This window comes from Streptomyces sp. NPDC005791 (assembly GCF_042871485.1).
Classification (GTDB): Bacteria; Actinomycetota; Actinomycetes; order Streptomycetales; family Streptomycetaceae; genus Streptomyces.
This window is the reverse complement of the sequence record NZ_JBIAIP010000001.1, coordinates 500,489-558,159: the sequence shown is the minus strand read 5'-3', so window position 1 is coordinate 558,159 and position 57,671 is coordinate 500,489. Positions and strand designations below refer to the sequence as shown.

Annotated in this window: 43 protein-coding genes (1 of these 43 cut by a window edge); 16 read left to right on the top strand and 27 right to left on the bottom strand. The window is 72.1% G+C overall.

The genetic code is table 11. From position 1 onward, the window contains the following. Nucleotides 1-5: 5 nt before the first annotated feature. Nucleotides 6-884 carry a bifunctional methylenetetrahydrofolate dehydrogenase/methenyltetrahydrofolate cyclohydrolase gene (locus tag ACFYSH_RS02765; RefSeq protein WP_359467322.1) on the bottom strand — a complete coding sequence of 293 codons (879 nt, stop codon included), beginning with the start codon at nucleotides 882-884 and terminating at the stop codon, nucleotides 6-8. 234 nt (nucleotides 885-1,118) lie between these two features. On the opposite strand from ACFYSH_RS02765, the gene ACFYSH_RS02760 reads away from it, so the two are divergent. Then, nucleotides 1,119-1,724, top strand: a complete 606-nt coding sequence (locus ACFYSH_RS02760) for a hypothetical protein (protein WP_359467324.1) — start codon at nucleotides 1,119-1,121, stop codon at nucleotides 1,722-1,724. A gap of 61 nt (nucleotides 1,725-1,785) precedes the next feature. Here ACFYSH_RS02760 and ACFYSH_RS02755 read toward each other — a convergent pair whose 3' ends face one another. From ACFYSH_RS02755 to purN, 3 genes are all read right to left on the bottom strand, one after another. Further along, nucleotides 1,786-3,258 (bottom strand): DUF2079 domain-containing protein, encoded by a 1,473-nt coding sequence (locus ACFYSH_RS02755; protein ID WP_388750510.1) that lies wholly within the window; start codon nucleotides 3,256-3,258, stop codon nucleotides 1,786-1,788. A gap of 186 nt (nucleotides 3,259-3,444) precedes the next feature. After that, on the bottom strand, nucleotides 3,445-5,016 hold the full coding sequence (gene purH / locus ACFYSH_RS02750; protein ID WP_388750507.1) for a bifunctional phosphoribosylaminoimidazolecarboxamide formyltransferase/IMP cyclohydrolase: 1,572 nt from the start codon (nucleotides 5,014-5,016) through the stop codon (nucleotides 3,445-3,447). Further along, nucleotides 5,003-5,659, bottom strand: coding sequence for a phosphoribosylglycinamide formyltransferase (gene purN, locus ACFYSH_RS02745; RefSeq protein WP_359467330.1), 657 nt, complete (start codon nucleotides 5,657-5,659; stop codon nucleotides 5,003-5,005). The genes purH and purN overlap by 14 nt, the downstream gene beginning before the upstream one ends. Nucleotides 5,660-5,897: 238 nt before the next feature. Between purN and ACFYSH_RS02740 the strand changes: the two genes are divergently transcribed. Further along, entirely contained in the window at nucleotides 5,898-6,863 is a 966-nt protein-coding gene (locus ACFYSH_RS02740; protein ID WP_388750504.1) for a hypothetical protein, read from the top strand. Nucleotides 6,864-6,902: 39 nt separating this feature from the next. Here ACFYSH_RS02740 and ACFYSH_RS02735 read toward each other — a convergent pair whose 3' ends face one another. Beyond that, nucleotides 6,903-8,534 (bottom strand): DUF6350 family protein, encoded by a 1,632-nt coding sequence (locus ACFYSH_RS02735; RefSeq protein ID WP_388750843.1) that lies wholly within the window; start codon nucleotides 8,532-8,534, stop codon nucleotides 6,903-6,905. A 149-nt stretch (nucleotides 8,535-8,683) separates the two neighbouring features. Between ACFYSH_RS02735 and ACFYSH_RS02730 the strand changes: the two genes are divergently transcribed. Beyond that, complete coding sequence (locus ACFYSH_RS02730) at nucleotides 8,684-9,889, top strand: helix-turn-helix domain-containing protein (RefSeq protein WP_359467336.1); 1,206 nt, start codon at nucleotides 8,684-8,686, stop codon at nucleotides 9,887-9,889. A gap of 99 nt (nucleotides 9,890-9,988) precedes the next feature. Here ACFYSH_RS02730 and sucD read toward each other — a convergent pair whose 3' ends face one another. The 6 genes from sucD to ACFYSH_RS02700 form a co-directional block, all read right to left on the bottom strand. After that, nucleotides 9,989-10,873, bottom strand: coding sequence for a succinate--CoA ligase subunit alpha (sucD, locus tag ACFYSH_RS02725; RefSeq protein WP_031083789.1), 885 nt, complete (start codon nucleotides 10,871-10,873; stop codon nucleotides 9,989-9,991). A gap of 21 nt (nucleotides 10,874-10,894) precedes the next feature. Then, nucleotides 10,895-12,076, bottom strand: a complete 1,182-nt coding sequence (sucC, locus tag ACFYSH_RS02720) for an ADP-forming succinate--CoA ligase subunit beta (protein ID WP_359469711.1) — start codon at nucleotides 12,074-12,076, stop codon at nucleotides 10,895-10,897. Between the two features lie 298 nt (nucleotides 12,077-12,374). Then, on the bottom strand, nucleotides 12,375-13,511 hold the full coding sequence (locus ACFYSH_RS02715) for a VWA domain-containing protein (RefSeq protein ID WP_359469723.1): 1,137 nt from the start codon (nucleotides 13,509-13,511) through the stop codon (nucleotides 12,375-12,377). 152 nt (nucleotides 13,512-13,663) lie between these two features. Next, complete coding sequence (locus ACFYSH_RS02710; protein ID WP_388750499.1) at nucleotides 13,664-15,991, bottom strand: DUF5682 family protein; 2,328 nt, start codon at nucleotides 15,989-15,991, stop codon at nucleotides 13,664-13,666. Further along, nucleotides 15,988-17,100 carry an AAA family ATPase gene (locus ACFYSH_RS02705; protein ID WP_359469705.1) on the bottom strand — a complete coding sequence of 371 codons (1,113 nt, stop codon included), beginning with the start codon at nucleotides 17,098-17,100 and terminating at the stop codon, nucleotides 15,988-15,990. The genes ACFYSH_RS02710 and ACFYSH_RS02705 overlap by 4 nt, the downstream gene beginning before the upstream one ends. A 107-nt stretch (nucleotides 17,101-17,207) precedes the next feature. After that, on the bottom strand, nucleotides 17,208-17,636 hold the full coding sequence (locus ACFYSH_RS02700) for an MmpS family transport accessory protein (protein ID WP_359469702.1): 429 nt from the start codon (nucleotides 17,634-17,636) through the stop codon (nucleotides 17,208-17,210). Between the two features lie 137 nt (nucleotides 17,637-17,773). Between ACFYSH_RS02700 and ACFYSH_RS02695 the strand changes: the two genes are divergently transcribed. Then, nucleotides 17,774-18,844, top strand: coding sequence for a hypothetical protein (locus ACFYSH_RS02695; RefSeq protein ID WP_388750494.1), 1,071 nt, complete (start codon nucleotides 17,774-17,776; stop codon nucleotides 18,842-18,844). 95 nt (nucleotides 18,845-18,939) lie between these two features. Next, complete coding sequence (locus tag ACFYSH_RS02690) at nucleotides 18,940-20,652, top strand: DUF5691 domain-containing protein (RefSeq protein WP_388750491.1); 1,713 nt, start codon at nucleotides 18,940-18,942, stop codon at nucleotides 20,650-20,652. Nucleotides 20,653-20,799: 147 nt separating this feature from the next. On the opposite strand, the gene ACFYSH_RS02685 is transcribed toward ACFYSH_RS02690, so the two are convergent. Next, the gene (locus ACFYSH_RS02685) at nucleotides 20,800-21,213 is read right to left on the bottom strand and encodes a cobalamin B12-binding domain-containing protein (RefSeq protein WP_359469696.1); all 414 of its coding nucleotides are present in this window, start codon (nucleotides 21,211-21,213) and stop codon (nucleotides 20,800-20,802) included. 343 nt (nucleotides 21,214-21,556) lie between these two features. On the opposite strand from ACFYSH_RS02685, the gene ACFYSH_RS02680 reads away from it, so the two are divergent. Together ACFYSH_RS02680 and ACFYSH_RS02675 are read left to right on the top strand one after the other, a co-directional pair. Then, nucleotides 21,557-22,438: an alpha/beta fold hydrolase gene (locus ACFYSH_RS02680; RefSeq protein ID WP_359469694.1), complete on the top strand. Its 882-nt coding sequence runs from the start codon at nucleotides 21,557-21,559 to the stop codon at nucleotides 22,436-22,438. Nucleotides 22,439-22,689: 251 nt separating this feature from the next. Further along, on the top strand, nucleotides 22,690-24,297 hold the full coding sequence (locus ACFYSH_RS02675) for a M23 family metallopeptidase (RefSeq protein WP_359469691.1): 1,608 nt from the start codon (nucleotides 22,690-22,692) through the stop codon (nucleotides 24,295-24,297). Nucleotides 24,298-24,364: 67 nt separating this feature from the next. Here ACFYSH_RS02675 and pcrA read toward each other — a convergent pair whose 3' ends face one another. After that, nucleotides 24,365-26,803 carry a DNA helicase PcrA gene (pcrA, locus tag ACFYSH_RS02670; RefSeq protein WP_359469687.1) on the bottom strand — a complete coding sequence of 813 codons (2,439 nt, stop codon included), beginning with the start codon at nucleotides 26,801-26,803 and terminating at the stop codon, nucleotides 24,365-24,367. Between the two features lie 447 nt (nucleotides 26,804-27,250). Here pcrA and ACFYSH_RS02665 point away from each other — a divergent pair, with 447 nt between their 5' ends. Next, nucleotides 27,251-28,408: an NlpC/P60 family protein gene (locus tag ACFYSH_RS02665; protein ID WP_359469684.1), complete on the top strand. Its 1,158-nt coding sequence runs from the start codon at nucleotides 27,251-27,253 to the stop codon at nucleotides 28,406-28,408. A 61-nt stretch (nucleotides 28,409-28,469) separates the two neighbouring features. Here ACFYSH_RS02665 and ACFYSH_RS02660 read toward each other — a convergent pair whose 3' ends face one another. Beyond that, on the bottom strand, nucleotides 28,470-28,823 hold the full coding sequence (locus ACFYSH_RS02660; RefSeq protein WP_359469681.1) for a hypothetical protein: 354 nt from the start codon (nucleotides 28,821-28,823) through the stop codon (nucleotides 28,470-28,472). Nucleotides 28,824-29,173: 350 nt separating this feature from the next. On the opposite strand from ACFYSH_RS02660, the gene ACFYSH_RS02655 reads away from it, so the two are divergent. Together ACFYSH_RS02655 and ACFYSH_RS02650 are read left to right on the top strand one after the other, a co-directional pair. Beyond that, the gene (locus ACFYSH_RS02655) at nucleotides 29,174-30,244 is read left to right on the top strand and encodes an NlpC/P60 family protein (protein ID WP_359469678.1); all 1,071 of its coding nucleotides are present in this window, start codon (nucleotides 29,174-29,176) and stop codon (nucleotides 30,242-30,244) included. 12 nt (nucleotides 30,245-30,256) lie between these two features. Next, nucleotides 30,257-31,012 carry a GNAT family N-acetyltransferase gene (locus ACFYSH_RS02650; protein WP_388750485.1) on the top strand — a complete coding sequence of 252 codons (756 nt, stop codon included), beginning with the start codon at nucleotides 30,257-30,259 and terminating at the stop codon, nucleotides 31,010-31,012. 13 nt (nucleotides 31,013-31,025) lie between these two features. Here ACFYSH_RS02650 and ACFYSH_RS02645 read toward each other — a convergent pair whose 3' ends face one another. Beyond that, complete coding sequence (locus ACFYSH_RS02645; protein ID WP_359469673.1) at nucleotides 31,026-31,721, bottom strand: response regulator transcription factor; 696 nt, start codon at nucleotides 31,719-31,721, stop codon at nucleotides 31,026-31,028. Beyond that, complete coding sequence (locus tag ACFYSH_RS02640) at nucleotides 31,718-33,013, bottom strand: PspC domain-containing protein (RefSeq protein WP_359469669.1); 1,296 nt, start codon at nucleotides 33,011-33,013, stop codon at nucleotides 31,718-31,720. The genes ACFYSH_RS02645 and ACFYSH_RS02640 overlap by 4 nt, the downstream gene beginning before the upstream one ends. A 215-nt stretch (nucleotides 33,014-33,228) precedes the next feature. On the opposite strand from ACFYSH_RS02640, the gene ACFYSH_RS02635 reads away from it, so the two are divergent. Further along, nucleotides 33,229-34,563: a PspC domain-containing protein gene (locus tag ACFYSH_RS02635; RefSeq protein WP_359469666.1), complete on the top strand. Its 1,335-nt coding sequence runs from the start codon at nucleotides 33,229-33,231 to the stop codon at nucleotides 34,561-34,563. Beyond that, nucleotides 34,550-34,768 (top strand): hypothetical protein, encoded by a 219-nt coding sequence (locus ACFYSH_RS02630; protein WP_388750480.1) that lies wholly within the window; start codon nucleotides 34,550-34,552, stop codon nucleotides 34,766-34,768. Before ACFYSH_RS02635 ends, ACFYSH_RS02630 begins: the two co-directional genes overlap by 14 nt. A 128-nt stretch (nucleotides 34,769-34,896) precedes the next feature. Here the strand turns inward: ACFYSH_RS02630 and ACFYSH_RS02625 are convergent, their stop codons facing one another. The 4 genes from ACFYSH_RS02625 to guaA form a co-directional block, all read right to left on the bottom strand. Then, on the bottom strand, nucleotides 34,897-35,406 hold the full coding sequence (locus tag ACFYSH_RS02625) for a DoxX family protein (protein ID WP_388750477.1): 510 nt from the start codon (nucleotides 35,404-35,406) through the stop codon (nucleotides 34,897-34,899). A gap of 74 nt (nucleotides 35,407-35,480) precedes the next feature. Beyond that, nucleotides 35,481-36,749: a hypothetical protein gene (locus tag ACFYSH_RS02620; protein ID WP_359469659.1), complete on the bottom strand. Its 1,269-nt coding sequence runs from the start codon at nucleotides 36,747-36,749 to the stop codon at nucleotides 35,481-35,483. 129 nt (nucleotides 36,750-36,878) lie between these two features. Further along, nucleotides 36,879-37,634: a class I SAM-dependent methyltransferase gene (locus ACFYSH_RS02615; RefSeq protein WP_359469656.1), complete on the bottom strand. Its 756-nt coding sequence runs from the start codon at nucleotides 37,632-37,634 to the stop codon at nucleotides 36,879-36,881. A 166-nt stretch (nucleotides 37,635-37,800) separates the two neighbouring features. Further along, entirely contained in the window at nucleotides 37,801-39,387 is a 1,587-nt protein-coding gene (guaA, locus tag ACFYSH_RS02610; protein ID WP_359469653.1) for a glutamine-hydrolyzing GMP synthase, read from the bottom strand. Between the two features lie 314 nt (nucleotides 39,388-39,701). Between guaA and ACFYSH_RS02605 the strand changes: the two genes are divergently transcribed. Both ACFYSH_RS02605 and ACFYSH_RS02600 read left to right on the top strand, forming a co-directional pair. Then, a complete protein-coding gene (locus ACFYSH_RS02605; protein WP_388750473.1) occupies nucleotides 39,702-40,004 on the top strand; it encodes a chorismate mutase in 303 nt (100 codons plus the stop codon). 478 nt (nucleotides 40,005-40,482) lie between these two features. Next, nucleotides 40,483-41,496, top strand: a complete 1,014-nt coding sequence (locus tag ACFYSH_RS02600) for an LAETG motif-containing sortase-dependent surface protein (RefSeq protein ID WP_359469649.1) — start codon at nucleotides 40,483-40,485, stop codon at nucleotides 41,494-41,496. Between the two features lie 84 nt (nucleotides 41,497-41,580). Here the strand turns inward: ACFYSH_RS02600 and ACFYSH_RS02595 are convergent, their stop codons facing one another. From ACFYSH_RS02595 to ACFYSH_RS02570, 6 genes are all read right to left on the bottom strand, one after another. After that, nucleotides 41,581-43,419, bottom strand: coding sequence for a GMC family oxidoreductase (locus ACFYSH_RS02595; protein ID WP_359469646.1), 1,839 nt, complete (start codon nucleotides 43,417-43,419; stop codon nucleotides 41,581-41,583). 46 nt (nucleotides 43,420-43,465) lie between these two features. Further along, on the bottom strand, nucleotides 43,466-45,103 hold the full coding sequence (locus ACFYSH_RS02590; RefSeq protein ID WP_359469643.1) for a succinic semialdehyde dehydrogenase: 1,638 nt from the start codon (nucleotides 45,101-45,103) through the stop codon (nucleotides 43,466-43,468). 192 nt (nucleotides 45,104-45,295) lie between these two features. Further along, nucleotides 45,296-46,960, bottom strand: coding sequence for a protein kinase (locus tag ACFYSH_RS02585; protein WP_359469640.1), 1,665 nt, complete (start codon nucleotides 46,958-46,960; stop codon nucleotides 45,296-45,298). A 117-nt stretch (nucleotides 46,961-47,077) separates the two neighbouring features. Then, complete coding sequence (locus tag ACFYSH_RS02580) at nucleotides 47,078-50,050, bottom strand: protein kinase (RefSeq protein WP_359469638.1); 2,973 nt, start codon at nucleotides 50,048-50,050, stop codon at nucleotides 47,078-47,080. 193 nt (nucleotides 50,051-50,243) lie between these two features. After that, nucleotides 50,244-52,385 carry a serine/threonine-protein kinase gene (locus ACFYSH_RS02575; protein ID WP_388750467.1) on the bottom strand — a complete coding sequence of 714 codons (2,142 nt, stop codon included), beginning with the start codon at nucleotides 52,383-52,385 and terminating at the stop codon, nucleotides 50,244-50,246. A gap of 317 nt (nucleotides 52,386-52,702) precedes the next feature. After that, a complete protein-coding gene (locus tag ACFYSH_RS02570) occupies nucleotides 52,703-54,409 on the bottom strand; it encodes a glycerol-3-phosphate dehydrogenase/oxidase (protein WP_388750464.1) in 1,707 nt (568 codons plus the stop codon). Nucleotides 54,410-54,662: 253 nt separating this feature from the next. Here ACFYSH_RS02570 and ACFYSH_RS02565 point away from each other — a divergent pair, with 253 nt between their 5' ends. Both ACFYSH_RS02565 and ACFYSH_RS02560 read left to right on the top strand, forming a co-directional pair. After that, entirely contained in the window at nucleotides 54,663-55,925 is a 1,263-nt protein-coding gene (locus ACFYSH_RS02565; RefSeq protein WP_359469630.1) for a nucleotide sugar dehydrogenase, read from the top strand. 109 nt (nucleotides 55,926-56,034) lie between these two features. Then, nucleotides 56,035-56,691 carry a hypothetical protein gene (locus tag ACFYSH_RS02560; protein WP_359469628.1) on the top strand — a complete coding sequence of 219 codons (657 nt, stop codon included), beginning with the start codon at nucleotides 56,035-56,037 and terminating at the stop codon, nucleotides 56,689-56,691. A 76-nt stretch (nucleotides 56,692-56,767) separates the two neighbouring features. Here the strand turns inward: ACFYSH_RS02560 and ACFYSH_RS02555 are convergent, their stop codons facing one another. Continuing rightward, nucleotides 56,768-57,671, bottom strand: the 3' portion of a protein-coding gene (locus ACFYSH_RS02555) for a GuaB3 family IMP dehydrogenase-related protein (protein WP_359469626.1). 221 nt of this gene lie beyond the right edge of the window; only the last 904 of its 1,125 coding nucleotides appear in the window; its start codon lies beyond the right edge, outside the window — the gene reads right to left on this strand; it ends in the stop codon at nucleotides 56,768-56,770.

Below are 57,671 nucleotides of genomic sequence, written 5' to 3'. Positions count from 1 at the left end.
CCGGGTCAGCCGGCGGATGCGGCGGAGGCCTCGTGGGCGGCGCGCTCGGCGGCCTCGACCACGTTGACGAGCAGCTGGGCCCGGGTCATGGGGCCGACACCGCCCGGATTCGGGGCGACCCACGCGGCCACCTCGGTCACGCCCGGGTGGACGTCGCCGACGATCTTGCCGTTCTCGTCCCGGCTGACGCCGACGTCCAGCACGGCCGCGCCCGGCTTCACGTCCTCGGGCTTGATCAGGTGGGGCACACCGGCGGCGGCGACGATGATGTCGGCCTGCCTGAGGTGCGCCGAGAGGTCACGCGTGCCGGTGTGGCACTGGGTGACGGTCGCGTTCTCGGACCTGCGCGTCAGCAGCAGCGGGAGGGGGCGGCCGATGGTGACGCCCCGGCCGACGACGACCACATGGGCGCCGTTGATCTCCACGCCGTGGCGGCGGAGCAGGGTGACGACACCCTGCGGGGTGCACGGCAGCGGACCGCTCTCGTTGAGCACGAGCTTGCCCAGGTTCATCGGGTGCAGCCCGTCCGCGTCCTTCGCCGGGTCCATCAGCTCCAGGATGCGGTTGGTGTCGATCCCCTTAGGGAGGGGGAGCTGCACGATGTAACCCGTGCAGTCCGGGTTGGCGTTGAGCTCCCGTACGACCTCCTCGATCTCCTCCTGGGTGGCTGTGTCGGGGAGTTCGCGCTGGATGGAGCCCATGCCGACCTGGGCGCAGTCGCGGTGCTTGCCGTTCACGTACCAGCGGCTGCCCGGGTCGTCGCCGACGAGCAGGGTTCCCAGGCCGGGTGTGATGCCCTGCGCCTTGAGGGCCGCCACGCGGACGGTCAGATCGGACTTGATCGCAGCTGCGGTGGCCTTGCCATCGAGAATCTGGGCAGTCATGACCCCATCCTCCCGGATGACCCCGCCCACGTACCAATCCGGTCCTGCCACGTGGACGAGAGATTGCACTTGCACAACACATTCGGTATTCGGCTGGACAAAAAGTGGACGTCACGACGACGATAAAGCCCGCATAACCGCGGACAGTGTCGGGGGGACCACCGTTCAGATTGCACATGTTTCCTCCGCGCGGGCCGCGTCGTCCCCAGCACTTCCCAACGGAGGAATACAGCGATGAGCTTCGGCGACCCCAACAACCCCTACGGCCAGCAGCAGGGTGGGCAGCCGGGCGGGCAGCAGCCGGGCTACGGCTACCCGCAGCAGGCCCCCCAGGGTGTTCCCCAGCAGGGATACGGCTACCCGCAGGCACCGCCGGTCCAGGGCGGCTACGGCTTCCCCGGCGGGCCCACCGAGATGCCCGGCGGCGTCAAGGCCGCGCGCGTCATGCTCTTCGTGATCGCCGGCCTCCAGGTCATCGGCACCTTCTTCGTCGCCCTCGCCGCCGTGGCCGTGAACGCGGCCAAGGACGATCCGACGCTGCAGGAGGACGTCCAGTTCCAGCAGCTCGCCGACTACTCGGGCAACGCGCTGTGGGGCATGGCCGTCTTCGCCTTGCTGTGGGGCGTCCTCGCCGTCTTCCTCGGCGCCAAGTTCGGCAAGGGGGGCAACGGGATCCGCATCACGGCCATCGTGTTCGGCGTGATCACCGCGATCCTCGGCATCTACCCCTTCATCGTGATCGGCCTCGTCCACACGGTCCTGGCCATCCTGGTCGTCGTGTTCGTGGCGAAGGCCGACGGCGGCGCATGGTTCAACCGCCAGCAGCAGCCGCAGCACTGATCTTCCCCGCGCACCCGCGCATGAAGGCCGCAACACCCGCGCATCGGCGGGTGGGCGGCCTTCAGCCGTTCGCGGGGGCCGCCGCGGGCACCGGGGTGGTCCGCTGCATGACGACGAAGGAGCCGGCCTTCTCGGTGATCCGGTAGCGCGCCTCCGGGTGGAGTTGCTCCGCGTACTCCACCGGGTCGTCGATCGGCCGTGACCAGCCGAAGTCCAGGTTGATCGCGACGACGTCGGGCGCGGTGCCCGGCGCACCGCCGATCCAGTAGACCGTGCGGTCCGCCGTCAGGTGGGCCATCAGCGTGATGTCCGTCTCCACCCTCGAGCCCACGGGGATGGCCTCCAGCGCCTCTTCGGCCGCGTGGGTGCGCGCGTCGGCGCGATACGTCTCGGGGCGCAGCAGGTCACGGAGCGGCAGGTGCTGGGTGAGGGCGACGGCGATCGCCGCGGTCATGGGGACGGCGACGTTCGCGTACGAGACGAGCCAGGGCCGGTTCGACTTCCGGCTGCGGCGGACTCCGTCGGCCATCGCGAGGAAGACCACCGGCATCAGGATGGCGCTGTAGTGCCAGACCATGCCCCAGTGGTTGGAGTCCTGGGAGAGCAGACGCCAGCCGATCGTCGGCAGGACGAGCAGGATCAGCGGCGAGCGGAGTGCCATGAAGGCGGTGATGCCGACCAGGAAGACCAGCATCTCCAGCTTGACGGAGGAGTTGAACACGCCGAGGACGGAGTCGAGCGGGGAGACCTCCTGCCCGCCGTTCTCCTCGATCTTCTTCCAGTAGTCGTACGTTCCCGCGCTGCTGGCCGCCGGTATGAGCACCAGTACGGTCAGCGCGAACGCGACCACGCCGAAGGCCGCCAGCAGGAAGCCCTGGAGCCGCCGCCCGTACAGGGCCAGGAGTACGCCGACGACGGTGACGGTGACGCCGAGGTCCTCCTTGACCAGGACCAGCGGCAGCGACCACAGGACGACGGCCCGCCACCGCTCCATCAGCAGGGCCCGGCAGACCAGGGCCAGCAGCGGGACGGCGAGGGCTATCTCGTGGAAGTCGGACTTCACCGCTTCCTGGAGCCCCCAGGACAGGCCGTACGCGACGGTGGCGCAGAGGCCGGTGCGGCCGCCCAGGATCTGCTGGACGGTGCGCCCGACGACGACCGCGGAGGCGGCGAACAGGGCGGCCTGGGCGAACAGCAGGGCGAGGGCGGAGGGCCAGATCCAGTAGAGCGGGACCAGGAGTGCCACCACGGGACTGAAGTGGTCGCCGAGTATCAGATAGCCCGGGCCCTTGATGTCCACGACCGGGGCGTCGAACCCGGCGTACGCGCGCACCTCCTGCTCGAAGATGCCCAGGTCCCAGGAGGGCGACTGGAAGTGGCTGAACCGCAGGTACCCGTAGAGGAAGTAGAGCGCGCACAGGACCACGGCGGCGATCAGGTAGGGCCTCAGCGGCGCCGGGTGCGGCGTGTCCGCGCCCGTCACCGGGGGCTGCTCCCCGGGCACGTCGGTTTCGCTCTGGTTCAGGTCAAGCACGATGCCCCCGCAACGGAGTCCCTCACTGGTCACTGCCGGTCGCACCGGACCCACCCGTTACGGCCCGACAAGGCCATTCATTAGAACAGAGGGACGAGTGACCTCCGTACGCCGGGACGCACGCCGGAGAGCACCGCAGGCCGCACCCGGAGGGGGTGCGGCCTGCGGCGTGTCACTGCGGCGTCGTCAGTGGAAGAAGTGGCGCGTACCCGTGAAGTACATGGTCACGCCCGCCTTCCGCGCGGCCTCGACGACGAGCTCGTCGCGAACCGAACCGCCCGGCTGGGCCACGGCCTTGATACCGGCGGCGGTCAGGATCTCCAGGCCGTCGGGGAAGGGGAAGAAGGCGTCGGACGCTGCGTACGCGCCCCGGGCCCGCTCCTCGCCCGCCCGCTCGACCGCGAGCTTCGCGGAGTCGACACGGTTGACCTGGCCCATGCCGACGCCGACCGAGGCGCCGTCCTTGGCGAGCAGGATGGCGTTGGACTTGACCGCGCGGGAGGCCTTCCACGCGAAGGCGAGCTCCCTGAGCTCGTCGGCGGAGAGCGCCTCGCCGGTGGCCAGGGTCCAGTTGGCCGGGTCGTCACCGTCGGCCTGGAGCCGGTCGGTGACCTGGAGGAGCGCACCGCCGTCGATCGGCTTGATCTCCAGCTCCGAGGCCGGGGCCTCGGGGCACCGCAGCACCCGGATGTTCTTCTTGCGGGCCAGCACCTCGACGGCGCCGTCCTCGTACGCCGGGGCGACGATGACCTCGGTGAAGATCTCCGCGACCTGCTCGGCCATCTCGACGGTCACCGGCCGGTTGACCGCGATGACGCCGCCGAACGCGGACAGCGGGTCACAGGCGTGCGCGTTGCGGTGCGCGGTCGCGACGTCGTCGGCGATCGCGATGCCGCACGGGTTGGCGTGCTTGATGATCGCGACACACGGCTCGGTGTGGTCGTAGGCGGCGCGGCGGGCGGCGTCGGTGTCCGTGTAGTTGTTGTAGGACATCTCCTTGCCGTGCAGCTGTTCGGCCTCGGCGAGGCCGCCGGCGCCGGAGGTGTAGAGCGCGGCGGGCTGGTGCGGGTTCTCGCCGTAGCGCAGGACGTTCTTGCGCCCGAAGGTCTCTCCGAGGAATTCGGGGAAGCCCGAGTCGCCGGAGGCGGCGTAGTCGTCCGCGAACCAGGAGGCGACGGCGACGTCGTACTCGGCGGTGTGCCGGAAGGCCTCGGCCGCGAGCCGCTTGCGGGCGCTGAGGTCGAAGCCGCCCGCCTCGACCGCGGCGATGACGTCGGCGTAACGCTCCGGGCTGGTCACGACCGCCACGGACGGGTGGTTCTTGGCGGCGGCGCGGACCATCGACGGGCCACCGATGTCGATCTGCTCCACGCACTCGTCGTCGGACGCGCCCGATGCGACCGTCTGTGTGAACGGGTACAGATTGACGACCACGAGGTCGAAGGGCTCCACACCGAGCTCGGCGAGCTGCTCGCGGTGGGTGTCCAGGCGCAGGTCGGCGAGGATGCCGGCGTGCACGCGGGGGTGCAGCGTCTTGACGCGGCCGTCGAGGCACTCCGGGAAGCCGGTGAGCTCCTCGACCTTGGTGACCGGCACACCGGCGGCTGCGATCTTCCCGGCGGTGGAGCCGGTGGAGACCAGCTCGACACCGGCCGCGTGCAGACCGCGGGCGAGGTCCTCGAGCCCCGTCTTGTCGTAGACGCTGACCAGGGCGCGGCGGATGGGCTTATTCACCGGGGTGGGGTTATTCACCGACATGACCGAGATGAACCTTTCGTCCCTCAATGCGATAGCCGTCACGGGCGAGCCGCCCCACGGCCTCGACGAGCAGCTTGCGCTCGACTTCCTTGATGCGTTCGTGGAGGGCGGCTTCGCCCTCCACGGTTTCCTCTTCGGTCACCTCGACCACGCCCTGCGCGATGATCGGACCGGTGTCGACACCGTCGTCGACGAAGTGGACGGTGCACCCGGTGACCTTCACGCCGTACGCGAGTGCGTCACGGACGCCGTGGGCGCCGGGAAAGCTGGGGAGCAGGGCGGGGTGGGTGTTGACGACACGGCCGCCGTACTCGGCCAGGAAGCCCTTGCCCACGATCTTCATGAATCCCGCGGACACGACGAGGTCCGGGCGGTGTTCCGCGACCGCCGCGGTCAGGGCCGCGTCCCAGGCGTCACGGTCCGCGTACTCGCCGACCTTGCACACGAAGGTGGGAAGCCCGGCGCGCTCGGCGCGCTCGAGGCCGACGGTTCCGTAGCGGTCCGCACCGACCGCGACGATCCGGGCGCCGTAGCCCTCCGGGTCGTCACCGATCGCGTCGAGGAGTGCCTGGAGGTTCGTGCCCGAGCCGGAGACGAGCACGACCACGCGGGCCGGAGCGGCGGGGGGAGGCGGGGAGGCCACGGCAGGGCCCTTTCTCGCGTGGCACAGCGGTACGCGATGTGCAGGAGGTGCGTTTGTATGGTCGTACGAAAGAAGCTCGTCCCGCGATACGGGGAACTCTACGAACGGTCCGACCGTCAGCAACGATACCGGCACACCCGGCGGCCCCCACGGGACGGGGGCGTGACCGGGAGGTAGCGTCAGGGGACAGGGAACCGCCCCCGGGCGGAAATGACGAGATGGGGAAGACGTTCACCACATGCCGGACCGCCTCCGCACCGCCCTTGGCCACCCGCTGCCCGAGCGGGCATCCACGCTGATGCGGGAACGCCAGTCCTCATCGCCGGACTCCTCGTCGGGCTCGGGATCCCCGTCGGGACCGGGGTCCTCCGGGTCCTCGTCCGGGTCCTCGGCCCCCGGGTCGTCCTCGTCGTCGTCACCGGGCTCGTCGTCCGGGTCGTCGAACGGGTCGTCCGACGACAATCCGTTCGCGGCACCGCCGGAGGACCGGCCCGACCAGCCCTGGCAGCCCCGCCACCCCTCTCACGCGCCCGGAAACCACGGCGCCGGCGGGAGCGGTGACGGCGGCGAAGGCCCCTCCGACAACCGCCCGGTCTGGGGCAGCCAGTGGAGCGACCGGCAGCCGGGCCGCCAGGGCGGCGGATTCGGCGGCCGTCCCGGTGGCACCGGTGGCCCGAGCGGCCAGGGCGGTGGGCCCGGGGGAAATCCCGGCGGGCCGCGCTGGGATCCGACCGACCCTGCGCAGCGGCGCGCGCGCTATGCGGTGCTGGGCGGCATGTGGGCGTTCTTCTTCGCCCTCTTCGACTTCCCCGAGATCGCGATGCTCCTCGGCGCCCTCGCCGTGTACTGGTCGGTCAGCGCCCTGCGCGGCGGGCCGCGTAAGCCCCCCTCCGGCGCGGGGCCGGCCGCGGCCTCCACGGGCGGCGCGGACCGGGCGGCCGCCTCCCCGCCGCCGGGGGCCGCGGCCGGAACCGCGCCGGGTGCCATCCAGGGCAGCAGCAGCCGCCAGCAGACGACGGCGGCCGTCAGCGGGCTGGTGACGGCGCTGCTGGCCCTGTCGATCGTGGCCACCGGCTACACGGTCCAACTGGTCTACCGCGACTACTACACCTGTGTGAACGACGCGCTGACCAAGACCGGCGCCCTCTCCTGCAACGACAAGCTGCCCGACCCGCTGGAGCCCTTCTTCGGCGTGAAGAAGTAGCCCGCGCGGAGCAGTAGTCCGCCGGCATCGGAGCGCCCGCTACGGCGTTGCCTCCTGGCCGGGTTCCGGAAGCCCAGACGCTTCCGGAACCCGGCCGTTCGGCGTATCGGGCCCGGACGCGGGGGCGGCGGGCGTCGGAGCGGGCGCGGGTGCGGGGGGCGACGCGGACGCGGGGGGCGCCTCCGCCGGGAAGTCCGCCATCAGCCCGCCCGAGTTCGCCTTGAGCACGGCCCACCGCGCCTCCCTCGCCCCGTCCTCGTGCCATGAGTCGGCCGACAGGAAGTCGTACGGTTCCGCGCCCCTGCCCTCTCCCCCTTCCCCGGACTCCTTCTCCGGTTCCCGCTCCCGTTGCGCCTCCGGTCCGGCCTTGACCGGTTCGGCCTTGACCGGCTCCGCCTTCGCCGCGTCCCACCGCCAACCCCACCGGCGCTCCCTCAGCCGCCACGCCCTGGACAGCAACGCCGCCGGTACACCGAGCACCGTCGTCCACGCGAGGGCGGCCGGGCCCACCAGCCACCACACGGGGCCGAACTCCGCCAGCGCCCCGGTCCCCAGCGGGCCACCCGACGCCGCCGCCAGCAGCGCCGCACCGACACCGCAGCCCACGGCCGCGAGCCCGGCCACCAGCGCGGTCCGGCCCTGGCCCCACGCCGTCTCGCGCTCGCCGTGCACCGGGGCCGCCTCCCGGGCGACGAACCGGGCGACGGCCAGGCCGGCCAGGACCGGCACCCCGACCGCCGCCCAGTTCGCCGCCGTCCCCGGGCCGTGCGACGGCACCGCGGCGAGCAGCGGGAAGTCCGGCAGCGCGGGAGGCCCGGTGAAGGCGAGCGGGGTGGCCATGGAGTCCGTACCGAGGGCGAAGCCGGGCCCGAGACCGTAGGCGGCACCCCACGTCGCCGCGTTCGGTACGAGCGCGGCGGCCAGCAGGAGGACGGAGACACGGCCAGCCCAGTCCCCCGCCAGGCCCAGGAACGACTCCCTGGCGGCCCCGGCGTGCCACACCAGCGCCACCGCGACCAGCAGCGCCCCGCCGACGATCAGCATGAGCACACCGGCGGCCGCCGACCGTAGGGCCACCACGGCCACGGCCCGGAAACGCGGGCGGGCAGCCGCTTCCTGCAGTCCGAGCGGCGCCCAGACCAGCAGCGGGGCCAGCGGGCGCCCCCGTGCCGCCCACACCCCCGCGGCGGCCGCGCCGGTCACCACGACGGTGACGGGGAAAGCGATCGAGGCTTGGTCGGCGGAGAGCCCGCTGTCGCGCGCGTACGCCGCCGCGACCAGCACCACCAGCAGGTATCCAGCGCTCACCGCGCAGAACGCGCCGAGCGCGGAGTGTCCCCCCGAAGCCTTTCCGCCGGTCTCCACCGACTCCCTGGCGGACCGGTGCACCAGCCACACCGGCAGCACGGCGAGCAACAGCGGGACCGTCGCCACGGGCGCCGGGTGCCCTCCGGCGGCGTCGGCTCTGACGAGTTCGGCGCCGTGGGCGAGCAGCCACAGCCCGGTCGCCACGTGGAAGGCCCCGCCGGGCCCGCTGTCGGGGTACGGAGAACTGATCCACAGCAGCATCACCAACACCGCCACGGAGCCGAGCCCGAGCCCCGCGGCCAGCGCCCCGCGCACGAAGGCGGTGGCCAGGGCCGTGGACCTGCTCCGCTCGGCCGGCAACATCGGGCTGAGCTCCGTCACTTGGGTCACGCGGTCATGCTGCCAACGACACGCGCTTATTCCGTGTAACGGGCGAATAGCCGCTGTGTCGCCCAATATACGTTTATGTACTTTTTCACCCAGTGCAGTGTCACCGGGAACGGAGGCCTGGCATGACGCGGAACAGCACCGGTCCCGCCGCCCCCGCCGCCCCGTTGCCTTCCCCCAAGGAGCGCCGCAGGCTGCGCGAGGCCAGGGCACTGAGTGAGGAGCAGGTCGCGAACGCCGTGGGCGTCACGCCCGCCACCGTTCGCGCGTGGGAAACAGGGCGCACCAGCCCGCGGGGCCGCCGCCGCGCGGCCTACGCCAGGCTGATCGGCTGCGCCGAGCACCGCCCCGCGCCGCAAGCGCCTGCCCGGACGGCCCCTGCCGTGGACGTCCCTGCCGCCGACACCCCGGTCCCTGACCCGCCTGCCCCGGACGCCCCCGCTCCGGACGCCCCTGCCCCCGGCTGCCCGGCCGCGGGCGGGGAAACGCGGGCCGAACCCGTCCCGCAGCCCGGGGAAAGCCTCACGGCCGAGGCGGCGTACGACATGCTGTACGGCCGCACAGCCCTCGGCCTCACCCGTCAGACGTATCTGCTGACAGGCCGCCGGAGGCTCGCCCGGGAAGCCGTCGAACACGCCTTCCGGATGGCATGGCAGCGCTGGCCCGAGGTGGCCAGGGACCGTGACCCGGCAGGCTGGGTCCGGGCCGTCTCGTACGAGTACGCGATGTCGCCCTGGCACCGGCTACGCCGCTCCCACCGCCGGGCCGACGCACTGCCCAAGGACCCGGCCCGCAGGGCGCTGCTCGACGCGCTGCTCGACCTGCCGCCGTCGTACCGGCGCACACTGCTGCTCCACGACGGTGTGGGCCTGGGTCTGCCGGAGACCGCAGCGGAGACGGAGGCAAGCACGCTTGCCGCGGCAAGCAGGCTGATGAACGCGCGAGCCGCCGTCGCCGAGCGGCTGCCCGGGCCGGCGGAGCCCGGTGGGCCGCCCCCGCTTCTCCGCGACCAGCTCGAGGAAGTCGCTCTCCTGGAAGAGGTACCTCCACCGCCCCCCGCCTCCGCCGTCCGCGCGGGCGGCGAGCGCCTCGCGGCACTCTGGACCCGGGCGGCGCTCTGCTTCGGGGTGCTGCTCATCGGCGCGACCGCCTTCACGCTCCACACGGCGCCCACCCGGTACGAACAGCCGCTGGCACCCGCCGAACGGGTCGGCGGCGTCCCCCTGCCGGGCGGACCGGAGAAGCTGACACCGCAGGACCTGAAGCTGCAGAAAGCACTGCGGAGCAAGCTCACGCACGGACCGGAGCGGCTGGTTCCGCGCATCCCGTGACGCAGGACCTGACCTGACCGGTACGTGAACGGCGCGGGCCCGCACCCCTTCGATGAGGGGTGCGGGCCCGCGCCGTTCACACGGTGACGCAGGGGGCGGTCAGCCGCCGAGGATCTCGCGCGCCAGCTTGGCGGTCTCGGTCGGCGTCTTGCCGACCTTCACGCCGGCGGCCTCGAGGGCCTCCTTCTTGGCCGCTGCGGTGCCGGAGGAGCCGGAGACGATGGCGCCGGCGTGGCCCATGGTCTTGCCCTCCGGGGCCGTGAAGCCCGCGACGTAGCCGACGACCGGCTTCGTGACGTTCTTCGCGATGTAGTCGGCGGCACGCTCCTCGGCGTCGCCACCGATCTCACCGATCATCACGATGAGGTCCGTCTCCGGGTCCGCCTCGAACGCCGCGAGGGCGTCGATGTGCGTCGTACCGATGACCGGGTCGCCACCGATACCGACGGCGGACGAGAAGCCGATGTCACGGAGCTCGTACATCATCTGGTAGGTCAGCGTGCCGGACTTGGACACGAGACCGATGCGGCCGGGCTTGGTGATGTCGCCCGGAATGATGCCTGCGTTGGACTGGCCGGGGGTGATCAGACCCGGGCAGTTCGGGCCGATGATCCGGGTCTTGTTGCCCTTCGCACCGGCGTACGCCCAGAAGGCCGCCGAGTCGTGGACGGCGATGCCCTCGGTGATCACGACGGCCAGCGGGATCTCGGCGTCGATCGCCTCGACGACGGCGGCCTTCGCGAAGGCCGGCGGCACAAAGAGGACGGACACGTCGGCGCCCGTCTTCTCCATCGCCTCCTTGACGGAGCCGAATACCGGGACCTCGGTGCCGTCGAAGTCGACGGACGTGCCCGCCTTGCGCGGGTTCACGCCACCGACGATGTTGGTGCCGTCGGCCAGCATGAGCTTGGTGTGCTTCATGCCCGTGGCGCCGGTCATCCCCTGGACGATGACCTTGCTGTCCTTGGTGAGGAAGATAGCCATGGTGTTGGAGTCCCTCGTCCTTTACTTCGCAGCCGCGGCGAGCTCGGCGGCCTTGTCGGCCGCGCCGTCCATGGTGTCCACGCGCTGAACGAGCGGGTGGTTGGCGTCGGAGAGGATCTTGCGACCCAGCTCCGCGTTGTTGCCGTCGAGGCGCACGACCAGCGGCTTGGTGACGTCCTCGCCCTTGGACTTGAGCAGCTCCAGGGCCTGGACGATGCCGTTGGCGACCTCGTCGCAGGCGGTGATGCCACCGAAGACGTTGACGAAGACGGACTTGACGTCCGGGTCGCCGAGGATGATCTCGAGGCCGTTCGCCATGACCTCCGCGGAGGCGCCGCCACCGATGTCGAGGAAGTTGGCGGGCTTCACGTCGCCGTGCTTCTCACCGGCGTACGCGACGACGTCCAGGGTCGACATGACCAGACCGGCACCGTTACCGATGATGCCGACCTCGCCCTCGAGCTTGACGTAGTTGAGGTTCTTGGCCTTGGCGGCGGCCTCGAGGGGGTTGGCCGCGGCCTTGTCCTCGAGCGCCTCGTGGTCGGGCTGGCGGAAGTCGGCGTTCTCGTCGAGAGACACCTTGCCGTCCAGCGCCAGGATGCGGCCGTCCTTGGTCTTGACCAGCGGGTTGACCTCGACGAGGAGCGCGTCCTCGGCGACGAAGGTGTCCCACAGGGTCACCATGGCCTCGGCGACACCCTCGGCCACCTCGGCCGGGAACTTCGCCTGGGCCACGATCTCGCGGGCCTTCTCGATGTCGACGCCGTCGACGGCGTTGACCGGGACCTTCGCGAGGGCCTCGGGAGTCTTCTCCGCGACCTCCTCGATGTCCATGCCGCCCTGCACCGACGCCATGGCGAGGAAGGTGCGGTTGGTGCGGTCGAGGAGGTACGAGACGTAGTACTCCGCCTCGATCTCCGGTGACAGCTCGGCGATCATCACCTTGTGGACCGTGTGGCCCTTGATGTCCATGCCGAGGATGTCGGTCGCCCGGGCGACCGCCTCGTCGGGGTCGGCGGCCAGCTTGACGCCACCGGCCTTGCCTCGGCCACCGACCTTCACCTGCGCCTTGACGACGGACTTGCCGCCCAGCCGCTCGGTCGCCTCGCGGGCTGCCTCAGGCGTGTCGATGACTTCACCGGCCAGCACCGGTACACCGTGCTTGGCGAAGAGGTCCCTCGCCTGGTACTCGAACAGGTCCACGCGCGTCCGTCCCTTTTAGTGGTCTCGCGGTTGGTTTTCTGCGTGGGCGTGCCGCGAGGGCAACGTGACTGCGCGGTCACTAGGGAGGCGCACACGGTGACCGGGTACGCGGCATGTCCATCCGGCAGGTTATCCCCCGCGCCGCACCGGACCCTAAATTGCAGATCACACCTGAGCGGTGATACCGGTCACAGATCGCGCTGGTAGCCGGGGTACGAAGGACAAAACGGCGCCTCAGGGGGTTGGGCCGGGCAGGCCGGACGCCGTCGGCCGGGCGCCCCGGGAGTGGCCTCTCCGGTCATCGGCCGGCGTCCGGCACCGGCAGGGGCCGCTTCTCCATCGCCGCCGCCATGATCTCGGGAAACAGGTCCGGAGTGCAGGCGAAGGCCGGGGAGCCGAGCGCCCCCAGCGCGGCTGCGTGCTCCCGGTCGTAGGAGGGCGTTCCCTCGTCGGAGAGGGCGAGCAGGGTCACGAACTGCACGCCCGACGCCTTCATCGCGGCGGCCCGCTCGACCATCTCGTGACGGATCCCCCCTTCGTGGAGATCACTGATGAGGACGACGACGGTGTCCGCCGGACGGGTGATCTTCGACTGGCAGTAGGCGAGCGCGCGGTTGATGTCCGTGCCACCGCCGAGCTGTGTGCCGAACAGGACGTCGACCGGGTCGTCGAGCTGGTCGGTGAGGTCGACGACGGACGTGTCGAACACCACGAGCCGGGTCGCCAGGCTTCGCATCGAGGCGAGCACCGCGCCGAAGACCGCGGCGTGGACGACGGAGGCGGCCATGGACCCCGACTGGTCGACACAGAGGATGACGTCCTTCTTCACGGACCGGTCGGTGCGCCCGTACCCGACGAGGTGCTCGGGGATCACCGTGCCCGCGCCGTCCGCCCCGGGGACGGGCACGTAGTTCTTCAGGTTGGCCCGGATCGTGCGATCCCAGTCGATGTCGCCGTGACGTGGCCGGCCGGTCCTGGCCGAGCGGTCCAGGGCGCCGGTGAGCGCCGCTCGGGTACGGGTGGCCAGCCGGCGTTCCAGGTCCTCGACGACCTTGCGTACGACGGCGCGGGCCGTCTCCTTCGTCGTCTCCGGCATGGCCTTGCCGAGCGAGAGCAGGGTGCCGACCAGGTGGACGTCGGGTTCGACGGCCTCCAGCATCTCCGGCTCCAGCAGCAGGGCCGAGAGCCCGAGACGGTCGATCGCGTCGCGCTGCATGACCTGGACCACGGAAGCGGGGAAGTACGTCCGTATGTCGCCGAGCCAGCGGGCCACGGACGGGGCGGACGCCCCGAGGCCTGCGGAGCGCTCGGTCCCGCCCCGGCCGCCGGGCTTCTTCACGCCGCCGTACAGGGCGGTCAGTGCCCCGTCCATCGCCGCGTCGCGTCCGGCGAGCGCGTGGCCCGTGCTCTCGGCGCCGTCCGCGCCGAGCACCATGCGCCAACGCCGCAGCCGCTCACCCCCGTCGTCCTGCTCACGCTCACCGCCGTGTCCGTGTCCGTGCCTGCGCGCGTTCTCGTGCCCGTTCTCGTGCGCGGCGAGAGTGGTGTCCATCGTCCCTTCCTCCTTCGTGTCCTCCCGGCCCGTGTTCATCCGCCCGCCCTTGCCGGGGCGTCGACGCCGAGCAACAACCCCAGCACCGGCATCACCGCGTCGGCACGCCGCTCGTCGAGTCCTTCACCGAAGCCCGGCGCGGCGGGACCGCCCCCACCAAGCGCCCCGCCGAGCTCCGGCCCACGGCGGACGAGCTCGCCCACGGTGCGCCGCACACCCGGCTCGTAGGCCGAGAACGTGCGGCGCAGCAGCGGCAGTACGTCGGTGAACGTGCCGGCCGATATGCCCGTCAGCCAGGTGTCGACGAGCCCGAGGAGCCGCTCGTCATGGACCAGCAGCAGCCCACCGCCCGCCGCTCCACCGACGAAACCCTCGATCCAGGCCGCCGCTTCGGCCGGTGCGGTGCCGGGCGAGAGCGCCAGTCCCATCAGGCGCGCGGCCTCACTTCCGGCCAGCCGCCCGTCGTCCAGGAGGAGGCGCGTGGCGCGGCCCCGGATCACACCGGCGACCGTGTCCCGGCCGGACAGCTTGCGCAGGACACCGGCCCACCGCTCGGGCAGGTTCTCCGCTCCCCCGGCGTCGGCGAGCAGCCCGATCGCGCCGTGCACGCCCTCCATCCTGCGGTGCGCCTCCGTGGCCGCGGCCGCGTCGAGGCCGGTGCAGGCGGGCGGCAGGCCCACGCAGACGCGGTCGGCGAGCCCGACGGCCACCTCCCCCAGAGCCGCGGCGTCGGTGGACCGTACGTCGCCGTACCGCAGGGAGCGGGCCAGGGCGGGCAGTGCGTCGGCGAGGTGGCCGACGTCCGTGTCGAGGGCGGCCCGGTCGGCGAGGGCCCTCATCACCACGGGCAGGGCCTCGGGCAGCCCGGCCGGCAGACACTGCTCGGCGAGCGCGGTGACCCCGGCGAGCGACGGCGCCGACACGGCGTCCGACTCGGCCTTGGCGGTCGCGGCGCCGAGCACGGTGGTGCCCCACACGCCGGCCTCGGCGATCCGGACGAACAGCTCGGGCTCCCAGCGCAGCCGCCAGCTCTCCCGGAAGGTCCCCGTGCTGCCCCGGCCGACGGCGGGTTCTCCCCAGTCCACGCCGAGGAGCCGCAGCCGGTGCAGCAGTCTGCTCCGGGCCGCGTCGGTGTCCTTGCGCAGATCGAGATCGAGCTCGCGTTTCTCCGCCTCGGGCCTGAGCCTCAGCGTGCGCTGCTGTCTGTCCAGGTCCCGCTGGAGCGGGACGGCGGGGGCGGTCTCCGGCACCTCACCGAGGACATCACCGATGACGAGACGGTCCCGCACGAGGGCGAGCGGCACGTCGGAGCCCTCGCACATGACGGCTCTGACCGCGTCGGTGGCCTCAGCCAGGCCGACGGCCGGGCGGCCACGCAGCACCGCCAGCGTCCCGGCGAGCCGGACGGCCTCGATGACGTCCGCCGACGACACCGCTCTGTCCGTGTCGCGCAGCAGGCCGGCGGCCTTCGTCATCCAGCGCTCCACGGGCCGGTCGGAGGCACCGAAGAGGTGCCCGTACCAGCCGGGCGACTCGATCCCCGCGCCGTATCCGCTGCGCCGGGCGAGCCTGCGATGGGTCCAGGGGACCCAGGTCAGCTCCACCTTGATCTTCGGCATCCCTTTGAGGAGCGCCCGGTCGGCGGCGACCGTCGTCCTCGCGGTGAGCGCGGGTACGTGCCACGCGCCGCAGACCACGGCGATGTCGTCACCGAACTCCTTGCGGGCGGCGCGCAACTGGAGGCGCATGCACGCCTCCCGGACGGTGTCCAGCGGATGCCCTCCGTCGCCGTACGCCTCGCGGAGCGCCGTCATCGCCTCGGCGAGGGCGGTGAACGGGGCCCGCGGGTCGGCGGGCCGGCCGTCCGCGGCGCGGTGCTCGACGACGTCCTCCCACCACTGCTCGGGGTCGTCGTAACCGGCGGCTCCGGCGAGGACGCCGATCGGATCGATGCCTGGGCCCCCCTCGTCCGGGCCGCCCTCCTCCGGCCCGCCCTCCCGCTGGTCCGCCGACGCCAGGGAGTGCGCGGCGGGCAGGTCCACGAAGCGCACGGGGATCCCGTGCGCCGACGCCCAGCGGATCGCCACCCACTCGGGCGAGAAGTCGGCCATCGGCCAGAACGCGGCGCGTCCCGGATCGTCCACGGCATGGGCGAGGAGCGCGACCGGCGGCCTCATCCTGCGGTGCGCGGCGAGCGGTAGCAGGGCGTCGCCCTCGGGGGGCCCTTCGACGAGCACGGCACTCGGCCGGGCTGCTTCCAGGGCGGCCAGGACCGCGCGGGCGGAGCCCGGGCCGTGGTGGCGCACGCCCAGCAGCAACGGCCCCCCGGTGGAGGCGGTGGTCCCTCGGGCTCGGGGTGTCATGCGGCGGCCTCGCGGCAGGCGCGGTAGAAGTCCTTCCAGCCGTCACGCTCCCGGACGACGGTCTCCACGTACTCCTGCCAGACCACGCGGTCGGCCGTGGGGTCGCGGACGACGGCCCCCAGGACGCCGGCCGCCACGTCCCCCGGGCGCAGGACACCGTCGCCGAAGTGGGCGGCGAGTGCGAGGCCTCCGGTGACGACGGAGATGGCCTCGGCCGTGGACAGCGTCCCGGACGGGGTCTTGAGCCTGGTGCGACCGTCCGTGGTGACGCCGTCGCGCAGTTCGCGGAAGACGGTGACGACACGTCGGATCTCGGCCATGCCGTCGGGCGCCGGGGGCAGGTCGAGCGCGCGTCCGATCTGGGCCACGCGCCGGGACACGATGTCCACCTCGGCCTCGGGTGTCGCGGGCAGCGGCAGCACGACGGTGTTGAACCGGCGGCGCAGCGCACCGGAGAGCTCGTTGACCCCGCGGTCGCGGTCGTTCGCCGTGGCGACGAGGTTGAAACCCCGGACGGCCTGGACCTCCTGCCCCAGCTCGGGGACGGGGAGGGTCTTCTCCGACAGGATGGTGATGAGCGCGTCCTGCACATCGGCGGGGATGCGGGTGAGCTCCTCGACGCGGACGGTCATGCCCTCGGACATGGCCCGCATGACGGGACTCGGCACCAGCGCCTCGCGGCTCGGTCCGTGGGCCAGCAGCCGCGCGTAGTTCCACCCGTAGCGGACGGCTTCCTCGGGGGTGCCGGCGGTGCCCTGGACGAGCAGGGTCGAGTCCCCGCTGACGGCTGCGGCCAGGTGCTCGGACACCCAGGTCTTGGCGGTCCCCGGGACGCCGAGGAGCAGCAGGGCCCGGTCGGTGGCGAGCGTCGTCACGGCGACTTCCACGAGGCGGCGCGGCCCGACGTACTTCGGTGTGATCAGCGTGCCGTCCGGGAGTGTCCCGCCGAGCAGATAGGTGGAGACGGCCCACGGCGAGAGTTTCCAACGGGCGGGCCGGGGACGGTCGTCGGCGGCCGCGAGCGCGTCGAGCTCGTCGGCGAAGGCGTGCTCGGCGTGCGGCCTCAGAGCTTCGCCGCCGGCTGCGCCGGTCTGTACGTGCACGGTCATGGATCCCCCTCCGGATCGGTCGATCCGATGCGGTTTCCACCGTGCACCACGGCACTGACAATCGGTCCCGGCACGCGGCCGGGACCGGTCGTGGAGCGGGACGGTGGTCAGTCCGCGACGGGCGAGACCGCGACGCATCCGCCGCTCGTGAGGAGCGCTTCGCCCTTCATCTCCTCGATGACCTCGCCCTCGTACGTGATGGTGCAGGCGAGGTCCTCCGAACCCGCGTCCAGCGCGATGGGCATGACCGCGGGCGGCATGATCCCGCGCAGGGTGACGGTCTTCTTCCACGGCAGTCCGGGCGCCTCGACCGACTCGACCTCCGGCTTCATCGCCCTGCCCTTACCACCGTGGTACTGGATTTCGTCCACGCTCGTACCGGTGACTTCGTAGGTCACCTCGTACGTTTCGTCCACGACCTTGTCGACGGCCTCGGAGCAGGCGTTGAGGCCGAGCACGAGGCCGCCGACAGTCAACGCCGAAGCAGCGACACGGGTGGTGCGCCCGACATGGGTGGTGCGCATGGTGCGGTTCATCCGAACTCCCCCGGTTCTGTCCGCCGAACTCTCTCCTCCGCAGGGAAGCGCACGGAGGCAAGGCGGTCAAGGCACCGTAACCAGGCGCAATCGCAGGTCGGGGCCGATTGTCAGTGCCACGCTCTACGGTCGGTTCCATGGTGCTATCTCACGGGGGAGAACCCTGGCGCTCCACCGGCCCGGTGGAGCGCCGGACGAGGGAGCGGGGTCCGGACACCGCTCCTGACGGCGGGTCACGCGAGGCCGGCCGGGCGGCGGCCCGCCGCGCCGACCGCAGGGCCGCTCGCATCACGGGTGGCGCACAGGAGCTGGACCGGCGGCTCAGGGATCTGCTGCGGGGCGGGCTCGCGGCGGCCGACGGGCCGGAATACGGGCTGTGGGAGGAGACGGCGGCCCGCATGGTCGACGCCCAGGCCCCTGGGCTCGCCCATCGCGTACGGGAGTTGGGATCGGTTGCGGGGTCGGGGACAGGCTGGCCGGCCCGGTTGTTGGAGGGGTGCGCGCTGCTGCATCTGCTGGACTCGGCCTGGCTCGGGCTCGACCGCCTGCCCGGTCCGCTGGCGGCGACCGTCCGTTCGAGGGTGGGACTGACCACGTCGGCCGAGGGACCGGCCGTCCGCGACGACTGGCTGGTCCTCGCCCAGTACGACACACCGGACGGCCGCATCGTGACCCGCCGCATCTGGCTGCACGGGAGGGAATCGGGGCGCATCGCACTGCTGTTGTCCTACGGAGCACCGGGGCGTGCCCCCGCCCAGGCGCTGCCGGTGGGCACGGTGATCGACGCCGAGGTGACGACGTATCCGGGCGGCGGGAGACTGCGGGCCGAGCTGGGTGAGCGGTTCGGCGAGCCGGCGGCCGCGACCGCGCCCCCGCCCGGCGGTACGACGGCCGACGCCCTCACCGCGTACGGCCACGCGCTGCGGGACGACCCCTGGCTCGATGCCTGGCCGGTCACCCTGTGCGACGTCGTACCCGCGCCGTCCGGGGACGGCTGGCAACTGGTCGGAGCGGCGGACGGCTCGGCCCTGCCGGTCGCGCCCGCGGCGCTGTCCAGGCCGGGCCTGTGGAAGCTCGTCGCGCTCTCCGGCGGCAGCCCTCTGACGGTGTTCGGCGAGTGCGGGCACCGGGGTTTCGACCCGCTCGCGGCCTGGCGCCCCGACAGTTCCGACGACGTCGGGGCGAGGGCGGCCGTGGCACTCGTCTGAAGTACCGCGCCGTCCCGCTTGCCGGCCCTCGATCCACCACTGCCTCGGCCGACGCCGCCTCGGCCCACGCTCCCCGGAGCAACGGAAGGGATCCGATGCCCACCACCGTCACGACCACCGGCACGACCACCGGCACGTCCACCCTCCCGACCACCGGAGTGGCCGGCGGCTCGCCCGTAAGGGCCCCGTGGGAAGACCTCGTCACTTCGGCATTGCTCGGCACCGACCGGCGCCCGCTCCGGTCGGAGGGCGGAGCCGCGGTCGGCCCGGCGGCGCTGCTCGACATGGCGGCGGTGCACACCGTGCGGCGCAGGGCTGCTCTGCGGCCGGCCACCGGGGCCGCCCTGCCCGAGCCCGCACCCGCCGATTCCCGCCCACCGTTGCCCGCCGCCGCCCGCCGCCGGCTCGCCCAGTTGCTCGCCGACCGCTCGGCACCCCCCAGCGGTGGGCGCCGGGGAGCGGCTCCCGATCTCACCGAGCTGATCCCCCAGTGGCTGGCCTCCGCCGGTGCGCACGGCTACCGGGCCCCGGCGGAGCTGCTGCCCGCGCTGCTGGACGCGGCGAGAGCACGCACGGATCTGCGTCCGCACGTGCTGACGTTCGCGGGGCCGCGCGGCCTGTGGCTGGCCGCCTTGAATCCGGAGTGGAAGTTCGCGCTGCGCACCACCTCACGCGGCGCCCAGCGGCCGGAGACAGCGGATCCGGAAGCCGTGCGCCGGCTCTGGGAGGAGGGCCTCTTCGCCGAGCGGGTCGCACTGCTGGAGGCCGTGCGGGAGCAGGATCCCGACGCGGCCAGGGCTCTGCTCGCCACCACGTGGTCCACCGAGCGGGCCGAGGACCGGCTGATGTTCCTCGACTCCCTGCGCTCCGGCCTCTCCGGCGCCGACGAGGCGTTCCTGGAGGAGGCCCTGGCGGACCGTAGCCGCAATGTCCGCTCCACTGCCGCCGAGCTCCTGTCCGCGCTGCCCGGTTCGGCGCTCGCCCGGCGGATGGCAGCCCGTGCCACGTCCTGCGTGAACCCCGACCGTACGGGGGGCGCCGTGTCCATCGCCGTGGAGGCGCCGCACGAGTGCGACGCCGCGATGCAGCGCGACGGCGTGATTCCGGCACCACCCTCGGGGCGCGGTGAACGGTCCTGGTGGCTCGGACAGTTGGTGGAGGCGACGCCGCTCGGTGCCTGGCAGGAGAGGTTCGGCGGACGATCGCCCCGGCAGCTTGTGGCACTGCCGGTCGCCGACGGATGGGCAGGGGAGCTGCACGCCGCCTGGTGCCGGGCCGCGGTGCGGCAGCGGGACCCCGACTGGGCGCGGGCCCTGCTCGGCGCCCCCTCGACACCCCCGGCGAACGGCCCCGGGACGGCGTCGTTGGCGGAGCGGTCGCAGCTCCTCGCCACCCTGCCTCCTCCCGAACGGGCGCTCTGGGTCGCCGGATTCATAGCCGCGCACGGCCTGTCCGAGGCTTTCCAGCTGCTCGGCGTCTGCTCCGTGCCCTGGGACGGGCCGCTCGGCCGGTCGGTGGTCGACGCGCTGGACATCGCGCGGGACGCGGGCAGTTACCCCTGGAGCTTCAGCGGGGTGATGGGTCTCGCCGAGCGCTGTCTGAACCCGGCCGAGGCGGACCGGCTCGCCGTGCTCACCACCACGCCGGACGAGCCGGAAGGCGCTTCACCGGGTGCGGGTGGCTACTGGTCGGAGGCGTTCCAACGCCTGGTCTCCACCCTGCGTCTGCGCGCCGCCATGGACGCGGAGCTGGCCCAGGACGGCACGGACGACGCGGTGGCACGGACGGCAAGGGCCGACCTGGATTGACGCGGATCGGCCCCGGGTCCCCTGGGTCGGTCCCGGGGCCGGCCCCGAACGACGGGCGGAGAGCGGTGCACCGACCGGGAGGTCGAGGCACCGACCGGAGAGAGCGAGGCACCGACCGGAAAGCGCGGGAGCAGGGCGCGGTCGGGCTCAGGCCTCCGCAGCCTGGCGGACGTGCGCGTTCACCCAGTCGACGATCGAGGCCGTCGTCGCCCCCGGGGTGAAGATCTCCGCCACGCCCTGCTCCTTCAGCGGCGCGATGTCCGCCTCGGGGATGATGCCGCCGCCGAAGACCTTGATGTCCTCCGCGTCGCGTTCCTTCAACAGCTCGATGACCTTGGCGAAGAGCGTGTTGTGCGCACCGGAGAGGATCGAGAGGCCGATGGCGTCGGCGTCCTCCTGGATCGCCGTGTCCACGATCTGCTCGGGAGTCTGGTGGAGCCCCGTGTAGATGACCTCCATGCCCGCGTCGCGCAGCGCCCGCGCGATCACCTTGGCTCCGCGGTCATGGCCGTCGAGGCCCGGCTTGGCCACCACCACACGGATCGGACCGGTCACACCCATCAATGCCTCCACATGCGTCTCCCGTGCCCGGAGGGCCGGTGATGTGAACGAACGTTATCCACAGCATCCCGCACGGCGTCGTTTCGCGGTGGACCGGGAGGGGGAAATCACACATGGGACATGTTCGCCGGCGTCGTTCCCAGCACCGGGCGGTCACCGGCCGCGCTGGAGCGCCGCCAGGGAGCCGCCATGAGGTCGTCGTATCACCGCGCCGTCAGCCGCACGGCACGGTGGTACGGCACCCGGTCGCATCAGGGCCGCCGGTACCGCATCGCCGGCGACTCCCGTGAGGGCGTACGGGGCGGGGAACCGCCTCCCCCGCATGCCGGTGCAGGAGGTCGCCGTGAAGATCCTGCCTTTCCTCCCCCTACCGCCGCGCCTGCCGCGCCCGCACCTCGCCTGGCTGTCGTCGACGCTGATCAGAGCGACTGTGCTGGAGCTGGTGATCCTTGCCGGGCACGCGCTCATCTACCCGTCCGGCCTCACCCCGGAGCGCCGTATCCCCACGCCTCCACCCGACCCCGGCGCCGGCCCCGGCAGGACCACCCGTTCGGCGGACACGCCCGCCGCGCTGCCGAACACGGCGGGCGGCCCCCCTCCCGTCGTCCTCCTGCACGGCTTCATCGACAACCGTTCCGTCTTCGTCCTGCTCCGCCGCTCCCTGGCCCGGCACGGCTGGCACCATCTGGAGTCGCTCAACTACTCGCCCCTGACGTGCGACATCCGCACGGCGGCCGAACTGCTCGACCGCCACGTGGAGGAGATCTGCGCGCGCACCGGGCACCGCGAGATCGACATCGTCGGACACAGTCTCGGCGGCCTGATCGCGCGGTACTACGTGCAGCGGCTCGGCGGGGACCGTCGGGTGCGCACGCTCGTCACCCTCGGCACGCCGCACGGCGGCACCGCGGCCGCCCCACTGGCCGGCGCACACCCCATCGTCCGCCAGATGCGCAGTGGCTCCGAGCTGATCGAGGAGCTGCGCCGCCCCGCTCCGGGGTGCCGGACACGGTTCGTCAGCTTCTGGAGCGAGCTGGACCGGGTGATGGTCCCGGTCGAGACCGCCTGTGTCGACCACCCCGACCTCGACGCGGTGAATGTGCGCGTCACGGGCATCGGACACCTCGCTCTTCCGGTGCATCCCGCTGTCGCCGCCGCGATCCGCCAGGCGCTCGAGTCCGACGGTATGGCTGTCGACGTCCAGGGACCCGCCTCCGTCGCCTGACGAGCGGCCGCTGCAACGCCTCGTCATCACCGCACACCCTCCCGTCAAATAGAACAAAACTCGAACATAGAACCAAGCCTGACCCCGGGGTTCACCGAAAGGCGGCCGATTGCCCGATTCCTGAAGGACTGAAGGCCACCGAAGATTGTCGTCCTCGTCTACCGCCGGGTACAGTCGCGGCCACTACTCACCCTGGGATCCCCCCACCGGACCCCGGAACAGGTCCTGCTGCCGAGGCGAGAGAGAAGTTGGTGAACGACCAGCACCCCCACGCCGGGTATGCCGGATACGACAGCCCCACCGGCAGCTTCGACACGGACCCGCTCTTCGGCTCCCTGCCGGGTCAGGACCACAGCAGCCAGGAGACGACGTACGGCGGCGGTTACGCCCCGGCGTACGACGGCGGCTACGGCGGTTACGACGGCGGCCAGTGGGACACCGGCGCGCATCAACAAGTCCCCTACGACGCCTACGGCGCGGCCCAGGCCCATCCGCAGGTTTCCCAGGACTACGACACGGCCGCCACCTGGATGCCCGAGGCCGAGATTCCGGCCCAGGCCGCGGCCCCGGACGCGACGGGCCAGTGGGACACGGCGGGCTGGGACCACACCGGCCAGGCCGACCAGTGGGCGACGGGCGACACCGGCGCCTTCCCCACCACCACCTTCGACACCACGGCCTACACGACCGGCACCTATGCCGCTCCCGCCTTCGAGGCCATGGGGCACGGGAGCTACGCGGCCTCCGACACCGGCGCCTACGACGCCACCGCCTGGAACACCGGCGCCACGCCCGAGAACGCCGCGTACGCGCCCGAACAGACTTCGCATGCCGCGTACGAACACCAGTCGACGCCCTACGAGCCGTACGAGACAGCCGAGTTCTCCGCCCTCGACGGCGTCGGCTCCCTCGACCGCCACGACTCGCCCGGCGCCCACGACCACGCCGGAACCGCCGGAGACCGCGGAACCGACGCGCCGGAGCAGGCGTACCCGAGCGCGTACGACGAGGTTGCCGAGGCCGACGGACACGAGCCGATGCCGGAGGTCACCGACGTCACCACGGAATCCGCCTCCGTACCGCGCCCGGGGAGCCGTTCCACCGCCCCGCGCGGCGGCAGCCGGGGCCGGCGCCGCACCCCCGCGAAGCGTTCCGCTCTCCTCACCGTCGCCGTCCCCTCCGCCTGCGTCATGAGCGTCGCGGGTATCGCCGCGGCGTCGGTGAGCGGCGTCGGCGAAGGCGAGCAGACCAAGGACGACACCACGGCCATGGCGGCCGCCGAGACGGTCAAGCCGGCCGTGGCCAACAACAAGCTGGACACCCAGCTCGCCAACCTCAGTGCCGACGCCGAGAACTTCGCCGACCGTGCCAGCCGCACCCAGGAGCGCATCGACCTGAAGGAGCGCCAGGCGGCCGAAAAGAAGAGGCGCGATGCCGAGGCCGCGCGCATCGAGGCCGCGCGTCCCAAGTTCGTCCTGCCCGTGGCGCAGCACGGACTCAGCGCCGCCTACGGCCAGGCCGGTGTGAACTGGATGTCCGTGCACACGGGCATCGACTTCCCCGTGGCCTACGGCACCGCCGTGATGGCGGCGACCGACGGCACCGTCCGCACCCAGTACAACAGCGCCTACGGGAACATGGCCATCGTCACCGCGGCCGACGGCACCGAGACGTGGTACTGCCACCTCAGCACCACCAAGATCCGCTCCGGCTCGGTCAAGGCCGGCGACGTCATCGCCTACTCGGGGAACTCCGGCAACTCCACCGGCCCGCACCTGCACTTCGAGGTACGCCCGGGTGGCGGCTCGGCGATCGACCCGACGCCATGGCTCCGCAGCCACGGCATCAGCCCGAACTGAGACCGACCGGCACCGACCGGCGCGGGAAGGGCGGCGTCGCTGCCCCTGATGCGCCGGTCGGCCGGGGTCAGAGCTTCTCGACCGGCGCGTAGCGCAGCAGCAGCTTCTTGGGACGCTCGTCGCCGAAGTCGACCGTCGCCTTGGCCTGGTCGCCGAACCCCTCGACCGCCGTCACCGTCCCCAGGCCGAACTGGTCGTGCGTGACCCGGTCCCCGGCCACCAGGGCGACCACCGGCTTCTCGGAGGTGCGCCGGGTCGCGAATCCCGAAGGTCCGGACTTCGAGCGCGACGAGGACAGCGACGACGTGATGCCCGACGTCGGCCCCGCCGCGGCGGCCATCGGTCCCTTGCGCTTCCAGTCCAGGTGCTGGTCGGGAATCTCCTCCAGGAAGCGCGACGGCGGGTTGTACGAGGGCTGGCCCCACGCGCTCCGCATCGCCGCCCGGGTCAGATACAGGCGCTCGCGGGCACGCGTGATGCCCACGTAGGCGAGTCGGCGCTCCTCCTCCAACTCCTTGACCTGTCCCAGCGCACGCATGTGCGGGAAGACGCCGTCCTCCATGCCCGTCAGGAACACCACGGGGAATTCGAGGCCCTTGGCGGTGTGCAGCGTCATCAGCGTGACGACACCGGAGCCGTCCTCGTCCTCGTCGGGGATCTGGTCGGCGTCGGCGACGAGCGCGACCTTCTCCAGGAACTCGGCGAGGGTGCCCGCACCCTCCTCCTCCGCCCTCTCCTGCTCGAATTCGAGAGCGACGGAGGCGAGCTCCTGGAGGTTCTCGATACGGGTCTCGTCCTGCGGGTCGGTGGATGCCTGGAGTTCGGCGAGGTAGCCGGTCCGCTCCATGACCGCCTCCACCACGACCGCCGGGCCCGCGCCGGACTCCACGATCGTGCGGAGCTCCTCCATGAGCGTGTTGAAGCGCTTCACGGCATTCGCCGACCGGGCCGCCATGCCGTACGCCTCGTCCACCCGGCGCAGCGCCTGCGGGAAGGAGATCTTCTCGCGCATCGACAGGGCGTCGATCATCGCCTCGGCCCGGTCGCCGATGCCCCGCTTGGGCACGTTGAGGATGCGGCGCAGCGGGACGGTGTCCTCGGGGTTGGAGAGGACCCGGAGGTAGGCCAGGACGTCCCTGACCTCCTTGCGCTCGTAGAACCGCACTCCGCCGACGACCTTGTACGGCAGTCCGACGCGGATGAAGATCTCTTCGAAGACACGGGACTGGGCGTTCGTGCGGTAGAAGACGGCGACATCGCCGGCCTTCGCGTCCCCGGCGTCCGTCAGCCGGTCGATCTCGTCGGCGACGAACTGCGCCTCGTCGTGTTCGGTGTCCGCGACGTAGCCGGCGATCCGGGTGCCGGCGCCCGCGTTCGTCCAGAGGTTCTTGGGGCGGCGGCTCTCGTTGCGCTCGATGACGGCGTTGGCCGCGGAGAGGATCGTCTGCGTGGAGCGGTAGTTCTGCTCCAGCATGATCGTGGTCGCGTCCGGATAGTCCTCCTCGAACTGGAGGATGTTGCGGATGGTCGCGCCACGGAAGGCGTAGATCGACTGGTCCGCGTCACCGACGACGCACAGCTCGCCCGGGGCGTCGGCCTCGCCGGTCGGGCCCACCAGCTCGCGCACCAGGGTGTACTGCGCGTGGTTGGTGTCCTGGTACTCGTCGACCATGACGTGCCGGAAACGGCGGCGGTAGTGCTCGGCGACGTCGGGGAACGCCTGGAGCAGGTGGACCGTCGTCATGATGATGTCGTCGAAGTCCAGCGCGTTGGCCTCACGGAGCCTCGCCTGGTAGAGCGCGTACGCCTGCGCCAGGGTCTTCTCAAATCCGTCCGCCGCCTGGCCCGCGAACGTCTCCTCGTCGATGAGCTCGTTCTTGAGGTTCGAGACCTTCGCCGTGAAGGACTTCGGCGGGTAGCGCTTCGGGTCGAGCTCCAGATCACGGCAGACCAGGGCCATCAGCCGCTTGGAGTCGGCGGCGTCGTAGATCGAGAACGACGAGGTGAAGCCGAGGCGCTTGGACTCGCGGCGCAGGATCCGCACACAGGCGCTGTGGAACGTCATGACCCACATGGCGTTGGCGCGCGGGCCGACGAGGTCCTCGACGCGCTCCTTCATCTCACCGGCGGCCTTGTTGGTGAAGGTGATCGCGAGGATCTGTCCCGGGTGCACGCCGCGCTCGGCCAGGAGATGGGCGATCCGGTGGGTGAGCACCCTGGTCTTGCCCGAACCGGCCCCGGCGACGATGAGCAGCGGGGACCCGGCGTGCACGACGGCGGCGCGCTGCTCGGTGTTCAGCCCGTCGAGGAGCGCGGCGGAATCGACGACGGGGCGCGGGGCGCCGTCGCGGTAGTAGGCGTCACGAGGCGGCGGAGGCGCGTCGAAGACGTCCTCGAAGAGGCCCTCCGGCACCGCGTCGGGCGCGTGCTCCTCAGGGGGCGGCGGGGGGCCGTCCTCCGCTTGCTGGAGGCCGGCCAGGAAACTGTCGTCAAAGAGGCTGCTCATCGCTTCACGAGTCTAGGCGGCCGCACCGACACCCTGGGCCGCATCGGCGACAAGCGCCCGGTCCGTTCGCCCAGCGGTACGGAGCGGCCACGGTGTGTGAGGTCCCGGGTGGCATTCCGGCCCTGCGGACCACCGCCCGGGAAAGGTCACGAAAATGTATCGGGCATATCGAACATCAACCTTCACAGGCACACCACGCGTTGGCTAGCGTGCTCCGACGGGTGCCCCGTACCCCCTTGAGGCGAACCGCGCCGCACGGGTGCCCCCGCCGAATCCGTACTCCCCCGCAGGGAGCGTGGAACCGGGGACCCACACGCAGCACCGGGGTGAATCGGCCCGTCTCCACCGGACCGTAGGGCAGCCTTCCGTTCCGCCCGAACCCTCCCCCCGTGCCTGAACGGCCTGGGGACCCCCATCGCCAACCCGGTAAGCGGTTCACGGAAGGAGATGCCGGCCTTGGCATCGCATCGCAAGCCCCGCGCCCGGGGGCGCACCACCCCCGCCGTCGGTCTCACGACGGCGGCGCTCGCCTCCGTCACCCTGCTCTCCACGCAGAACGCGACGGCCGCCCCCGCCGAGCCCAGGCCCGGCATCGAGGAAGTGCGGGAGAAGGTCGACGCCCTCTACCGGCAGGCCGGCACCGCGACCCAGCAGTACAACGAGGCGAAGACGGCGTCGGCCGAGCAGCGCTCCGAGGTCGACGCCCTGCTGGAGGCCGCGGCGAAGCGGGCCGACGAGCTCAACGAGACGCGCCGGGAACTGGGCAGCTACGCGGCCGCGCAGTACCGCAGCGGCTCGATCGCCCCCACCGTGACGTTCTTCCTCGCGGACGACCCGCAGTCGTACTTCGACCAGGACCAGCTGATGGACCGGATGACCAGCCGGCAGCAGAAGGTGGTCGCCGACTTCCGTACGCAGCAGCAGGAAGCGGCCGCGAAGCGCGTCGAGGCGACGAAGAGCCTGGAAACGCTCACCGAGTCGCAGGAAACGCTGCGTGCCAGCAAGCAGCGGGTGCAGTCGAAGCTCACCGAGGCGCGCACGCTGCTGTCGAAGCTGACCGCCGAGGAGAAGGCGCGGCTCGCGGAGCTGGAGCGCAAGAAGGAGGCCGAGGCCGAGCGCAAGGCCGAGGAGCTGGCCCGGCAGCAGGCCGCCGCGAAGGAGAAGGCCGAGGAGGCCGCCGAGGAGGAGGCCGCGCGGGAGGAGCCCGCCACGGGCACCGGGGCCGGCGGCACGGGCGGCTCCGACAGCGGCTACGCCACGAAGGCCGAGAAGGTCCTGGCCTTCGCGGCCGCCCAGATCGGCAAGCCGTACGTCTGGGGAGCGACGGGCCCGTCCTCGTACGACTGCTCCGGGCTCACCCAGGCCGCCTGGAGGGAAGCGGGCGTCGATCTGCCGCGTACCACCTGGGACCAGGTCGAGGTCGGCACCCGGGTGGCCACGGCGGACCTGAAGCCGGGCGACCTGGTCTTCTTCTACGACGACATCAGCCACGTCGGCATCTACAAGGGCGACGGCATGATGATCCACGCGCCGAAGCCGGGTGCGGACGTCCGCGAGGAATCGATCTACTCCATGCCGATCTACGGCAGCGTGCGCCCGGCCTGACGCCGGACACGGAGGAGGGGGCGGCCGCCGGGCCGCCCCCTCACTCGTCGCACCCGCCCGCTCAGGTCCAGAGCGTGGCGACGAAGATGTTGACGACCGTCAGCCCGCCGACCGCGGCGAACGCGCCCTTGCCCGCCTTCTCCTCGTCCCGCTTCACATAGACGAGCGCCAGGATCACGATCAGGACCAGCAGCTTGATTCCGATCTTGACGTTGTTCACGCTCTGGTCGTCGGCCTGGTTGAGCCCGACCAGCGCGACGCCCGTGACGAGCATGGTCAGCGCACCGTGCAGCATGGCCGGGACGAACCGCGCCGTGCCCGCCCCCATGGCCTTCATCTGGGTCAGGAAGCCGCCCAGCAGGGAGGCGATACCGATGATGTGCAGGGCAACGAAGACTTTGATGAGGACGTCCATGGCCGCAGCCTAACCGCGGCCATATCACCACTCTCCGGCCAGGTACGACTTACCGATGAGTGCATCACGAGTCTGAGCGAATTGCCGGACTCCGGGCGATTTTCCCAGTCATTCACGAGCAACGAAACAGCACATGCAGGCAATAACTGTCATTACACCTCTTCGTCGCGCGCCGGGTTTAGCGTTCCGCCCAGGTGACCGGCTCCGCACCACCGCTCCGGGCGGTGTCCCGGTCGCCCCGCCAGGAATCCGGCGGCGGGCCACTCCCCCTGTGACGGCCCACCGCAGGACCCCGGCGGGCCCGTCGGCACCCCCCGGCGGGCAGTCGAACGGAAGGACGCACCACCCCCGTGGCCGCCGATCGGAAAGCCGCTCACCGCAAGCCCAGGCAGCGCCTGTTCAACGGGCCTGCGGCCCGCACCGCAGCCACCCTCGCCCTGGCGGGGGCCGCGACGGCGACCGCCCTCGAGGGCGCCGCCCAGGCCGACCCCCGGCCCACTCCGGCCCAGGTCGAGGCCACGGTCGACCGGCTGTACCACGACGCCGAGGTGGCCACCGAGAAGTACAACGGCGCCAAGGAGAAGGCGGCCGCCTCGGAGAAGTCCCTCGACACCCTGCGCGACGAGGCCGCCCGCAGGACCGAACGCCTCAACGCCGCCCGCGACACCCTCGGCTCGTACGCCACCGCGCAGTACCGCAGCGCGGGCATCGACCCCGCCGTCCGGCTGGCCCTCTCCTCCGACCCCGACGAGTACCTCGAGCGCGCCGCCTACGAGGACCGGGCGGGCGACCGCCAGGCCGGTGCGATCAACGGCGTACGCCGGCAGATCGGCGACATCGCGCGGCTGCGCGCCCGGGCCGAGGACCAGCTCGCGGTCCTGGCCTCCCGCCGGGCCGAGCTGAAGAAGCACAAGGACGCGGTCCGCACCAAGCTCGCCGAAGCCCGGAAACTCCTGGCCACCCTCACCGCCGACCAGCGCGCCGCCTACGAGCGCTCGGCCGACGCCGCCCACGGCGGCAGCGCCGTCCGGGCCGGCCGGGACGCCCCGCGCGGCTCCGTGACCGCCCCCAACGCCCGTGCGGCACAGGCCGTCGCCTTCGCGTACGGGGCGCTCGGCAAACCGTACGTCTGGGGCGCCACCGGTCCGTCCTCCTTCGACTGCTCCGGCCTCACCCAGGCCGCCTGGCGGGACGCGGGCGTGTCCCTGCCCCGCACGACGTACACCCAGATCAACGCGGGCCCGCGCGTGTCCCGTTCCGAACTCGCTCCGGGCGACCTGGTGTTCTTCTACCCCGGGGTCACCCATGTGGGGCTCTACATCGGCGGCGGCCAGATGATCCACGCCCCGCGCCCCGGCGCCCCCGTCCGCATCGCGCCGGTCAGCGAAATGCCCTTCGCGGGAGCGACCCGGGTCGCATAGGCTCCCGTCTTCATGGACACCTCCATCCAGAACTACGCGCGCACGCTCGCCCTGCGCTCCCCCGACCACTACCGGGTCGGCCCGTTCACGGTGCGGCACAATCCGGGCTGGGACCTGAAGTTCGCCAATTACGCCATCCCCGACCAGGACGCCGAACCCACCGCGCGGGACGTCGCCGCCCTGGTCGAGGCGTTCCGCGCCCACGACCGGCTGCCCCGGCTGGAGTTCCTGCCGGCCTGGGCGCCCGCCGTCGAACCGGCTCTGCTGGCCGCGGGTTTCACGATCGAGAACCGCGCCCCGGTCATGGCCTGCACCGCCGACGACCTGCTCGCCCCCAAGCCGGTGGACGGGCTGCGCGTCGCCGAGCCCGTCACCGACGCGGAGTTCACCGCCGCCGCCGCCGTCCAGCACACCGGGTTCGGTGGCGAGGGTGGCCCCGACGACGGCGAGATCGCCTGGCTGCGCGCTGCGACGGCGGGCGGCGGCGTCTCGGCTCTCGCGACCGTGGACGGCCGGCCCGCCGGCGCGGGCGGCTGCTCCGTCCCGGCCGACGGGATCGGCGAACTCGCCGGACTGGCCGTCGCCGACGCCTTCCGCCGCCGGGGCGTCGGCGCGGCGCTCTCCGCCTGGCTGACCCGCACCGCCTTCGAGCGCGGCTTCCACACCGTGTGGCTGGAGCCGGGCGGACCCGACGTCGAACGGGTCTACGCCGGCATCGGCTACCGCAGGACCGGCGAGAAGCTCAACATCTCGCTCGCCCCCTCCTGAGCGGCGGCGGGGCTCAGACCAGCCGTCGCGCCGTCGCCCACCGGGTCAGCTCGTGCCGGTTGGAGAGCTGGAGCTTGCGCAGCACCGCCGAGACGTGGGACTCGACCGTCTTCACCGAGATGAACAGTTGCTTGGCGATCTCCTTGTACGCGTAACCCCGGGCGATCAGCCGCAGCACCTCGCGTTCGCGCTGCGTCAGCCGGTCCATGTCCTCGTCGACGGGCGGGGCGTCCGTCGAGGCGAAGGCGTCCAGGACGAACCCGGCCAGCCGCGGCGAGAACACCGCGTCGCCGTCCTGGATCCGGAAGACGGAGTCGACCAGATCGTTGCCGGTGATGGTCTTGGTGACGTAGCCGCGGGCCCCACCGCGGATGACACCGATGACGTCCTCGGCGGCGTCCGAGACCGACAGTGCGAGGAAGCGCACCGGATTCTCGGCCGCGCCCATCATCGGGGCGCAGCGCCGCAGCACCTCGACGCCGCCGCCTCCCGGGAGGTGGACGTCGAGGAGGACGACCTCGGGACGGGTCGCGGTGATCACGGTGACCGCCTGGTCGACGTCGGCGGCCTCACCGACGACCTCGACCCCGGTCTCCTCGGTGCGGCCGATCTCGGCCTGGACGCCCGTGCGGAACATCCGGTGGTCGTCGACGAGCACGACCCGTACCCGGCGCTCCGGGCCCCCGGTCGCTTCGGTGTTCTCGGTCATTCGCCCGCCCTTTCCATCTCCAGCTCGACTTCCGTGCCGCCATCGGGCACCGAACGCAGCCGCGCCGTACCCCCGTTGCGCTGCATCCGGCCGATGATCGATTCCCGTACGCCCATTCTGTCGTCCGGGACGGCGTCCAGGTCGAAGCCCGGCCCCCGGTCCCGCACGGAGACGAAGACCGTGCGGCCCTCGACCTCCGCGTAGACCTGCACGGCGCCGCCCTCGCCACCGTACTTGGCGGCGTTGACCATCGCCTCGCGTGCGGCCTGCATCTGCGCCGCCAGCTTCTCGTCGAGCGGGCAGTCGCCGACGACGACGACCTCCAGCGGGACGCCGTGCTTGTCCTCGACCTCTGCGGCGGCGCGCTTGACCGCCTCGGCGAGGCTCGTCGGCTCCTCGGCCTCCTCCTTGCCGGTGCCCTCCGGGTTGTACAGCCAGTTGCGCAGCTCGCGTTCCTGGGCGCGGGCGAGCCTGCGGACCTCCCCTCCGTCGTCCGCGTTGCGCTGGATCAGCGTGAGGGTGTGCAGGACGGAGTCGTGGACATGGGCGGCGACCTCGGCGCGCTCCTGGGCCCGGATGCGCATCAGGCGTTCCTCGGAGAGGTCCTGCGTCATCCGTACGAGATACGGGCCCGCGAGCAGCGCGATGCCGGTGAGTACGGCGATGGCTGCGGTCAGCGCGGTGCCGAGCTGGGCCGCCGAACCCCGCACCACCATGAAGGCGGCGAGGCCGAGGCCGACGAGCGCGACACCGGCCAGCCCGCGCGCCAGGTGCAGCGCCCGACGGTGACGGCCGGCCTCCATCCAGCGGGCACGTCGCGCGTTGTCGGCCTGGCGCCACACCAGGACGGAGCCGCCGCCGATCAGGAGCGCCGGCCAGACGTAGCGGTCGGCCTCGCTGCCCATGTCGACGTTGCCGACGAAGATCACGGCGCCGATGAGCAGCGCGATCAGGGCGAAGACCTGGCCCTGGTCCGGCTTGCGGAGTCTGCGCCGGCCGTCCGGTGCGGTCTCGAAGAGGGACCGCGGTGCCTGGGCCCCGCCGACCCCGCCGACCCCGAGGGGTACGACGATCCAGAACACGGCGTAGAGCAGGGCGCCGAGGCCGTCCGCGAAGAACAGCCCGAGGAAGACGAACCGGACCCAGGCGACCGGCAGCCCCAGATGCCCGGCGAGCCCGCGCGCGACGCCGCCGAGCATCCGTCCGTCGGCGCTGCGGTACAGCTTGCGCGGTGCCGGCTCCTCCGGATCCTGGGCGTGCGAGCTCGGGGCTCTGGTCGTGGCTGCTGGCATGCACCGATCGTCACATGTTCCGGCGTGCCCTGGCATCAGGGTCTGCCCGGACTCGACCCTGAGGGCGGGGACGCGGGGCGGGCGAGAACGTGGGGGCGAGGGCCCGCGGGGCAGCGGACCTGCTGGGCCCCCAGGGGCCTTCGGGGCGCAATATCAGGGATCGGCCAGGGTCGTCGCGGGTCCCACGAGGGCGTACGGGCCGTCACCATGGAGCCATGACGGTTCCCCAGGACGCTTCCCGCGGCGTCACTCCGCCCGCCGAGCCGGCACCGCGGCTGCGGCGCAGCCCACGGCAGAAGGTCGTGGCCGGTGTGTGCGGCGGGCTCGGCCGGTACTGCGACGTGGACCCGGTGATCTTCCGGATCGTGCTCGGCGTCCTCGCGGTGACGGGCGGCATCGGCCTGATCTTCTACGGTTTCGCATGGCTGCTGCTCCCCGTGGAGGGCGAGGACGAGAACGAGGCGCGCCGACTGCTGTCGGGCCGGGTGGAGGGCGCCTCCCTGATCGCCCTGCTGCTGGCCCTGGTGGGCTGCGGGCTGCTGCTGTCGATGCTGCACAACGGTGGGATGCTCGCCTTCGCGGCGATGCTGTCGCTGACCGTCGTCGGTTTCTCGGTCTGGACGCAGCACCGCAGGACGGCCCCGACGGAGGACGCGCCGGGTACGACGGCGCAGCCTCAGTGGAGCACGGCGCACACGGCCGGACACGGGGCGCCACCCGAGGTGAAGGCACCCCCCACGCCGGGCGGACCGTCCTGGTGGCGGGACCCGATCGTCAAGGACGGCACCACGGGCCCTCCGGGGACCGGCTATCTGTGGGGGCCCGCGGATGCGGCGTCCGAGGCCGCGGAGGCCGGCGGGAGCGGGCCGACCCCGGACGCCCCGTACCGCCCGCCCTACCGCGCGCCGGGCACCCGGGGCCCGCGGTCGATCGGCGGCCTCGTCTTCCTGCTCGCCCTGGTCGCGGGCGGCCTGGGCACGGGCCTGAGCTGGGAGACGCAGCCCCTGGGGGCGAGCCTGCAGATCGGTCTCACGGCGGCACTCGGGGTGTTCGGCCTCGGCCTGCTGGTCGCCTCCGTACTCGGCAGGACCGGCTTCGGCACGATCCTGCTGGCCGTGATCACCGCGGGACTGCTGGCGGGAGCCTCCGTCGTGCCCCGGGACATCGGCACCGACTGGATCCGTGAGGAATGGCGCCCGGCCTCGGTCGCGGCGGTCCAGCCTCAGTACAAGCTCAGCACCGGGGTCGCGAAGCTCGACCTGTCCCGGATCACCGTCCCGGAGGGCGACACCCTGCGTACCCGTGTCGAGGTGGGGGCGGGCCGCGCGCTGGTCGTCGTACCGGAAGGCGTGACGGTGAAGGTGGACGCCGAAGCGGGCCTCGGCGACATCCAGTTCCCTTCCGACCGGCGCAAGGACGTGGACATCGCACCCGACCGGCGGACCCTGCGGACCATCGAACCCCCCGGGAACAGCGAGCCCGCCGGCACCGTCGAGCTGGGCATGGGCATCGGCATCGGACAGTTGGAGGTCATCCGTGCTGCGTCATGAGTTCCGGCCGGGCCGCGCGTCGGCGGGCCTCGTCATGCTGACCCTGACGGGCGGCTACGCGGCGGACGCGGCGGGGGCCTGGAACATCCCGTGGACGTTCGTGTCCCCCGTGCTCCTCGGCGGCCTGTCGCTGGCGGCGACGGTGACCTGGTTCAGCTACCGGCTGCGTCGGCGCCGTGACGCACGTGAGGCGGCGGCACAGTGACACACGTGAGGCGTCGCCGGCACACGTGACGGCGCGCCGAGCGGAGAGCGTGCCGTGGCCGGTGAGGGCGCTCATCCCGCAGCGTCCGCCCGTGTCCGGCGCGCTCCGCCGTGACGCCACCTTCCCCCTCAGAGGCGCCCACCCCGTCGGTTCCCGCGCAGGGCGTCCAACGACCAGTAGGGCGCGCCGGCCAGCACCAGGGGCAGCCAGGCCATGAGGTAGACCAGATCGTTGCCGTAGTAGTAAGGCGTGCTCTGCCAGCTCACGGTCAGCCACAGGCTCAGCGAGATCAGCGCACCGCCGAGCGCCGCGAGCCGCGCCCACAGACCGGCCAGGGTGCCGAGGCCGACGAGGAGTTCGCCGATCGCGAGGGCGTAGCCGAAGCCTTCGGGGCTCTTCAGGGCCAGGTCGACGAGGCCCGGGATCGCCGCACTGTCACGCACGGCGTGCATCAGCTCGCCGAGGGAGCCGGTCCCGCTCGCCGACAGAAAGGCGTTGTCGGTCAGCTTGTCGAGCCCCGCGTAGACGAACGTGACGCCGAGGAAGATCCGCAGGGGAAGGAGCGCGTACTGCCGTGCGCGGTCCCGGAGACTTCTCGGCTCGTCCAGCCCGTAGGAACCGCCCCTGTACCCATGCATCACTGCCCGCCTTCCGTTGGCCTTTCAACAGACCATACGTACGCCGGTCAGGGAGCGCCCACCAGGGATACGGCTCAGTCCGTGACGTCGATGCGGCAGGAGTTCGTCTCCACGCCCGCCGCCGTGACGACCTGTACCTCCACGGAGCCGGGTTCGACCTCGACGGGCACGGGCACGGTGAGCACGGTGTCCGACGGATTGGCGAAGCCTCCGTTGACCGGGATCAGGGGGACGTGCACATGCACCGGGCCGATCCTGACGACCACACGTGCCAGTCGGTCGGGGCTGCCCGCGCCGGGCGGGACGAAGCCGGCGCCGCGGATCTCGATGTCGTCACCGGTACGGATCGGAGCGTCCAGGTCGCCGGCCTCCCGGGCGCGGACGACGGAGAGGATGACCGGCCGGCCTCCCTCCGTGTACTTCCCGGCGAAGTACGTCGCCGTCGAGACGGCCACGAGGACAGCCAGGCCCCACGGCAGATCCGGCAGTTGCTCGGGGCGGCGGGCCAGGCGGACCGCGGCGAACAGCACGGCGACGGTGCTGACCAGCACGTACTGCACATCGGTGAAGCTGCCGCGCCCGGAGTCGTCGGTCAGCAGGTCGGCGGCCTTCGGCCGGTCGGCACGCAGCTTCTGGAGTCGCTGGCCCAGCACGCGCACGGTCACCACCCGGCGTACGACGACGGCGACGGCGCACACCAGCGCGAGCACGGTCAGCACGCCGGCCGAGCGGACCAGGTCCAGACCCTCGATCAGGGCGTCGCGGTCGGCGTGGTCGGACGCCCCGGCCAGTTGGAGCGCGAGGACGAGCACGGCGAAGACGGCGAGCAGCACCCAGGAGGCGGCGACGGTGCGCGAGGTGGAGAGCCGGTTGTCCTCCCCGATCAGCGGGGCGAGGAGGCCGCCGCGGGCCCGGTGGACTCGGGCGGCGCCGGTCAACAGGCCCGCCGTGACGAGTGCGGCGATCAGGCCCGCGGTGCGGGCCGTGGACCAGCCGGCGCCGATGGCGGTGACGGCCTCGCCGATGACGAGCAGGGCGACGCCGCCCCAGACGACCACGAGGGTGCGTACCCAGAGCGTGTGGAGCCAGGCGTCACCGGCCTCGCGGCTGCGCTCGGCGACGGTGCGGGCCGACTCGGTCAGCTCGTCCGACACCCACTGCCTGGAGGCGGAGACGGACTGGGCGACCCCGCTGGGCAGCCCCTGCCCGGAGGCGAGTTCGTCCCGCTTGGCGAGGAAGGCCGCCACCGCTCGCCGGTGCCCTTCGCGTGCTCCGTGCGGGCAGTCGCCGCACGTACAGCCACCGCCGTGCGCACTCTTCGCCCTCGCCTCGTCCAACGCCACGGAGTACGCCACCCTTTCCCGCCCCGGTACAACCAACTCGCCTCTTAATTCTGCGAATTGTGCCGTACGGGGCGAGTCCGTCCCGCATCGGGGCGGCCTGGGAGCGCCTGCTGTACAGATGTGCGATTGTCAGGCGCTGAGTACGAGGTAGGCGAGGCCCAGCGTCCCGCGATATCCGCCGTAGTAACCGGTACGGCGGGCGTCGACGGCCTCGGTCACCGCGGCGTGCAGCCGGTGCCCGGGGCTGGCCAGTGCCCAGCGCTCGCCCTGGCCGATGTTGGCGGCGGACTCGAAGAGGTCCCACTCGCGCTGGTCGGCCACGGTCACCTGGAGCGCCCGGAGCCCGGCCGCCTCCGCCTGCCGGATCAGACCGAGCAGCGGGCCGAAGTCGTCCGGCTCCGCACCGAGACCCTCCAGGGCGGCGGGCGAGGGTTCACGCTCCCAGAACCCCTCCCCGAACAGCACCCGTCCACCGGGCCGTACGGCGGCGCGCAGGGCCTTCAGCGCCTCCGGGGCGCCGCCGGGCCAGGCGTGCGCGGCGCCGATGGAGACGGCGAGGTCGTAGCCGTCCCCCGGGTACTCGGCGGCCGGTACCTCGTGGAAGCGCACCCGGTCGGCGAGCCCGCGCTCCTCGGCCAGGCGCCGGCCACGCGCGACGGCCTCCGCGTCGGTCTCGATGCCGTCCCCCGTGGAGCCGGGCGCCGCCTCGACGAGGCGCATCAGCAGCTCACCCCAGCCACTGCCGAAGTCGGCGACGCGTGCCCCGGGAGCGGGGGCGCAGGCTGAGATCAGCTGGGCGGCATGTTCCTCGGAGAGCGGGGTGTTCCAGGTGAGGCTGTCGTTACCGGGGGCGGACATGAGGGCGCGGACTTCTTCGGCAGACATGGTGACGCACCCTGGCACGGGAGGACGGAATCGTGCCAGTGCATTTCAGAGGCGGCGCTCCCCTACGCCGAGGCCTCGTCCCCTGACGCGACGTATCCAGCGGGTACGACGATGCCGCCGCCCGGACGAACGAGCGACGGCATCGGCACCGAACCTGCGGGAGGGACTACTCCCACTCGATCGTCCCCGGCGGCTTGCTCGTCACGTCGAGCACCACGCGGTTGACGTCGGCGACCTCGTTGGTGATGCGGGTGGAGATCTTCGCCAGCGTCTCGTACGGCAGGCGCGACCAGTCGGCCGTCATGGCGTCCTCGGAGGAGACCGGGCGCAGCACGATCGGGTGGCCGTAGGTACGGCCGTCGCCCTGGACACCGACGCTGCGGACGTCCGCGAGCAGGACCACGGGGCACTGCCAGATGTCACGGTCCAGGCCGGCGGCGGTCAGCTCCTCGCGGGCGATGGCGTCGGCCTCGCGCAGCAGGTCCAGCCGCTCCTTGGTGACGTCGCCGACGATGCGGATCCCGAGGCCGGGGCCGGGGAACGGCTGGCGCTGGACGATCTCCTCCGGCAGACCGAGCTCCTGGCCGACCATCCGGACCTCGTCCTTGAACAGCTGGCGCAGCGGCTCGACGAGCTGGAACTCGATGTCGTCGGGGAGCCCGCCCACGTTGTGGTGGGACTTGATGTTGGCGGTGCCGGTGCCGCCGCCGGACTCGACGACGTCCGGGTAGAGGGTGCCCTGGACGAGGAAGGCGACCTCGGGGCCGTCCTCCTGGAGGATCTCCAGCTGGGCCTGCTCGAAGACGCGGATGAACTCGCGGCCGATGATCTTCCGCTTCTGCTCCGGGTCGGACACGCCGGCCAGGGCGTCGAGGAAGCGCTTCTCCGCGTCGACGACCTTCAGCTTCGCGCCGGTCGCGGCCACGAAGTCCTTCTCGACCTGCTCGGTCTCGCCCTTGCGCATCAGACCGTGGTCGACGTACACGCAGGTCAGCTGGGAGCCGATGGCCTTCTGCACGAGGGCGGCCGCCACCGCGGAGTCCACGCCGCCGGAGAGGCCGCAGATGGCGCGCTTGTCGCCGACCTGCTCGCGGATCAGGGCGATCTGCTCCTCGACGACGTTGGTGGTCGTCCAGGTCGGCTCGATGCCCGCGCCGCGGTAGAGGAAGTGCTCCAGGACCTGCTGGCCGTAGGTCGAGTGCATGACCTCCGGGTGGTACTGGACCCCGTAGAGCTTCTTCTCGTCGTTCTCGAAGGCGGCGACCGGTACGACGTCCGTGGACGCGGTCACGGTGAAGCCCTCGGGGGCGGCGGAGCAGGCGTCGCCGTGCGACATCCAGACCGACTGCTCCGTGGGCGTGCCCTCGAAGAGGGTGGACCCGGCCTTGGAGACGGCGAGCGGGGTGCGGCCGTACTCACGGGCGCCGTTGTCGTCGACCGTGCCGCCGAGCGTGGTGGCCATCAGCTGGAAGCCGTAGCACATGCCGAAGACCGGGATTCCGGCCTCGAACAGCGAACGGTCGAGGCTGGGCGCGTCCTGCGCGTACACCGAGGACGGACCGCCGGACAGGATGATCGCCCGGGGGTTCCTGGCCAGCATCTCGGCCACCGGCATCGTGGACGGGACGACCTCGCTGTAGACCCGCGCCTCACGGACACGGCGGGCGATGAGCTGGGCGTACTGGGCGCCGAAGTCGACGACGAGGACCACGTCGGTGGTGATGTCGGCGGCGGCGGGGGGTGCTGCTGGCACGGGAGCGGCCTTCCGGCGGTGGAGAAGGGGGTCGGTCCTGCCAATTCTACCGGCCGTGGGACAACGCCCCGCCGGACTGCCGTCTCACCATCCGGGCCCGGCGTGGACCCGGGCCCGGGGTGGGTCCATACTTGCCCCATGCGTCAGCACACGACCTTCGTCTTTACCTATGGCACCCGGCCCGCCGGCTGCCATGGTCGTGCTGCTTGAGCAACTGACAAGCAACGTTCCAGGCGCCCCGGGCCGACAGGCCCGGGGCGTTCTGGCGTTCCGGGCCTGTGGCTCAGGGGGCCGCACCCCACCAGGAGTCACGGATGAACAGCACCGCTCCCACGAAGACCGCCGCCGAGCGGACCGGCGCGCACACCGGCGAGGCCGCCTCCCTGATCGGCGACGCACGGACGCGCATCGACGCGCTGGACGACCGGATCATCGGCCTCGTCCAGGAACGGATGGCCGTCTCGGCGGTCATCCAGGAGGCGAGGATCACGTCCGGCGGCCGCCGGGTGAACCTGTCCCGGGAGATGGACGTCCTCAGCCACTACAGCGACGCCCTGGGCAAGCCGGGCACAGCCCTCGCCATGACACTGCTGGAACTGTGCCGCGGCCGGGTGTGACGTACGGGAAGGCTGTACGGCCGCACCCGCGTTCGGGCCCGGTCTCACCCGTACGGCGCGTGACCGGGCCCCGGACGGCTTCGTTGGTCCTGGTGTCCGTGCCAGCCAGGGGCGGCAGCGGCAGGAATCCACGCATGGCCCCGCCGGGACGTGTGACGTACCGCAGGTGCGTCGTGGGACCACGACCCGGCGTGTGTGACCGGCCGGCAGGGGACAGCGGGCCGGTCACCCCATGTGCGACCGGTCCCGGGGACGCCCGGGGCCGGCCGCCCTCGGACCACACTCACGCGGCGCGAACGGCCCGGGGATGTGGCGAGCGCCACATAAAGATTCTGTGAAACCAGGGACAACCGTTGCGGGCCTTCACAGGTCATGCATGGCGAACACAACGGCTCGTTCCGTCCCCACAACGGCAGGCCCGTTCACTCCTTTCAGGTACCGCGACCCAAGCGCTACCACGGACCCGCTGAGGCCACAGATGAAGCTTCGCCGCACCCTGGCACTCGCTGCCGCAACCGCCGTCATAGGCCCGGTCGTCCTGCTCTCCGCACCGACCGCGTTCGCGGACACCGAGACCACGACGACCGAGACCGTCTCCCCCACGCCGGCCGAGACGCCGAGCGGGACACCGTCCGACACGGTGACCCCGGAGAACACCGAGTCCACCTCGCCGTCCCCGACGGTCACTCCGGAGTCCACGGAGTCGTCCGAGGGCACCACGCCCGAGACGGCCTCCCCCACCCCGACCGCCACCGAGTCGCAGACCCCGTCCGCTACGCCGACGCCCAGCGCTTCGGAGACCGAAGAGGAGGAGGAAGAGGGCGATCCGCTCGACGAGTGCGAGCCGCGTCCTCTGGAGCTCTCCATCAACGGCCTCTCCGGCAAGATCGTCCGGGGCAGTGGCTGGGACCGGTTCACCTTCAACGTCTACAACGACTCGGAGAACACCGTGAAGAACGTGGCGTTCTTCGCGGGCGCCGCAGCCGACAAGGCGGGCGAGCAGCTCTTCACCACCAAGCAGGTCCGGCTCCAGGCCCTCAACGAGGCGGACGGCACCTGGGAGGACCTGGGCCTGGACACGTCGTCCGGTTACGTCGGCGAGACCGACGAGATCAAGCCCGGCTACGAGGTCGACATCGACCTGCGCCTCAAGGTGGCGGCGAGCGCCCCGGTGGGCGCCGGCTTCAGCCTCGGCGGCGGGCTCGTCTTCGGCGAGGAGCTGGCCCTGCCGTGCTTCACGGACGTCGCCTACAAGTTCCAGATCGTCAAGGCCGGTGACGAGGACGGCACGAAGCCCCAGGAGGGCGGCAAGGTCCCCGTGCCCGTCACGAAGCCGGCCGGTGACACCAGCAAGGTCACCGGCAGCCTCGCCGAGACCGGTTCCTCCTCCAGCACGTCGATGATCGCCCTCGCGGGCGGCGCGGCCGTGGTGCTGGGTGCCGGCGCGATGTTCGTCGTGCGCCGCCGCAAGAACGCAGGCGCCGCCGCCTGAGGCGCGCGCCTCACCGGTAGGTGAGTGAAGGGGCTGCACTCGGAGGGGGGTGCAGCCCCTTCGCGTTCCCTTCGCGTTCCCCGCTCAGGACTCTGGCGCGGCCGCCTTCGGCGGCACCACCGGTATCCCGAGGAACGGCAGCTTCAGCGCCCCGAACGCTTCCTCCGGCACGGCGGGCGCCTGCGGCTCGACGGGGGCCAGCCGCTCGTACGCCGTGTCCTGCGCCGGACGCGGGTCCGCCTCACCCTTGTTGGGCCAGAAGGACATCGCGCGCTCCGCCTGCGCCGTGATGGTCAGTGACGGATTGACGCCGAGGTTGGCGGAGACCGCGGAGCCGTCGACGACGGAGATGCCCGGGTGCCCGTAGAGCCGGTGGTACGGATCGATGACGCCTTCCTCCGCGCTCGCCCCGATCGGGCAGCCGCCGAGGAAGTGCGCGGTGAGCGGGGTGCCCATCAGCTCACCGACGTTCGACCCGGCGAAGCCGTTGATCTCCTGGGCGAGCAGCGTCGCGCCCTGGGTCGCCTCAGCTATCTGTGTCGGGTTGGGCGCACCGTGGCCCTGCCGGGCGGTGAGCAGGCCCTTGCCGACGCCGCCGGGCTTGCGGTACGCGACCAGGGAGTTGTCCAGCGACTGCATGACGAGACCGATGATGGTCCGCTCCGACCAGCGCCGGTTGGACAGCGAGCGCATCAGGAGCCACGGGTGTCGGGCCACGTTGCCGAACCAGCTCAGCACCCGGTGCGTGCTGTAGGGAACCTGGAGGATGGTCAGCGCGCCCATCGCGTTGGAGCCCTTGCCGTAACGCACCGGCTCGATGTGGGTGTTCTCGTCGGGGTGGATCGACGAGGTGATGGCGACACCCCGGGTGAAGTCGGCCTTTGGTGTGCCGTGCTTCTTGCGGTAGCGGCGGTCGCTGGTCTGCGCCCCCACCAGGCCCTCCGAGTTGGTGCGGGTCAGCTCACCGAGCCGGGACGACAGCCGGGGCAGCAGTCCTTCGTCCCTCATCGTGTGCAGCAGGGTCTGCGTGCCGTACGTGCCCGCGGCGATGACCACCTTCCTGGCCCGCAGCACGGACGGTGCCGCCTTGCGGCGCCGGTGCGTGGGCACGGTCGACACACGGTAGCCGCCGTCCGGGCCGTCCGTGACGGCGACGACGGACGTCATCGGGTGGATGACGGCGCCGGCCTTCTCCGCCAGGTACAGGTAGTTCTCGTTGAGGGTGTTCTTCGCGCCGTGTCGGCAGCCCGTCATGCATTCGCCGCACTGGGAGCAGGCCTTGCGGGCGGGGCCCGCACCGCCGAAATAGGGGTCGGCCGTCTCTCCGCCGGGTTTCGTGCGCGCCGTGCCGTCGGCGTCCTGGCCGTCACCGAAGAAGACGCCGACCGGAGCGAGGTGGAAGGAGTCGCCGACACCCATGGTCTCGGCCACGGCCTTGAGGTGGATGTCCGCCGGGGTCACGGTCGGGTTGAGCCGCACTCCGAGCATCCGCTTCGCCTGGTCGTAGTACGGCGCCAGCTCGTCCTTCCAGTCGGTGATGCCGGCCCACTGACGGTCCTCGAAGAACGGGGCGGGCGGCACGTACAGGGTGTTGGCGTAGTTGAGCGAGCCGCCGCCGACACCCGCACCGGCCAGCACCATCACCTTGCCCAGCAGATGCACCCGCTGGATGCCGAACAGACCGAGCGCCGGGGCCCACAGGTAGTTCTTGATGTCCCAGGAGTTCCTGGGCAGGGTGGCGCGCGTGAAGCGGCGGCCCGCTTCCAGGACGCCGACCCGGTATCCCTTCTCGCTCAGCCGCAGGGCCGAGACCGCGCCGCCGAAGCCCGAGCCGACGACGAGGACGTCGTAGTCGTACGCGTCGTCGTCCGCCGCCGGAACGGCCCGTGCGGCCTGATTCTGGGCAGGGCTGTCCTGGGACATGGCTCTCCTCGGTGCGAAAAGGGCAGATAGGGGGTGGCTGAGGGGGTCAGCGCAGCCGGAAGGCCTTCATCACCTTGAGGCTGCGGCTCATGAAGGCGGCGTACTTCTCGTCGTCCATCCCGAAGGCCGGCGCCAGGGGGATCAGCCGCTGCTGGGCGACCGTCTGGGCCTCGGTGTACTTCAGGATGCCCTCGGCGCCGTGCCGCCGGCCGAGGCCGGAGTCCTTCATGCCGCCCATGGGCGACTGGACGCTGCCGTACGCGGGTGCGTAGCCCTCGTTGATGTTGACGGTGCCGGTCCGCAGCCGCGCGGCGACGCGGTGGCCGCGCCCGGCGTCCTTCGTCCAGACACTGGAGTTGAGGCCGTAGGGGGTGGCGTTGGCGAGGGAGACGGCTTCGTCGTCGTCGCCGAAGCGGTAGACGGAGACGACCGGGCCGAAGGTCTCCTCGCCGCAGACCGCCATGGGGGCCTCGACACCGTCGAGGATGGTCGGCTCGTAGAAGAGCGGGCCGATGTCGGGCCGGGCGACACCGCCCGCGACGAGCGTGGCGCCCTTCTCCACGGCTTCGGCCACATGCCGGCTGACGGTCTCCAGCTGCCGCTCACCGACGAGCGAGCCCATGTCGGCGCCGTAGGCGAGGGAGCTGCCGAGCCGCATGGCCTTCGTACGGGCGGCGAAGCGCTCCACGAAGTCGTCGGCCACCGACTCGTGGACGTACAGCCGCTCGATGGAGATGCACAGCTGCCCGGCGGAGGAGAAGCAGGCGCGGACGGCGCCCGCGGCGGCCTTCTCCACATCGGCGTCGTCCAGGACGAGCATGGCGTTCTTGCCGCCGAGCTCCAGTGATACGCCGACGAGTCGCGCGGCGGCGCCCTGGGCGACCTCACGCCCGGTGCGGGTGGAGCCGGTGAAGGAGACGTAGTCGGCGCGGCTGACGATCTCGGGGCCGACGACGGGTCCCTCACCGAGGACCACCTGGAACACCTCGGCGGGCAGTCCGGCCTCGACGAGGAGGTCCCGGGCCCACAGCGCGGTCAGCGCGGTCTCCGTGTCGGGCTTCATCACGACGGCGTTGCCGGAGACGAAGGCGGGCAGCGCGTCGCCGACGGAGAGTTCGAGCGGGTAGTTCCAGGGGGCGATCTGGCCGACGACCCCGCGCGGCTGGCGCAGTTCGGTGACCTTGGTGAGGGTCGGGACGACCCCGGTGTGCCGCTTCGGCCTGAGGTACGAAGTGGCCCTGCGCCCGTAGTGCCGGGCCGCGACGGCCACGGCCTGCACCTCCTCGTGGGCGTGCAGCCGGGCCTTGCCCGTCTCCAGCTGGATGAGGTCGAGGACCTCGGACTGGCGCTGCAGGATCAGGTCGTGGAAGCGGAGCAGCACGGCGGCCCTGGCCCGGACGGGCGTCGCGGCCCAGGCGGGCTGGGCGGCACGGGCGCGCTCGAAGGCGGTTTCGACGTCCTCGGGGGTGGACTCGGGCAGGTCGGCCAGCTTCTCCCCGGTGAAGGGGCTGTGGTTGGCCGTGCGGCCGGAGCCGACGACGTCACGGGTCAGCTGGGCGATCACCTCGGGGGTGACCACGTCGGCGGCGGTGCGCGCGCCTGCGGGGGCGGCGGCCACCGGGTTGGTGCCGACGCGGGTGCCGGAGGCGGCGGAGGTGGTCGTGGAGGCCTGCGAGTCCGTCATGAGGGCGAGAGTATGTCCAGCCGCCCACTTTGGGTACCCGTGGGTAACAGGTTTTCACAGACCCCGCCAGAGACTCCCGCCGCGCCCAGCCACACAGCCAGTGATCACTGGCGACATAACTGCTGATCAGGAGCGATCCTCCGCGCCTCGCGGGATCACACGTCCGCCGACCTCGGCCGTCGGACTGGCACCTCAGCCCGTCGGCTCCGGCGGTTCCCAGCTGCGCAGCATGGTCTCGAAGAGCTGTCGCGTCTCCTCACGGTCCCCGTCGGGCCCGGTCAGGTAGAGCGCGTACTCCGGACCGCCCGTCTCGGCGAAGTACATCTGGTCGATGCCGAGCCGCGGTCCCGGGTGATCCTTGGTCTCGACCCAGGTGAACTCCCATCGGGACCCGGGACGGTCGCGGAAGACGTTCTCCTCCAGCGTCAGGCGCCGGTAGTCCGGCAGGCGCACGGCCAGGTCCTTCTCGATGCTCCGCATGTGCGCGTACGAGTGGGCGAAGTCGGGCTGCGGATCGAGGCTGATCCGGATGCGGCGCCCACCGTTGTCGGGGGTGTAGTCGATCTGCCCGTCGTTCACCTGCCGCTCCCAGCCGTCGGGGACGGCGAGGCTGAAGCCCTCGGGGTCGGTGACCCGCTTCCAGCCGTCGGGTATCTCCTTCGAGGCGGGCTCGGCCTCGTCCCCCGCAGGGTCCACGGCCGGACTCTGTGAGGCGGACGCGCCGGGGTCCCGCACCGGGCCGGCGGTACTCCGGTCCAACGCGCCGCCGCTGTCGCCGCCCGTCTTCGTCACGACCAGGCCCACGGCCCCGCCGATCAGCGCGGCCGCGGTGACGACCAGCAGGGCGGTGCGCCACCGGCCCCGGCTGCGCCGGGTGGTGGGCGCCGAGGTGTGCGGGGCCGTGGACGGCGGGGGCAGGGGACGGGGAAGGTGGGCGGTCGCACCGTCCGGGGCCGAGAAGGCGCGCAGGTCGTCCTCGGAGACCCGCTGCGTCGGCACGTGCGCCTGCGCGGCACGGGGCTTCCGCCCCTCCATCGCGTCCAGCAGCATGCGCTCCGTCTGCTCGGCCGTCGGACGGTCGGCGGGGTCCTTGCGCAGCAGTGCCGTGATCACGGGCGCCAGCGCGCCGCCGTGCACCGGCGGTGGCGGTTCCTCCGCGACGACGGCCTGCATGGTGGAGATCGGGGACGTACGGCGGAAGGGCGAGGTCCCCTCGACGGCCGTGTAGAGCGTGGCACCCAGCGACCAGAGGTCGGACGCGGGGCCCGGATCGCCGCCGCGCACCCGCTCGGGCGCCAGGTAGTCGATGGAACCCACCAGTTCGCCTGTCCTGGTGATGGTGGAGTCGCCCTCGATCGCTGCGATGCCGAAGTCGGTCAACAGGACCTGGCCGTCCCTGGCGAGCAGGACGTTGCCCGGCTTGACGTCCCGGTGCAGGACACCGGCGCCGTGCGCCGCCCGCAGGGCGCTCAGGACGTGCAGCCCGATCCTGGCCGCCTCGCGGGGCTCGACCTCACCCGACTCCTTCGTCGCGTCGGCGAGCGAGGGCCCGTCGACGTACTGCATGACGATCCAGGGGCGGTCGTCGTACTCGATGACGTCATGGACGGTGACGACCCCGGGATGCGTGATCCGGGCCGCCGCTCGCGCCTCCTTCTGCGTACGGGCGTGCAGCACGGCCCGGTCCGCCTCGGCGACGTACAGTCCGGCGGTCAACTCCTTGACCGCGACGGTCCGGTGCAGCACCTCGTCCTGCGCGCGCCACACCTTGCCCATGCCGCCCCGGCCCAGGACCTCACCCAGCCGGTACCGTCCGGCCAGTACGATCCCCGCGTCCGTTCCCTGCGCGTGTTCCACGTGTGTCCTCGCCCCGTTCCTTGGGACGACAGGGTACGGAGGAGAGGTGGTGCCACGTAACCTCGCACCGCCCACGAAACCGCACTGTGATGCTTGTCGCGTCGCGCTGTCGCACCGTCAGGAGCGCACGCGGTAGGTGGAGATGGCCTGCTCGTAGATGTCGGAGACCTTGTCCCGCTCACTCTCCGGGCCCATGACCTGGACGATGTGGTACCTGCCGGACACGATCATCACCAGGTTACGGACGTACACCTCACGCCCGCCGCTCTCCTGCCAGGTGAACTGTCCCTCCGCCATGGCCCGTCGACCGACGTCGACGCGGCGCAACCCGGTGGACGTGGCCCAGCTGGACTCACGGAAGGGCTGCAACTCGGGTTCCTTGTCCCGCTGGTAGTCCAACGGGTCGTCACCGTTGACCTTGACGGTGTCCCGACCGGGTACGACGAGCACGCTGAACCCGTCGCTGCCGTAACGGATCTGACGGTCGGCGTTGGCCGGACTGCGCTGCCAGTCCTCCGGCACACCGAGCTCGAAGCCTTCGGCGTCCTTGCGCAGCTCGTAGCCCGGCGCCAGGGCTGCGGCGGAACGGCTGGTCTGCGGCTTCTGCGCACCGGACGAGCCGGACGGCTCCTCGGAAGGGCGATCGGACGCCGATGCCTTGGTGGACGGGCTGTCGCCGGCCTCCGGGTCCGCCGGCGCGACGGAGCCCGAGGGAGCCGCTCCCGTCTCCGAGCCCTCCTCGGGCATGAACAGCATGGCGTAGGCGATGGCGGCGGCCATCGCCAGCAGGATCAGCACCAGCAGCAGCCGTCCGAGCCGTCGCGGCGCCCGGCCACCGGGCTGCGGCTCGCGCAGCACCTTGGGCCCCTTGGGTTCGCGGGGCGGCTTCTCGTACGCAGGTGGCCTCTCGTACGTCTGCTGCTCGAACCCCGGCGGCTGTGCGTACGCCCGTTGCGGCTGCTCGTACGAGCGCTGCTGCTCGCGGCGCTGCGGCTTTCCCTGACGATGCCGGCCCGCTCCGCCACGGCCCCAGCGGCGGCGCACCAGCTCGCCCCGGCGGCGTACGACCGGCAGTCGGGCGGCGTCGGCGGGCGGCAGCGTGACGATGTCGGTGCCGGCCTCGGGCTCCGGGGCCGACCGCACGAGGGAGCGCAGCCAGCCGCGCAGCTCTTCGAAGTCGGGGCGCTCGGTGGGGTCCTGGCGCAGCAGCGACTCGACGACGGGCCGCAGCGCGCCGCACTCCTCCGCGAAGGCCGGCGGCTCACCGCAGACCATCTGGACGAGCTCGGCCGCGTTCTCCTCCGGGTACGGGGCGTGGCCCTGCACGGCGCGGTAGAGCAGCGCGCCGAGCGCCCACAGGTCGGTGGAGGGGCCGATGGGCGGGGCGAGCTGCCAGTTGTCGTGGACCGGTCCCGCCTGCTCGGGCGCCCACCGCTCGGTCACGGCGCCGACCACGGCGATACGGGCCTGCCGGGCGCGTTCGGCGGCCAGAGGAGTGGCCGGGCCCCGGTAGGCGGGTGTGGCACCGCTTCCGGCGACGACCTCGTCCCACCCTCCGGCGGGGCCACGGGCGGCGACGGGCTGCGGCAACCGGTCCCGGCGCTCGGCCGGTCCGCTGCCGAGGCGCCGGGCGTCGGCACGCAGCGCGTCCTCGCCGGAACCACCCGGTCCTCCCGAGCCGCCCGCGGGCACGGGGCGGCCTGCGCCCGGGCCGTCGTCCCAGGTGCCGGCGAGGTGGACACGCCGTCCGGGGGGCGGGGAGCCTCCCGGGCCCTCGTCGTCCTCGTCGTCCTCGTCGTCCTCGTCCTCGTCGTCGTACGGGTACGGGGCGCCGGCCGCCGTACCCCAGCCGGTCAGCCGCGGGGTCCCGGGAGCGGGCGGAGCGGTGAACCGCGCGCCGGGCTCCTCACGCTCAGCCGCGTCGGGGCCCTCGTCAGGTCCGTCACCGGGGTCGTGCTCCGGTCGCTTGGGGTCCTCACTGCCGCGGGCCGCTGCGCGGGCACCCGCGCGGTAGGCCGCGATGGCTCCGGCACGGGCGGCTCGCACCTGCGCCGGGCTGCCCTCGGCGGGCCCCGTGGGGGGCAGGGCAGGAGGCAGCGCGGGGCGTGCCGCGGCCCCGATCCCGGTGGGGGGACCTGAGGCGGGCGGCACTCCGTCGGTGGACGTCCGGGGGGCGGGCAGGCCCTCCGGAGCGACCGGCGCATCCGACCCGGGTGCAGCCACGCTCTGCTCGTACCCGAGGGCTGGGAGCTCGTGCGGCCCGGGCTCGTACGGCTCGGACTCGACCGTCGACGGGTCGTACAGCCCGGACTCGTACGGCCCGGACTCGTACGGCCCGGACTCGTACGGCCCGGACTCGTACGGCTCGAACTCGTACGGCTCCGACTCGACCGCCGACGGATCATGCGGCTCGGCGGGACCCGACTCGACCGCCGACGGGTCGTACGGCCCGGTGGGGCCCGACTCGACCGCCGGGGGCCCGTAGGTGTCCTCGTCGTCCGGCTGCGGCGCCGGGACGTAGCCGCACAGCGCTTCCTCGGCGGCACCTGCAGCGAGCCCCGTCAGCACGACGCGGCCGTCGTCGCAGACCAGCACCGTGCGGACCGTGATGTTGCGGTGGGTCCAGCCGTGCGCGTGCAGCACCCGCAGCGCCGTGAGCACGTCGGAGCCGATCTCGGCGGCCCGGTAGGGGTTGAGGGGCCGCTCCGCGAGAAGTGCGGCGAGCGGACGGGCGGCGACCAGTTCGCTCACTATCCAGAGCGATCCCGCCTCGGCGAACACGTCGAAGACCTGGTCGAGGCGCGGATGGTCGGGCACCTGGGCGGCCGCCTGCGCGGCCTCGATCGCGCGCCGGACCGCTGGATCCGTGGGCCGCCGCACCGTACGCCCGGTGGCGCGCCGGGCCGAGGGGAGGCCGTCGCCGTCGAGCACCTCGGCGTCCACGACCTCAGGCAACGGCACCTGACGCACCAGGACTTCTTGTCCGCTGTACGTGTCAAACGCCCGTGTCTCGACCAGTTCGTACGCATCGGACGGGGGCAGCGGAAGGCGGTAGCGGTCGGCAAGCACCCGACCCGCGTAGTCGTCCACGACGCCTCCCCAGAGCGCGCTGTTCCCCCGGTCACCGAGACCGCGCGATTTCGTCGATCGCGGTCACTTGCTGTGCAGTTGACCCACCGTTGCGGCTGCGCACGGTCCTCGGCGTCTCACCATACGTGGCAAGTCGCAGTCGCGCGGCCGGTCACGCCAACCTGACCGCCCGGGCGGTCAGCCGGCCGGTCCGTCAGTCGGTCGGCGTGAAGGTGGCGTGCGCCGTTTCGCGCAGCGTCCGGCACTCCTCGCCGTCCCAGGCGTCCGCCTTGCAGCTGATCATGATCGAGTAGCCGTGGGTGGCGTCGACCTTGAAGCCGCGGTTGAGCACCCTGACCCGCATGCCCTGCTGGTTGCGTGTGAACTCCCAGTCGGCGACGGTCGGGTAGCCGTTGTACTCGACCGTCTTTATCCCGATGTGCTCGTAGCCGTTGCTGAGGCTCTTGGTGGCCGCGACCGCCCCGGCCCATGCGGCTTTCGCGTCGTCCTTCGGGGAGGAGTTGTAGTCGACCTGGACGCGGGGGAAGCCACCGTCGGCGTTGTAGATGCCGCCCGAGTTCTGTCCCGCTATGCCGTCGAGCTCGAAGGTCCCGGGCATCGCCATGGAGAAGTGGAACCGCTTGTCGGTGACCGTCTTGTATCCGGCGGGCAGCGCGTCCGGGTCGGGGGTCGCCTCTCCGGCCTCCGGCGAGGGCGACGTGTCACCGGACGCCTCGCCCTTGTCCTGCCCCTGGCCCTCCTTGCCCCCGTCCTGGGTGCTGTCCTCACCCTTGCCGGAGTCCTTGCCGGAGCCGCCGGTGGCGGGCTCGGCGTCGCCGCCGGACGTCGCACCGGCCGACGCGGCGGTATCGCCCTGGGAGCCGCCGCCTTCGTTGCCCGCGTCGCCGTCGCCGAGCGTGAGCGCGAGGACCGTGCCGAGGACGGCGAGCACGACGACACCGGCGATGACCGCCAGCGTGCGGCGCGGCACGACGTCGGTGATCGACGCGCGGGGCACGGCCGGACGGCCGGACGGCACGGCGGTCCCGGAGGCCGATGCCATGGCGGCCGTGGCGCCGGACGCCTTCTTGCCGTACGCGGCCTGGGACTTCGCTTCGCGCACGGACCGCAGCGCGCCGCGCAGCCGGTCCCGCGTGTTCTCGGCGAGCCCCGACACCCCGAGAGGAGTGCTCGCCGAGGACGCACCGGAGGAGGAACCGGCAGCCTGGCCCGTGCCGCCGGAATCACCGGCGGCACGTCTCCCGGAGCCCGTGACGGCCGCGGACCCGCTGCCCTCGTCGGCCCGGGCGGACACGGCTGCCGCCGCCGCGGCGGATGCGGCCGCAGCGGCGGCCTTCCTGCCGCCGCCCTTGGCGTCGCCCCTGCCGGACTTGGCACCCTTGTCGGCCTTGGTCCCCTTGTCGCTCTTGTCGCTCTCGGGCTGACCGATCGTGGGCAGCGCCATGACCTGGGTGCGGTCGGCCGGAGGTGCGACAGGCTCGTCCGGAGCGTTGATCACCGCATTGAGCAGGACGCGCGCCCCGGCGTCGTCCAGCCGCTGGTCGGGATCCCTCTCCAGCAGGCCGTAGATGACCTCCTCCAGCGGCCCCGCGTTCACCGGCTGCTCGACCGGCTCCGTCATCACCGCCGTCAGCGTGGCGATGGCCGAGCCCTTGTCGTACGGCGGGCGGCCCTCCACGCTCGCGTACAGGAGCCCACCCAGCGACCACAGGTCGGCGGGCGGCCCGGGCTTGTGACCCCGGGCTCGCTCGGGCGAGATGTAGGAGGGGGCGCCGACGAGCATGCCGGTCGAGGTGACGGAGGGGTCGCCCTCGACCTGGGCGATCCCGAAGTCGGTCAGGACGACCCGGCCGTCCTCCGAGATCAGCACGTTGGACGGCTTCACGTCACGGTGCAGGATGCCCTCACGGTGCGCCGAGCGCAGCACGTCGAGGATGGCGAGGCCGACCTCCGCCGCGCGCCTGGGCGTCAGCGTCCCGTCCTCACGGATCACCTCGGCGAGGGACTTGCCCTCGATCAGTTCCATGACGATCCAGGGGCGGTCGTCCTCGTCGACCACGTCGTAGACCGTCACCGCACTGGTGTTGCGGATCCTCGCGATCGCCTTCGCCTCACGCAGGGTTCGCGTGATGAGACGCCGTTTCTCCTCCTCGTCGATGGACGACGGGAACCGCAGTTCCTTGACCGCGACCGTGCGCCCCAACGTCTCGTCGGCAGCACGCCAGACCGTGCCCATGCCGCCCCGGCCGAGCACCTCCCCGAGGCGGTACCGCCCCGCCAGGAGACGTCCGTTCTTGTCCCCTTGGGGCTCCCGCGCCTGCTCCGCCTCCGACATGCGTCCCCTCTGCGATCAACCCGCCCTGGCAGAGCGTTCATTGTCCCTCACCCCGGGACCGGTCGTGGTCCCGGGTCCCGGGGTCGGCCATGATGTGCCGGAGGAAGGAAGACCCCGCCCTGCCGACACCCAGGGCGATGCCCACCGCCCCGCCGGTGCTCGTTCAGCCCGCCGTAAGAAGCGCGTGCCTGCCCAGCGAACCACACCGCACGACCGCATCGTCCTACCTCCCCCGGCTCGTACGGACGGCGGGGCCCTCAAGCGGGTTCCCCGGAGGCGGAGTTCCGCCCGCCGGGCCGTCCTGGAGGTCCTGGCCCTCAGAGCGGCACGATGTCCGGCGCACCCAGCCGCGCCGCGTCCGCCGTCAGATCGTCCGGCTGCCGCTGGGACTCCCGCTCCGCCTCCACCCGCTTGCGGTAGTGCTCCACCTCGCGTTCGACCTGGCCCGTGTCCCAGCCGAGCACCGTCGCCATCAGGTCCGCGCACTCCCGGGCGCAGCGGGTGCCCCGGTCGAAGGTCTCGATGGAGATCCGGGTGCGCCGCGTCAGGACGTCGTCGAGGTGCCGGGCGCCCTCGTGCGAAGCGGCGTAGACGACCTCGGCCCGCAGATAGTCCTCGGCACCCGCCAGCGGCTCACCCAGCGAGGAGTCGGCCTGGACGAGCTCCAGGAGCTCCTCGGTCATCGAGCCGTAGCGGTTGAGCAGGTGCTCCACCCGGACGACGTGCAGCCCGGTGCGGGCGGCGATCCTGGCGCGGGCGTTCCACAGGGCGCGGTAGCCCTCGGCTCCCAGCAGCGGGATGTCCTCCGTGACGCAGTCCGCCACCCGCTGGTCCAGTGCGTGCACCGCCTCGTCGACGGCGTCCTTCGCCATCACCCGGTACGTCGTGTACTTGCCGCCGGCCACGACGACGAGCCCGGGCGCCGGGTGGGACACCGTGTGCTCCCGGGAGAGCTTGCTCGTGGCGTCCGACTCGCCGGCCAGCAGGGGACGGAGGCCGGCATAGACACCCTCGACGTCGTCCCTGCCCAGAGGGGTGTTCAGCACCGAGTTCACGTGTTCGAGCAGATAGTCGATGTCGGCGCTGGAAGCGGCCGGATGGGCCTTGTCCAGGTCCCAGTCGGTGTCGGTCGTGCCGATGATCCAGTGCCGTCCCCACGGGATCACGAAGAGCACGGACTTCTCGGTCCGCAGGATCAGCCCGGTCGAGGAGTGGATGCGGTCCTTGGGCACGACGAGATGGATGCCCTTCGACGCCCGGACGTGGAACTGTCCGCGCTCGCCGATCAGCGCCTGGGTGTCGTCCGTCCACACCCCGGTGGCGTTGACCACCTGCTTGGCCCTGACCTCGTACTCCCCGCCACCCTCGACGTCCTGCACCCGTGCGCCGACGACCCGCTCCCCCTCCCGCAGGAAGCCGGTCACACGCGCCCGGTTGGCGACGTGCGCGCCGTAGCCCGCGGCCGTGCGCACCAGGGTCGCCACATAGCGCGCGTCGTCCATCTGGGCGTCGTAGTACTGCAGGGCTCCGACCAGGGCGTCCTTCTTGAGCGCGGGGGCGACCCGCAGGGCGTGGCGGCGGGAGAGGTGCCGGTGCACGGGCAGCCCGCGGCCGTGGCCGGAGGACACCGACATCGCGTCGTACAGCGCGACGCCCGAGCCGGCGTACAGCCGCTCCCAGCCCTTGTGCTGCAACGGGTAGAGGAAGGGCACGGGTTTCACCAGATGCGGCGCCAGCCGCTCCAGCAGGAGTCCGCGCTCCTTCAGCGCCTCCCGTACGAGCGCGAAGTCCAGCATCTCCAGATAGCGCAGCCCGCCGTGGATCAGCTTGCTCGACCTGCTGGACGTGCCGGACGCCCAGTCGCGCGCCTCGACCAGCCCGGTCGAGAGTCCTCTGGTGACCGCGTCCAGCACGGTCCCGGCGCCGACCACGCCCGCTCCCACGACCAGCACGTCCAGTTCGCGATCGGCCATCGCGGTCAGCGCCTCGGCGCGCTCCGCGGGTCCCAGTGTCGCTGTCCTCACTGCTGCCTCCCGGTAGTCCCGGTGCATCGGGGTGGTCCGGCACGGGGCGGGGACCGGCCGGAGGGCCGGGCGTCCGTGCCCACCCCTCGATTCTGTCCGCGGTCCACGACTTCAGCCACCGCCTGTGGACAACACCCGCCCCACAAGAGTCACAGAATCCGACATACAGGTCATATTTACGCCTATTCTGACATGGCGCTGTCCCCAGCAGTTGCGCTTTCTGTCTTTTGGCCTTAGGGAAAGGACGGCCCACATGCCCGCAGACCTCGCCGTCATCGGACTCGGTCACCTCGGCCTGCCCCTCGCCCAAGCAGCCGTCGGCGTGGGAATCCACACCGTCGGCTACGACCCCGACCCGCGCCCTTACGCCGAACTCTCCGCGGGCCGTACGCCGGTCGAGGGATCCCTCAGCGCCTCCGACATCCGCCGGATGGTCGCGGGCGGCTTCCGGCCCACCGCCGACCCGGCGGAGCTGGGCCGGGTGCGCACCGCCGCGATCTGCGCCCCAACCCCCCTGGGACCGGACCGCACCCTCGACCTCGGCGCCGTGACCGACGCGGCACGGGCCCTCGCCGCCCGGCTGCGACCGCACACCACCGTCCTGGTGGAATCGGCCGTGCCACCCGGGACCACCGAGAACGTCGTACGCCCCCTGCTGGAGGAGGGTTCCGGACTGCGCGCCGGACGGGACTTCCACCTCGCCCACTCCCCCGGCCGCCTCGACCCAGGCAACCGCACCCACGTGTACGGCAACACCCCGAAGGTCATCGGCGGCCTCACCCCCGCGTGCACCGAATCGGCCGCCGCCTTCTACGGGCGGCTCACCGACAAAGTCGTCCGGGCCCGCGGACCGCGCGAGGCGGAGATGACGAAGGTCCTCGAGACGAACTTCCGGCACGTCAACATCGCGCTGGTCAACGAGATGGCGGTGCTCTGCCACGACCTCGGTGTCGACCTCTGGGACGTCATCAGGTGCGCCGAGACCAAGCCGTTCGGCTTCCAGCCGTTCCGCCCCGGCCCCGGTGTCGGCGGCCACGGCGCTCCGGTGGACCCCGGCTACTTCCCGTACAACAGCCGTACGCCGGGACACCCGTTGCGCATGGTCTCGCTGGCCAAGGAGATCAACGACCGAATGCCCAGCTACGTGATCCAGCGCTGCGCGACCCTGCTGAACGAGCACGGCAAGTCCGTCCGGGGGGCCAGGGTCCTGCTGCTCGGCGTCACGTACAAGCCGGATCTCGCCGACCAGGAGGCCTCGCCCGTCCGTGAGATCGCGACGCGGCTGATGGACATGGGTGCCCAGATCGGCTACCACGACCCGCACGTCCTGGACTGGCGGGTACGCGATCTGCCCGTCCCGCGCGCCGACTCCCTGTACGAGGCCGCCGCCGGAGCCGATCTGACGGTGCTTCTGCAGCACCATCGCACGTACGACCTCCAGGGCCTGGCGGTGAAGGCCCAGCTCCTCCTGGACACCCGGGGGGCCACCCCGGCGGGGGCCGCACACCGCCTGTGACACTCGCGCGCAGCCTCCGGAATCACCGGTGGGCCGTGTCGGCGCGGACTGCTAGCCTGCGGCGTCACTTCTCGCGCACCAGTGCGTACGTCCCAGGGGGAACACGATCATGAGCCAGCCCGTACAGCCGCCGAATCCGCCGCAGCAGCCCTACGGCGGTCAGCCCGCCGACGGCAATCCGTACGCGGCGCAGCAACCCGCCGACGGCAATCCGTACGCGGCCCAGCAGCCCGGAGCCCCCACGGGCAACCCGTACGCCGGACAGCAGCCTCCCGCACCGACGGGCAACCCGTTCGCGGGTCAGCAGCCGGGGCAGCCCGGCCAGTTCGGCGGCGGCATGCCGTTCGCACCGCCGTCACCGACCCGTGACAACCTGGGCCTCGGTCTCCTCGCCGCCGTCGTCGCGACCCTCGTCGGCGCCGGTGTCTACGGCGGGATCATCGGCGCCACCCAGCACCAGATCGGCTACGCGGCCGTCGGTGTCGGTTTCCTGGTCGGTTTCGCAGGCGGCAAGGTCGGTGGCCGTAACCCTGTCGTGGCGGTGGTCGGAGCGGCCCTCGCCCTGGCCGGCGTGTACGGCGGCCAGCTGCTCGGCGAGGCCATCATCGCCACCAAGGTCGCCCCGGTCACCGTCTCCGAGATGTTCTTCGACCACTTCGGCCTGCTGCACGAGGCCTGGAAGGCCGACACCGACGTGATCAGCGTCCTGTTCTTCGCGATCGCCGCGGCCGCCGCCTTCTCGGCCGCCAAGAAGGCCGCCCGCTGAGCGGGCCCGTCGGACGCAACGGTGGGAGGGCCCGGACCGCAGGCGCGGTCCGGGCCCTCCCACAGGCGCGGTTACGTCAGCGGCGGTGCTGCGAGTCCGCCACCGTCACCTCGACGCGCTGGAACTCCTTGAGGTCGCTGTAGCCCGTGGTGGCCATCGCCCGGCGCAGCGCGCCGAAGATGTTCATCGAGCCGTCAGGGCTGTGCGAGGGGCCGGTCAGGACCTCCTCGGTCGTGCCGACGGAGCCCAGGTCGACCAGCTTGCCGCGCGGCACGTCCTCGTGGACGGCCTCCATGCCCCAGTGCCGGCCGCGGCCGGGCGCGTCCGTGGCACGGGCCAGCGGGGAGCCCATCATCACGGCGTCCGCGCCACAGGCGACGGCCTTCGGGATGTCGCCGGACCAGCCCACACCGCCGTCCGCGATGACGTGCACGTACCGGCCGCCGGACTCGTCCATGTAGTCGCGGCGAGCCCCGGCCACATCGGCGACCGCGGTCGCCATCGGGACCTGGATGCCGAAGACGTTGCGCGTCGTGTGCGCGGCGCCGCCGCCGAAGCCCACGAGGACACCGGCCGCGCCGGTGCGCATCAGGTGGAGGGCGGCGGTGTACGTGGCGCAGCCGCCGACGATGACCGGGACGTCCAGCTCGTAGATGAACTGCTTCAGGTTGAGCGGTTCGGCCGCGCTGGAGACGTGCTCGGCGGAGACCGTCGTACCGCGGATGACGAAGATGTCCACGCCCGCGTCGACGACCGCCTTGGAGAACTGTGCGGTGCGCTGCGGCGACAGCGCTGCGGCGGTGACGACACCGGAGTCGCGCACCTCCTTGATCCGCCGGCCGATCAGCTCCTCCTGGATGGGGGCGGAGTAGATCTCCTGGAGCCGCGGGGTGGCGGCCTCGACGGGCATCTCGGCGATCTCGTCGAGGAGCGACTGCGGGTCCTCGTGCCGGGTCCACAGCCCCTCGAGGTTGAGGACA

Bases quoted from the DNA above. Each gene is read 5' to 3' on its own strand.
- ACFYSH_RS02560 (WP_359469628.1), top strand. From the start codon at position 56,035: ATGAGCCAGCCCGTACAGCCGCCGAATCCGCCGCAGCAGCCCTACGGC.
- ACFYSH_RS02600 (WP_359469649.1), top strand. From the start codon at position 40,483: ATGAAGCTTCGCCGCACCCTGGCACTCGCTGCCGCAACCGCCGTCATA.
- ACFYSH_RS02765 (WP_359467322.1), bottom strand. From the start codon at position 884: ATGACTGCCCAGATTCTCGATGGCAAGGCCACCGCAGCTGCGATCAAG.
- ACFYSH_RS02640 (WP_359469669.1), bottom strand. From the start codon at position 33,013: ATGCCAGCAGCCACGACCAGAGCCCCGAGCTCGCACGCCCAGGATCCG.
- ACFYSH_RS02700 (WP_359469702.1), bottom strand. From the start codon at position 17,636: ATGAACCGCACCATGCGCACCACCCATGTCGGGCGCACCACCCGTGTC.
- ACFYSH_RS02575 (WP_388750467.1), bottom strand. From the start codon at position 52,385: ATGTCGGAGGCGGAGCAGGCGCGGGAGCCCCAAGGGGACAAGAACGGA.
- sucD (WP_031083789.1), bottom strand. From the start codon at position 10,873: ATGGCTATCTTCCTCACCAAGGACAGCAAGGTCATCGTCCAGGGGATG.
- ACFYSH_RS02645 (WP_359469673.1), bottom strand. From the start codon at position 31,721: ATGACCGAGAACACCGAAGCGACCGGGGGCCCGGAGCGCCGGGTACGG.
- ACFYSH_RS02590 (WP_359469643.1), bottom strand. From the start codon at position 45,103: ATGACGGACTCGCAGGCCTCCACGACCACCTCCGCCGCCTCCGGCACC.
- ACFYSH_RS02595 (WP_359469646.1), bottom strand. From the start codon at position 43,419: ATGTCCCAGGACAGCCCTGCCCAGAATCAGGCCGCACGGGCCGTTCCG.
- ACFYSH_RS02605 (WP_388750473.1), top strand. From the start codon at position 39,702: ATGAACAGCACCGCTCCCACGAAGACCGCCGCCGAGCGGACCGGCGCG.
- ACFYSH_RS02705 (WP_359469705.1), bottom strand. From the start codon at position 17,100: ATGACCGTGCACGTACAGACCGGCGCAGCCGGCGGCGAAGCTCTGAGG.
- ACFYSH_RS02625 (WP_388750477.1), bottom strand. From the start codon at position 35,406: ATGCATGGGTACAGGGGCGGTTCCTACGGGCTGGACGAGCCGAGAAGT.
- ACFYSH_RS02665 (WP_359469684.1), top strand. From the start codon at position 27,251: ATGCCGGCCTTGGCATCGCATCGCAAGCCCCGCGCCCGGGGGCGCACC.
- ACFYSH_RS02760 (WP_359467324.1), top strand. From the start codon at position 1,119: ATGAGCTTCGGCGACCCCAACAACCCCTACGGCCAGCAGCAGGGTGGG.
- ACFYSH_RS02715 (WP_359469723.1), bottom strand. From the start codon at position 13,511: ATGGTGCTCGGCGCGGACGGCGCCGAGAGCACGGGCCACGCGCTCGCC.
- ACFYSH_RS02565 (WP_359469630.1), top strand. From the start codon at position 54,663: ATGCCCGCAGACCTCGCCGTCATCGGACTCGGTCACCTCGGCCTGCCC.
- purH (WP_388750507.1), bottom strand. From the start codon at position 5,016: ATGTCGGTGAATAACCCCACCCCGGTGAATAAGCCCATCCGCCGCGCC.
- ACFYSH_RS02690 (WP_388750491.1), top strand. From the start codon at position 18,940: ATGCCCACCACCGTCACGACCACCGGCACGACCACCGGCACGTCCACC.
- ACFYSH_RS02615 (WP_359469656.1), bottom strand. From the start codon at position 37,634: ATGTCTGCCGAAGAAGTCCGCGCCCTCATGTCCGCCCCCGGTAACGAC.
- ACFYSH_RS02695 (WP_388750494.1), top strand. From the start codon at position 17,774: ATGGTGCTATCTCACGGGGGAGAACCCTGGCGCTCCACCGGCCCGGTG.
- ACFYSH_RS02635 (WP_359469666.1), top strand. From the start codon at position 33,229: ATGACGGTTCCCCAGGACGCTTCCCGCGGCGTCACTCCGCCCGCCGAG.
- ACFYSH_RS02710 (WP_388750499.1), bottom strand. From the start codon at position 15,991: ATGACACCCCGAGCCCGAGGGACCACCGCCTCCACCGGGGGGCCGTTG.
- ACFYSH_RS02660 (WP_359469681.1), bottom strand. From the start codon at position 28,823: ATGGACGTCCTCATCAAAGTCTTCGTTGCCCTGCACATCATCGGTATC.
- ACFYSH_RS02740 (WP_388750504.1), top strand. From the start codon at position 5,898: ATGCCGGACCGCCTCCGCACCGCCCTTGGCCACCCGCTGCCCGAGCGG.
- ACFYSH_RS02650 (WP_388750485.1), top strand. From the start codon at position 30,257: ATGGACACCTCCATCCAGAACTACGCGCGCACGCTCGCCCTGCGCTCC.
- ACFYSH_RS02685 (WP_359469696.1), bottom strand. From the start codon at position 21,213: ATGGGTGTGACCGGTCCGATCCGTGTGGTGGTGGCCAAGCCGGGCCTC.
- ACFYSH_RS02735 (WP_388750843.1), bottom strand. From the start codon at position 8,534: ATGTTGCCGGCCGAGCGGAGCAGGTCCACGGCCCTGGCCACCGCCTTC.
- ACFYSH_RS02730 (WP_359467336.1), top strand. From the start codon at position 8,684: ATGACGCGGAACAGCACCGGTCCCGCCGCCCCCGCCGCCCCGTTGCCT.
- pcrA (WP_359469687.1), bottom strand. From the start codon at position 26,803: ATGAGCAGCCTCTTTGACGACAGTTTCCTGGCCGGCCTCCAGCAAGCG.